We start from the raw sequence: 55,839 nt of genomic DNA on the forward strand, positions 1-55,839 counted from the left end.
ATCCGGCCGGCGAAGGCGGCCATCCGGTCCAGGACGGCGTGCACACCGGGCACCACGTTCTCGCCGTCGACCTCGACCACCGCGTCCCGCGGGGCACGCAGCGCGGTGTGCAGCACCGCCCGGTCCTCGGTGGTGTTGATCTTCTCGCCGCGGAACATCGCGTCCCGCAGCCCGAACACGTCGGTGGCGGCGGCCAGCTCGCGCAGCAGCCGCAGCGTCTCGTCGGTGACGAGGTGCTTGGAGTAGTCGATGTACAGGTCACCGACCTGGAGCGTGTATCCGCCGCCCCGGCCGGGGTCACCGGCGAACAGATCCCGCAGACCGGTGTCGGCGAGCTCCTCGCGGTGCTTGGCCAGAGCGGTCCACTCGGGCGTCTGATTGAGCCTGGAACGGCCGTCTGCGTTCATATCCGACTTCAGCCTTCTTTCCTGCCTGTCCCGCTGCGTACCTTGCCCCGCTGCCGCTCCCAACCTAATTGATCAGTTGAGCGGCGGCGCAACTACAGGTACGTCCGGCTGACGTGTTGGTGTCAGCACGGTGCGAGGACGGGCGGAGAAGACGAGATGAAGAAGGCGAGGCCGGGACGACCGGGCGAAGAGGGCAACGCCGGGACGGCCGGGCGGAGACGACATCGGGTCCGGCCGGACACCTCGTGATGTCCGGCCGGACCCGGTCGTCAGATCTCGCCCCGCAGTTTGGCGAGCGCCTCGGCGAGGATCGCCTCGCCGTCCGCGTCGCTGCGCCGCTCCCGCACATACGCCAGGTGCGTCTTGTAGGGCTCGGTGCGCGGCGGGTCCGGGGGGTTGTCCCGGTCCTGGCCGGCCGGGAAGCCGCAGCGCGGGCAGTCCCAGTTGTCGGGCACCTGTGCGTCACTGGCGAAGCTGGGCTGCGTCTCGTGCCCGTTGGAGCACCAGAAGGAGATGCGCAGCCGCGGCGCTGACTCGCCGCGCTCGGCCTCGCCCATCGGCCCCGCCCCGACCCGGCTTCCTCGGATCGCGTTGCCACTTGCCACGGTGTAACTCCCTGCGTGATGGTGCCGCGAAGCGAGTCGGCGTTTCGCTTCACTGCGAGCGCCTCAGTCTACGTAAGGCCCAACGCGCGTCCAGTGATTGGAGTTACCGCCCCCACACCCAGACGCAAGCCCCATGATAGGCCGCGCTCAGCGGCGCGTACCGAACATGGGGCGTTACGCACGAAACGCGCTCGCGCGCACTCCGTGGATCAGCTGTTGCCCTTCATCAGGATGCCGAGCACGATGATGCACGCGAACCACAGCACACCGATCACGACGGTGATGCGGTCGAGGTTGCGCTCGGCGACCGAGGAGCCGCCGACGGACGACTGCATGCCGCCACCGAACATGTCGGAGAGGCCGCCGCCCTTCCCCTTGTGCATCAGCACCAGAAGCATCATCAGCAGGCTGAAGATGATCAGGGCGATCGAGAACCCCAAAACCACGACTGGACCAACTTCCTCGGAACTGGATGGACGACGGGGGCCGGACTCATGAAGGAGTCCCGGCCCCCGCAAGGGTACGACGGATCGCCGCTAGCGCCTACTCACCGGTCGATCCACCGCCGACCGGCGACCGGCTCACTGGTCGCGGAAACGGACGATCTTGACGAACTCGTCGACGTCCAGCGAGGCACCGCCGACCAGGGCTCCGTCGATGTCGGCCTGCGCCATGATCTCGGCGACGTTGCCCGACTTCACGGAGCCGCCGTACTGGATGCGGACCTGGTCGGCCAGCTCCTGCGAGTACAGCTCGGCGACCTTGCCGCGGATGGCCGCGCAGACCTCCTGGGCGTCCCCGGCACCGCAGACCTTGCCGGTGCCGATGGCCCAGACCGGCTCGTAGGCGATCACGACGGACTCGGCCTGCTCGGCGGGGAGGTCCTTCAGGCCGCCCTCGACCTGGGCGAGGGTGTGGGAGACGTGGTCGCCCGCCTCGCGGACGTCCAGCTCCTCGCCCACGCACAGGATGGGGGTCAGGCCGTGCTTGTAGGCGGCCTTGACCTTGGCGTTCACGGTCTCGTCGGTCTCGTGGTGGTACTGACGGCGCTCGGAGTGGCCGATGGCCACATACGTGCACTTCAGCTTGGCCAGCATCGAGCCGGAGATCTCGCCGGTGTAGGCGCCGGAGTCGTGCGCCGAGAGGTCCTGGGCGCCGTACTTGATCTTGAGCTTGTCGCCGTCGACCAGCGTCTGCACCGAGCGCAGGTCGGTGAACGGCGGCAGGACGGTGACCTCGACGGCGTCGTAGTCCTTGTCGGCGAGGGCGAAGGCGAGCTTCTGGACGTGGGCGATGGCCTCGAGGTGGTTGAGGTTCATCTTCCAGTTGCCCGCCATCAGCGGCGTGCGAGTGGTCATACGGGGTCAGTCCTCCAGTGCGGCGAGGCCGGGGAGCGTCTTGCCCTCGAGGTATTCGAGGGAGGCGCCACCGCCGGTCGAGATGTGGCCGAATGCGTTCTCGTCGAAACCGAGGGTGCGCACCGCGGCGGCGGAGTCACCGCCGCCGACGACGGTGAAGCCCTTGGAGTCGACCAGGGCCTGGGCGACCGCCTTGGTGCCCTCGGCGTAGTCGGGGTGTTCGAAGACGCCCATGGGACCGTTCCAGAACACGGTCTCGGCGTCGGAGAGCTTGGCTGCGTACAGGGCGCCGGTCCTCGGGCCGACGTCCAGGCCCATCTGTCCCTCGGGCATCTTGTCCGAGTCGACGGCGGTGTGCTCGGTGGACGCCTTGGCCTTCAGGTCCGGGAATCCGGGGGCGACCACGACGTCGACCGGGAGCACCAGCTCCACGCCCAGCTTCTCGGCGCGCGCCAGGTACTCGGTGACGGCCGGGATCTGGTCCTCCTGGAGCAGCGAGGAGCCGACCTCGTGGCCCTTGGCCTTGAGGAAGGTGAAGGCCATGCCGCCGCCGATCAGGATGCGGTCGGCCTTGCCGAGGAGCTGGTCGATGACGGCGAGCTTGTCGGAGACCTTGGAGCCGCCGAGCGCGACGACGTAGGGGCGCGCGACGTCCTCGGTGAGCTTCTTCAGGACGCCGACCTCGGTGGCGATGAGGTAGCCGGCGTAGTGCGGCAGGCGGGCCGGCAGGTCGTACACGGAGGCGTGCTTGCGGTGCACCGCGCCGAAGCCGTCGCCCACGTAGACGTCGGCCAGGGCGGCGAGCCGGTCGGCGAACTCGCCGCGCTCGGTGTCGTCCTTGGACGTCTCGCCGGCGTTGAAGCGCAGGTTCTCGATGACCGCGACCTGGCCGGGCTCCAGGCCGTCCACGGCCTCGTGGGCGGCGGGGCCGACGGTGTCCTGCGCGAACGCGACCGGGGCGCCGAGGAGTTCGGCGAGCCGCTCGGCCGCGGGCAGCAGGGAGAAGGCGGGGTCCGGGGCGCCCTTGGGGCGGCCCAGGTGCGAGGCCACGATCACCTTGGCGCCCGCCTGCGCGAGGGCCTTGACGGTGGGCAGGACGGCGCGGATGCGGCCGTCGTCGGTGATCACGCCGTCGGCCAGCGGCACGTTGAGGTCGGCGCGGACGAAGACCCGCTTGCCGTCCACGCCGGAGGCGAGAAGTTCGTCGATCGTCTTCATGGAGGGGACTCCCGAGAGGGCTCGTGTTCGGAAGAGGGTTGATCTGCACGCGAGTCAGGGCTCGGACAGCGCGCCTGTGCGCCGCCCGAGCCCTGCACTCACATCGAGATGTCTGATTCGGCGATCAGAGCTGGTCGCCGACGAAGACCGTCAGGTCGACGAGGCGGTTGGAGTAGCCCCACTCGTTGTCGTACCAGCCGAGGATCTTCACCGTGTTGCCCTCCTGGACCATGGTCAGGGAGGAGTCGAAGGTGCAGGAGGCCGGGTCGCTGACGATGTCCGAGGAGACGATCGGGTCCTCGGTGTACGCCAGGAAGCCCTTGAGGTCGCCGTCCTCGGAGGCCTTCTTGAACGCGGCGTTGACCTCGTCGCGGGTGACCTCGCGCTGGAGCGTCACGACCAGGTCGGTGGCCGAGCCGGTCGGGACCGGGACGCGCATGGCGATGCCGTCGAGCTTGCCCTTGAGCTGCGGCAGGACCAGGGCGGTGGCCTTGGCGGCACCCGTCGTGGTCGGGATGATGTTCTCGGCGGCGGCGCGGGCGCGACGCAGGTCCTTGTGCGGGAAGTCCAGGATGCGCTGGTCGTTGGTGTACGCGTGGACCGTCGTCATCAGGCCCTTGACGATGCCGAAGTTCTCGTCGAGAACCTTGGCCATCGGCGCCACACAGTTCGTGGTGCAGGAGGCGTTGGAGATGACGTGGTGGTTCGCCGGGTCGTAGTCGCCCTGGTTGACGCCCATCACGATGGTGATGTCCTCGTCCTTGGCCGGAGCCGAGATGAGGACCTTCTTGGCGCCGCCGGCGATGTGCTTCTCGGCGTCGGCCTTCTTCGTGAAGATGCCCGTCGACTCGATGACGATGTCGACGCCGAGGTCGCCCCACGGGATGTCGGCGGGGTTGCGCTCGGACAGGACCTTGATGGTGTGGCCGTCGACGGTGATCGTGTCGGCGGTGTGCGACACCTCGGCCTTCAGACGGCCGAGGATGGTGTCGTACTTGAGCAGGTGCGCGGTGGTCGCGGTGTCACCCAGGTCGTTGACAGCCACGATCTCGATGTCTGCACCCTGCTCCAGCAGCGCGCGGAAGTAGTTACGACCGATGCGGCCAAAGCCGTTGATGCCTACGCGGATCGTCACGAACCGATCTCCTCGTTGGTACGCCGGTTGCGACACCGGCGAGCTAAATGGGATGTCCCCGACCGCCTACGACCCTACCCCTCGGAGACCTCCGGAGTGACATTGAGACGCCCCATACGCGGCGAGGCGGCCCGTACCCGCCAGTAGGGGTACGGACCGCCCGCTCCGATCATGCGATCGTCACCAGGTGTTACCCGGCGAGTGCCTTGAGCGCCTTGCCGATCAGGGCCGTTCGGTCGGCCGCCGCGGTGACGTGTTCCAGGCCGAAGCCGAGCAGCACGGTGTCGTCCGTGGTGACTGCTCCATAGGTGCGGAACAGCGCTCCGGTGCGCGCCCAGTCCTTGAGGACGGCGGGGCTGCCGGCCGGCGGCCCGGTGACCTGCCAGGCACCCAGGGACGTCTCGAATCCCTCGGTCTGGGTGGCGGTGCCGCCGACGACGAACGCCAGGTCGTCGGCGAGGACGCCGTGGCCGCCGCTGCCCGGGTCGGTGACATAGGCGAGGGAGACCTCGACGGACCTGCCGGCGTACGCGCTCAGGTCGAAGTCGACCTGCTGCCAGCCGGCGGAGGCCCCGGTGAAGGCGTTCCAGGAGCCGCTGGTGCCGGTGGCCGTGCAGCCGCTCGACGTCAGCGTCAGATAGTGCTTCAGCCAGGGGTGCTCATTGACGTAGAACCCGGCCCCGCACTCCGCCGGGACCGCGGTGCCGGTGGCGCCGCCCGCCTCGGGCAGCGTCGTCCAGTCCGCGCCGCCCACCGTGTGCGCCTCGACGACGGCGTTGTCGTAGCCCGGTTCGGTGTCCCACAGCAGTCGGCCGTGCAGGGTGGGCTTGTCGGCGGCGCTGACGCCGGTGAGGTCGATGGTGCGGGTGAGGCGCTTGTAGGCGTCGTCGGTGTGCACCGCGGCCGCCATGCCGGTACCGCTGTACGGCCCGTACGGGTTGACGGTCCCGGCGAACTGGCCCGCGCCCGCGCTCGCGAACTGCGGGTAGCCGGCCGTGGGCAGTTCGTCGGAGGTGACCCCGTAGGTACCCGCCCGGTCGAGCGGGTTGCCCGCCGCGGGGCCGAGCGCGCCGCCGGCGCCGGCGAGGGCTCCGGAGCCGGTGAAGCCGGTGGCTCCGGGCGTCGACGTACGCGAGTAGGCGCCGAGGTAGTACTGGCTGAAGTCGTTCGAGAGCGTGCCGTCGCCGAGGTCCACGCTGCCGCCGGCCTGCTCGCCGGCCTCGATCAGCTTGCCGCCCTCGTTGAGGTAGGCGCGCAGCTGGAGCTGGGTGGGGTTGCCGGGCCGGCCCGCACCCGTGTAGTGGACGACCGTCCGGAAGTGGTCCAGCACGCCGAGCGCGTCGGGGGCGCCCTGGGCGGCGACGTCCCAGACGACCGCCTTGCGGCCGTTGGCCTTCAGCGCGTCCACGTACGTCTGCGCCTGTACGGCGGTCGCGCCCTCCTCGGCGACGACGAGCGTGTCGGCCTTGGCCCGCTCGGCGACGGTGTAGGTGAAGTGCTCGCTGGCGGTGGGCTTCCCGTTCGGGGACCTGCCGGTGAACCAGACCTCGACCTTGTCGCCCGGTGCGCCGCCCCGGACCTTTGCCCGGTACTCGTCGAAGTAGAGGTTGTCGTCACCGCCGTAGGTCTCGCCGCCCTTCCAGGCCTTGAGCGCCTGGTCGTGGGTACGGCCGCCGTTGACGCGGTACCTGAGCTCCTTGTCGCGCACCGACCTGCGCACGACGACGGAGACCTCCTGGTCCGCGCCGCGCGCGTACGACGTCGGGAACGCGGCCGGGGTGAAGTCGGCGGCGGTCAGGCCGACCGAGGACGAGGGCCGGTCGGGATGGGCCGCGGTCTCGGCGACGGAGAGCGCGAACGGGACGTTCTTGGCGAACTCCTGCTGGATCAGCTTCTCGTCGTCCGGGAAGTTGAAGACCGACTGGCAGTCGGAGGCGTTCCAGGTGTCGTTCGGGTCGAGGTCCGACGCGGTCTGGCAGGTCGACATCTCGGGGGTGAACATCGCCATGCCGTTGACGTTGCCGGCGTGGCCGTCCGCCTCGCCGTTGGTGGTGTAGAGCTCCGAGGAGACCTGCGGGTGGTAGCCCGGGATCGCGGAGTTCGCGGGGGTGCCGGCCAGCGCCTTGTACAGGACGTCGTCCGGGGTCGGGGTGGCGACCTGCCAGCCGACACCGTAGAGGAGCAGCTCGGCGGCGGAGTGGTAGTTGATGCCGTACGTGAAGCCGATCCGCTTCTCGAACGCGTCCAGCGCCTTCGTCTCGGGCTCGGAGGCCGGGGCCGCGCCGCGGTAGGTCTCACTGGTGGGGTTGGGGGACGAGCCCTCGTCGTCGTAGCCCCACTTGTAGGCGAAGTTGCGGTTGAGGTCGACGCCGTCGCCGGTGCTGATGACACCGTCGCCGTTGACGTCCCGCAGGTTCTTGCGCCACAGGCGGGTGTCGCTGTTCTGGAAGGTGTAGTCGTAGCCGTCGGGGTTGGCCGACAGGACGAACCACAGCTCGGTGGAGTCGACGATCTTCTTGATCCGCTTGTCGGTCTTGTAGTTGTCCAGGTAGTAGTGCAGCAGCCGCCTGGTCATCTCCGGCGTGATCCACTCGCGCGCGTGCTGGTTGGACATGTACAGCACGGAGGGCTTGGAGCCGTCCCGGGACTTCTTGGCGCCCTTGGTCAGTTTGAGCGCGAGGATGTCCTGGCCGTCGACCGTCTTGCCGATGGAGACGACCTTGGTGAGGCCGGGGTTCTCCTGGCCGGTCCTGACGATCTCCTCCTTCAGGCCGCCGCTGCCGCCGTACGGGCGGAACACGCCCTCGGCGGCGGCCGCGACGCGGTTCTCCGCCTTGGCCGAGAGGGTGTGCTCGGTGAGGTCGACGCCCTGCCGCTCCAGCTTCCTCGCCTGGTCGTCGGTGAGGTAGACCTCGACGTCGGCCGTGCCCCGCTCGGGCGCCTGTTCGGCGAGTTCCTGGCCGTCCTGTCCGGCGGCCAGCAGCAGGGGTAACTGCTGCTTGGTGATCTCGGCGCGATAGACCTTGACCTCGTCCGGTCCGGACGCGGTCGCCGGGTTTCCGCTCTGCGCCTGGGCGATGGGTGCGATGCTCGCTCCGCCGATCAGGAGCGCGCCGACAGCGAGGATCGATCTCGCTCTGTGTCTCATGAACCCCCCTAGCAGTGGTCCGCCACGACGACGAACACCTGCCAGGCTCATGACACTTCATGATCCAGTCAAGAGTGCATCAAAGACGGACAAACGCCGGTGCCCGGGTTCCCGTGGGCTGGGGCACCGGCGTGTCGGGTGCGGACCGATCAGCCGACCAGGTTGTCGGCCAGGTCCTCGGAGATGTTGGCCTCGGTGCCCGGGATGCCAAGATCGGAGGCCCGCTTGTCGGCCATCGCCAGCAGTCGGCGGATCCGGCCGGCGACCGCGTCCTTGGTCAACGGCGGGTCGGCGAGCGCGCCCAGCTCCTCCAGGGAGGCCTGCTTGTGCTCCATGCGCAGCCGGCCCGCTGCCGCCAGGTGCTCGGGCACCTCGTCGGCGAGGATCTCCAGGGCACGCTGGACACGGGCACCGGCGGCGACGGCCGCACGGGCCGAGCGGCGCAGGTTGGCGTCGTCGAAGTTGGCGAGGCGGTTCGCCGTGGCCCGCACCTCGCGGCGCATCCGCCGCTCTTCCCAGGCCAGCACGGACTCGTGCGCGCCGAGCCGGGTGAGCAGCGCGCCGATCGCGTCGCCGTCCCGGACGACGACCCGGTCCACCCCGCGGACCTCACGGGCCTTCGCCGCGATGGACAGCCGACGGGCGGCGCCGACCAGGGCGAGGGCGGCCTCCGGCCCCGGGCAGGTCACCTCGAGGGACGACGAGCGGCCGGGTTCGGTCAGCGAGCCGTGTGCCAGGAACGCTCCGCGCCAGGCCGCCTCGGCGTCACAGGTGGCCCCGGAGACCACCTGCGGGGGCAGCCCGCGGATCGGACGGCCGCGGCCGTCCACCAGACCGGTCTGCCGGGCCAGCTGGTCGCCGCCCGCGACCACCCGCACCACATAGCGCGAGCCGCGGCGCAGACCGCCCGGCGCCATCACGATCAGCTCGGAAGTGTGGCCGAAGATCTCCAGGACGTCCCGCTTGAGCCGGCGGGCCGCCATCGCGGTGTCCAGCTCCGCCTCGATCACGATGCGCCCGCTCACCAGGTGAAGGCCGCCGGCGAACCGCAGGACGGCGGAGACCTCCGCCTTTCTGCAGCAGGTCCGGGTGACGGGGAGCCGGGAGATCTCATCCTTCACCGCTGCCGTCATCGCCATGGGCCGATCCTTCCATGCATCCGAAAAATACGGTCGTACGCGGCGGCGAGGAGCTCCGGGTCGTGCCGCGAAGTCCCATCGGCCCTGGCCACCGGCGCCAGCTCGACCGCGGCCCCGAACCGGTTGGCGGCTTCGATCAGCGAGTCGCGGTCGGGCACGGCGGCCTCGTCGGCCAGCACCACGTCCAGGGCGAGTTTAGGGGCGTGTCGTCCCAAAACCTCCAAATGACGCTGCGGGGAGAACCCTTCGGTTTCTCCGGGCTGCGGTGCGAGGTTCAGGGAGAGTACCCGGCGCGCCTTGGTCTGCGTGAGCGCGTCCAGCAGTTCCGGCACCAGCAGGTGCGGGATGACCGAGGAGAACCAGGAGCCGGGGCCGAGCACCACCCAGTCCGCGTCCAGGACCGCGGCGACGGCCTCGGGCACGGCGGGCGGGTCGTTCGGCACGAGGTGCACGGACTGCACCTCGCCCGGGGTGAGGGCGACCGTCGCCTGGCCGCGGACGGTGCCTATCTCCTCCGGCCGGTCCGGGTCGTGGCCGCGGACCAGGGCCTGGAGCTCCAGCGGCACGGCGGACATGGGCAGCACCCGTCCGTGCGCGCCGAGCAGCTTGCCGACCAGGTCCAGGGCCTGCACATGGTCGCCGAGCTGCTCCCACAGGGCGACGATCAGCAGATTGCCGACCGCGTGCTCGTGCAGGTCGCCCTTGGACTCGAAGCGGTGCTGGATGACGCGGGCCCAGGTCTGGCCCCAGTCGTCGTCGCCGCACAGCGCGGCCAGCGCCTTGCGCAGGTCGCCGGGCGGCAGTACGCCCAGTTCGTCGCGCAGGCGTCCGCTGGAGCCGCCGTCGTCGGCCACGGTGACGACGGCGGTGAGGTCGCCGGTGATCCGGCGCAGCGCGGCGAGCGAGGCGGACAGGCCCATGCCGCCGCCGAGGGCGACGACCTTGGGCTGGGCGCCGCGGCGGCGGGGCTTGCCGCCGCGGGCCTCGACCGGCCGGTTCACGCGTCCGTCGGGTACCCCCCGGCGCAGTCGGCCCAGCCGCAGAGTTCGTGCCGTCATTCCCGTCCCATGTCCCGGTGTACGACCACCGTCTCCACACCCTCGGCCGCAAGGCGCGCGGCAAGTTTCTCCGACATCGCGACCGAACGGTGCTTCCCGCCCGTACAGCCGACCGCGATCGTCACATAACGCTTGCCCTCACGGCGATAGCCCGCGGCAACCAGTTGGAGGAGCTCCGCGTAGCGGTCGAGGAACTCCTTCGCGCCGGGCTGGTTGAAGACGTACGCCGCGACCTCCTCGTTGACCCCGGTGAAGGGGCGCAGCTCGGGGACCCAGTGCGGATTGGGCAGGAAGCGCATGTCCACGACCAGGTCGGCGTCGACCGGGAGACCGTACTTGAAGCCGAAGGACATGACGGTGGCCCGCAGCTCGGGCTCCTCCTCGCCGGCGAACTGGGCGTCCATCTTGGCGCGCAGCTCGTGCACGTTCAGGCTGGAGGTGTCGATCACCAGGTCGGCGTCGCCGCGCAGCTCGCGCAGCAGCTCGCGCTCGGCGGCGATGCCGTCGACGATCCGGCCGTCGCCCTGGAGCGGGTGCGGGCGGCGCACCGACTCGAAGCGGCGCACCAGGGCGTCGTCGGAGGACTCCAGGAAGACGACCCGGTGCGTGACGCCCCGGACGTCGAGGTCCGCGAGGGACTCGCGGAGGTTGTCGAAGAACCGGCGGCCGCGCACGTCGACGACGACCGCGATCCGTGCCACGTTGCCCTGCGAGCGGGCGCCGAGCTCCACCATGGTGGGGATCAGAGCGGGCGGGAGGTTGTCGACGACGAACCAGCCGAGGTCCTCCAGACACTTGGCGGCCGTAGAGCGTCCGGCCCCCGACATGCCGGAGATGATCACCAGCTCGGGGATGACCGCGTCCGGGTTCCCGGGCGGTGTGCTGTCCGTACTCACCTGTGCTCCGTCTTCATGGCGTGCGTCCTGCGGCCCGTCCTGCCCGGGTGCGTCCTGCTGGGGTGCATCCTGCCCGGTCGCGCCGTGCCGGGGTGCATCCTGCCCGGCGGAATTGTCGCGCGTCTCGCCAGGCGTGCGTTCTCGGTCCGCTGTGGGTTGCGTCTCGTGCTCGGTCATGGTTCCTGCCCCCGTCGTTCGTCGGGGACGCCCGCGGTCACGGGGTCCCCAGGAGCGTCCGCCGTCGTCTCGGGCGCCCCGGCTTCGTGGTCTTCTTCCATGATCTCTCCAGTGGCCGTGTTCACGGCGGGCGCGGCCGGAGCCGCCTGGGCGAGGGTCACGGCGACGGTCTCGGCCGTCTTGCGGCCTATGCCCGGAACCTCGCAGATCTCGTCGATGGTCGCGGAGCGCAGTTTCTTCACCGACCCGAAGTGCTTGATCAGTGCCTGCTTACGGGTCTCGCCCAGGCCCGGCACGTCGTCCAGGGGGCCGGACCTGAAGCGCTTGGCGCGCTTGGTGCGCTGGTAGGTGATCGCGAAGCGGTGGGCCTCGTCACGGACGCGCTGGAGCAGGTAGAGGCCCTCGCTGGTGCGGGGCAGGACGACCGGGTCGTCCTGGTCCGGCAGCCAGACCTCCTCCAGTCGCTTGGCCAGGCCGCAGACGGCGATGTCGTCGATGCCGAGCTCGTCCAGGGCCCGCTTGGCCGCCGCGACCTGCGGCTGACCGCCGTCGACGACGACGAGCTGGGGCGGGTAGGCGAAGCGCTTGGGCCGCCCGTCCTCCTCGGTGAGGGGGTGTGTCCCGTTCGTACCACCACCGACGTCACCGTCGACGGCACCGCCGTCGCTCCCGCCGGCCTGCTCGTCGGCCGTGCCGTCGGTCCACTCCCCCGTGCGCTCCTTCTCCACGAGGTAGCGCCGGAACCGGCGGGTGATCACCTCGTGCATGGAGCGGACATCGTCCTGGCCCTCGAAGCCCTTGATCTGGAAGCGGCGGTACTCGCCCTTGCGCTGCAACCCGTCCTCGAAGACGACCATCGAGGCGACCACGTCGTCACCCTGGAGATGGGAGATGTCGTAGCACTCGATCCTCAGGGGTGCGCTGTCCAGTTCGAGGGCGTCCGCGATCTCCTCCAGGGCGCGTGAGCGCGTGGTCAGGTCGGAGGCCCGCCTGGTCTTGTGCAGGACGAGCGCCTGCTGGGCGTTGCGCTCGACCGTCTCCATCAGGGCCCGCTTGTCGCCGCGCTGCGGGATGCGCAGGGACACCTGGGAGCCACGGCGACCGGTCAGCCACTCCTGCACGGGCTCCACCGGCTCGGGCAGGGCCGGCACGAGGACCTCCTTGGGGACGGCGTCCCCGCGCTCCTCGCCGTAGAGCTGCTGGAGCGCGTGCTCGACGAGGGCGCCGGTGGTGATCTCCTCCACCTTGTCGGTCACCCAGCCGCGCTGGCCGCGCACACGACCGCCGCGGACGTGGAAGATCTGGACCGCCGCCTCCAGCTCGTCCTCCGCGACCGCCACGAGGTCGGCGTCGGTCGCGTCGGCGAGCACGACCGCGTTCTTCTCCATGGCCTTGCGCAGGGCCTCGATGTCGTCGCGCAGGCGGGCGGCCCGCTCGTACTCCATCTCCTCGGCCGCCTCCGCCATCTGCCGCTCCAGACGGCGCAGGTACGTGCCGGTGCGGCCGGTCATGAAGTCGCAGAAGCCGTCGGCCAGTTCGCGGTGCTCCTCGGCGGAGACCCGTCCCACACAGGGCGCCGAACACTTGCCGATGTAGCCGAGCAGACAGGGGCGGCCGGTGCGGGACGCGTTTTTGAAGACGCCCGCCGAGCAGGTGCGCACGGGGAAGACGCGCAGCAGCAGGTCGACGGTGTCGCGGATGGCCCACGCGTGCACGTAGGGACCGAAGTAGCGCACGCCCTTCTTCTTGTGACCGCGCATCACCTGCACGCGCGGGAACTCCTCGTTCATCGTCACCGCGAGGTACGGGTAGCTCTTGTCGTCGCGGTACTTGACGTTGAACCGGGGGTCGTACTCCTTGATCCAGGAGTACTCCAGCTGGAGCGCCTCGACCTCCGTGGACACGACGGTCCACTCCACGGACGCGGCGGTGGTCACCATCGTCCGGGTGCGCGGGTGCAGGCCCGCCAGGTCCTGGAAGTAGTTCGCCAGGCGCTGACGCAGGCTCTTCGCCTTGCCGACGTAGATCACCCGGCGGTGCTCGTCGCGGAACCTGTACACCCCGGGAGAGTCCGGGATCTGTCCCGGCTTGGGGCGGTAGCTGGAGGGGTCGGCCATGTCTCACACCCTACTGGCGAGGGGCGACACTCCGGCGAGGCTGTGGACAACGTCGGCCGGGGTCCCGGTCACCGGGAGTGACACATGGCGTACGAGCAGTCCAGGCAGCGCGGGCGGAGCGCGCGGGCGGACGGTCCGCCCGGCCCGGGGACGGGCCGCCGCGGCACGGTGCGGACTCGGCCAGGAGTCCTCCGCGGTTGGGCATCAGGTGTTGTCGGGACTTGGTCAACACGCTTCAATGCGGGGGAACTCGGGGCCGCGCAGGACGGCTTACGGGCGTGACGACTCCCGACGCAGGCCGGGTGGCCCCGGTTCCGCTCCCCCGAACGGTCTGACCAGCCGTTGTGACATTCACAGAAAGGCCCCTGCATGCCGCACGCCACACAGCACGCGGACGTCGCCGCCGATGTCGCCGTCGCGGAACTGGACACGGCCCTGCGAGGCGGCCCCTTCCACGTCGCCCTGCGGGCCGCGATCGCGGCCCGCGGACTGCCGCTGCAACGCGTGCAGCACCACCTCTCCCGCTACGGGGTGAAGGTCGGCGTCACCAGCCTGAGCTACTGGCAGCAGGGCGCCCGCCGCCCGCAGCGCCCCGAGTCGCTGCGGGCCGTCCGGGCCCTGGAGGAGATACTGCAACTCCCGGACGAGTCGTTGATACGTCTGCTCGCGGAATCCGAGGACGGCACCCACCGCGACCGGTCCTCGTCCCGCTCCTACCGCTCTTTCGTCGCGGCTTCGGGAGTCCTCGAACATCTGCTGGCCGAACTGGAGTGCCCTGTCGACAACGGACTCGACTCCCTGGGCCACCACGAGCGGGTGCGGATCGGCACCCGGGGCGAGCTCCTGGCGCGCGAGTCGCACCACATCGTGCGGGCCCACCGCGACGGCGTCGACCGCTTCGTGGCCGTCCACCACGGCGACCAGGGCTGCGCACCGGAACGGATGTCGGTGCGGGCCCTGGAGAACTGCCGCACGGGACGCGTCCGCCGGCACCACGACACCGGTGTGCTCGTGGCCGAGCTGCTCTTCGACACCCGGCTGCGCTCCGGCGACACGTTCCTCTTCCGCTACGCCGTCGAGGACGGTACGGCCGGCGCCTCCCGCGAGTACCTCCGCGAGTTCGGCATGGCGGGCGGTCAGTACGCCCTGGAGGTGTGCTTCGACGCGCACACGCTGCCGGTGCGCTGCCATCGGTTCACCCAGCATTCCGCGGCGGCCCCGCGCAGCGGCCGTCAGGGGCTGGCGCTCAGCCCGCAGCACCGCTCGGTGCATCTCGTCGAGCCCCGGGTGCGAGCGGGGCTCGTGGGCATCGGGTGGGACTGGGAGTGAGCGCGGGGCGCTCGGCGCCTGCTGCGATCAGGCCTCGGGCCCCGCGACGATCCGGCCGTCCTTGACCTCGACCGCCAGTTCCGTCAGCGGCACGGTGGCCGGGGCGTGCACCACCTTGCCCGTCAGCGCGTCGAACCGGCTGCCGTGACAGGGGCAGACCAAGGTCGTCCCCTCCAGCTTGTTGATGGGGCACAACGCGTGCGTGCAGATCGTGCTGTACGCCTTGAGGGTGCCGTCCTCGCGCCGGCCGACCACCACGTTGTGGTCCCGGTACAGCTTGGCGCCGCCCGGGGCGATCTCGCTCTCCGCGCCCACCTGGACCGGGGCGGTCGGCACGGCGGGCGAGGTCTGCCCGGTCGCACAGGCGGCGAGGCCGAACCCGGCGACGGGCGCGGCGGCCGCCCCGCGCAGAAGGGTGCGGCGGCTCGGGACAGGACGGCCGGGCATGAGGAACTCCACGGGTCGGGGGCGATACCTTCCGACCCTAACGGAGGACGGCGTTCCGGCCGGGCGCGAGGACGGGCACCGCGGGGGAACGCCCGCACAGGCGTTTTACGCCGGGGACCGGATGGGATACGTTCCCGGCTGCGTCGGCCGTCCGGAGCAGCCCGCCCGGCCGCGACAGCCCGCCCGGACACCACGGCCCGGGCGGCCCGCACCGCCGCGGAAAGGACCCGGACTCGTGATCGTCGTCGCCGGTGAGGCACTGATCGACCTGGTACCGCAGGGCCCCGGCGCCCTGGCGGGCCTGACGCCGGTGCCGGGCGGTGGTCCGTACAACACCGCCGTGGCCCTCGGCCGTCTCGGCTCCCCCACGGCCTTCTGCTCCCGCACCTCCTACGACGCCTTCGGCGAGGCGCTGCTCGACGGGCTGCGCCGGGCGGGGGTTGACGTGTCGGCCGTGCAGCGCGGCACGGAGCCGACCACACTGGCCGCCGCGACGCTCGACGCGAGCGGCTCGGCCGCCTACTCCTTCTATGTCGAAGGCACCGCCGACCGGCTGTTCACGGCGCCGGACCGGCTGCCCGACCGGACCCGGGCGGTGTCCTTCGGGACCTGTTCACTGGTCCTCGAACCCGGTGCGAGCGCCTACGCGGAACTGCTGCGCTCCTCGTCCGGGCAGGGCCTGTTCACCACCTTGGACCCGAACATCCGGCCCGGTCTGATTCCCGACGCGGACGCCTACCGGGCGCGCTTTCGGAGCTGGCTGCCGTCGGTCACGCTGCTGAAGCTCTCCGAGGACGACGCCCGTTGGCTCGGCGGCACCCCGGGCGAGTGGCTCGCGGCCGGCCCCTCGGCCGTCGTGATCACGCGCGGCGGTGAAGGGCTCACCGTCTTCACCGGGGACGGCGGGGAGCACTCCGTGCCGGGCGAGAAGGCCGACGTCGTGGACACCATCGGCGCCGGGGACACGGTGAACGCGGCCCTGCTGCACGGCCTGTCCGTCCAGGACGCACTCTCCCCCGGGGCGCTGGCCTCGCTGGGCGCCGACGGCTGGACCCGGCTGCTGCGGTTCGCGGCGCGCGCGGCCGCGCTCACCTGCTCCCGCGCGGGCGCGCAGCCACCGTACGCCCACGAGCTCGGCGAGCTGTAGCGGGGCACGCCCCGCTCTCCGCACCGCCCGCCCGGCCGCCGACGAGGGCGTCGTCGGCGGCCGGGCGGTGCGGACGACGGGTCAGGCCTTGCGGGCCCGTGCCGTCTTCTTCGCCGGGGCGGCCTTCTTCGTGGCGCTCGTGGCCTTCTTCGTCGCCGTGTTGTTGGCGGTGGTGGTCGCCCTGGCCGTGGCCGTCTTCTTCGTGGCCGACCTGGCGGCGACCGTCTTGGCGGCCGTCTTGCGGCGCGAGGCCTGCGCCGGGACGGCGTCGCTGATCCGGTCGGCGGACAGGATCTCGCGCAGGAACTTGCCGGTGTGGCTGGCCGGAACCCCTGCGACCTGCTCGGGCGTGCCCTCGGCGATGACGAGGCCACCGCCGGCGCCGCCCTCCGGGCCCATGTCGACGACCCAGTCCGCGGTCTTGATCACGTCGAGGTTGTGCTCGATGACGATGACCGTGTTGCCCTTGTCGACCAGACCGGACAGCACCTTCAGCAGCTTGCTGATGTCCTCGAAGTGCAGACCGGTGGTCGGCTCGTCCAGGACGTAGACCGTGCGGCCGGTGGAGCGCTTCTGCAGCTCGCTGGCGAGCTTGACGCGCTGCGCCTCACCGCCGGACAGGGTGGTCGCGGACTGGCCGAGCCGGACGTAGCCGAGACCGACGTCCTTGAGGGTCCTGAGGTGCCGGGAGATCGCCGGGACGGCGTCGAAGAAGTCCGTCGCCTCCTCGATCGGCATGTTCAGGACATCGGCGATGGACTTGCCCTTGTAGTGGACGTCCAGGGTCTCCCGGTTGTAGCGCGCGCCGTGGCAGACCTCGCACGGGACGTACACGTCCGGCAGGAAGTTCATCTCGATCTTGATGGTGCCGTCGCCCGCGCAGTTCTCGCAGCGGCCGCCCTTGACGTTGAAGGAGAAGCGGCCGGGCAGATAGCCCCGGACCTTCGCCTCGGTGGTCTCCGCGAACAGCTTGCGCACATGGTCGAACACACCGGTGTACGTCGCGGGGTTCGACCGCGGGGTGCGGCCGATGGGCGACTGGTCGACGTGGACGACCTTGTCGACGAGGTCGTCGCCGTCCACGCGCGTGTGCCGGCCCGGGACGTTCCGCGCGCCGTTCAGTTCGCGGGCCAGGTGGGTGTAGAGGATGTCGTTGACCAGGGTCGACTTGCCGGACCCGGACACGCCCGTGACCGCGGTGAACACGCCCAGCGGGAAGGACACGTCGATGTCCTGGAGGTTGTTCTCCCGGGCGCCGTGCACCGTCAGATGCCGCGACGGGTCGAGCGGGCGCCTGATGTCGGGCACCGGGATGGCCTTCTTCCCGGACAGGTACTGGCCGGTCTGCGACTCGGGGTTGGCGAGCAGCCCCTTCAGGTCGCCGCTGTGCACGACCTTGCCGCCGTGCTCGCCCGCGCCCGGGCCGATGTCGACGACCCAGTCGGCGACCTTGATGGTGTCCTCGTCGTGCTCGACGACGATGAGCGTGTTGCCCATGTCGCGGAGCCGGACCAGGGTCTCGATCAGCCGGTGGTTGTCGCGCTGGTGCAGGCCGATGGACGGCTCGTCGAGGACGTAGAGGACGCCGACGAGTCCGGAGCCGATCTGGGTGGCCAGGCGGATGCGCTGGGCCTCGCCGCCGGAGAGGGTGCCGGCCGCGCGGTTGAGCGAGAGGTAGTCCAGGCCGACGTCGACCAGGAACCGCAGCCGCTCGTTGACCTCCTTCAGCACGCGCTCGGCGATCTTCTTGTCGCGGGCGTTCAGCTTGAGTTGGCCCAGGAAGTCGGCGCAGTCGCTGATGGACATCGCGGAGACCTCGGCGATGGACTTCTCCATGACCGTGACCGCGAGGACGATCGGCTTCAGGCGCGTGCCCCGGCAGGTGGGGCAGGGCACCTCGCGCATGTAGCCCTCGAAGCGCTCACGGCTGGCGTCGCTCTCGGCCTCGCCGTGCCGGCGCTTGACGAACGGGACGGCACCCTCGAAGGCGGTCGTGTACACGCGCTCGCGCCCGTAGCGGTTGCGGTAGCGGACCTCGATCTGGGTCTTGTGGCCGTACAGCAGGGCCTTCCTGGCGCGCTGCGGCAGGCCGGCGAAGGGGATGTCCGTCCGGAAGCCGAGCGCCTCCGCCAGGGCGCCGATCAGCCGGCCGAAGTAGTCCTTGGTGTGCCCGTGCGACCAGGGGTGGATGGCGCCTTCGTCGAGGGACTTGTCCTCGTCCGGGACGATCAGTTCGGGGTCGACCTCCATGCGCGTGCCGATGCCGGTGCACTCGGGGCAGGCGCCGAAGGGCGAGTTGAAGGAGAAGGAACGGGGCTCCAGCTCCTCGAAGGACAGGTCGTCGTACGGGCAGTACAGGTGCTCCGAGTACATGCGCTCGCGCTCGGGGTCGTCCGCGGCGAGGTCCACGAAGTCGAGCACGACCATGCCGCCGGACAGGCCGAGGGCGGTCTCCACCGAGTCGGTGAGGCGGCGCTTGGCGGACTCCTTCACCGTGAGGCGGTCGATGACCACCTCGATGGTGTGCTTCTCCTGCTTCTTCAGTGCGGGCGGGTCGGAGAGCTGGATGGTCTCGCCGTCCACGCGGGCGCGGCTGTACCCCTTGGTCTGGAGGTCGGCGAACAGGTCGGCGAACTCGCCCTTGCGCTCCCGCACCAGCGGCGACAGCACCTGGAAGCGGCTCCCCTCGGGCAGCTCCAGGACCTTGTCGACGATGGCCTGCGGCGACTGGCGCGAGATCGGCCGGCCGCACTCGGGGCAGTGCGGCTTGCCGATGCGGGCGAACAGCAGACGTAGGTAGTCGTAGACCTCGGTGATGGTGCCGACCGTCGAGCGCGGGTTGCGCGAGGTCGACTTCTGGTCGATGGAGACCGCCGGGGAGAGGCCTTCGATGAAGTCGACGTCGGGCTTGTCCATCTGGCCGAGGAACTGGCGGGCGTACGAGGAGAGCGACTCCACGTAGCGGCGCTGTCCCTCGGCGAAGATCGTGTCGAAGGCCAGCGAGGACTTGCCCGACCCGGACAGGCCCGTGAAGACGATGAGCGAGTCCCGTGGGAGGTCGAGCGAGACATTCTTCAGGTTGTGCTCGCGCGCGCCACGGACGATGAGACGGTCGGCCACGCCGGTCCGCACCTTTCTTGAGAGAAGAGACAGGGGCGAGCCCCTGTGCTTCTCAGACTAGGGGGAGCCACTGACAACGCCGGTCGGATTCCAGGACGCATAACAATCCCCGTCCCTCCAGCATGCCCGACGCCGCACTCGACCATATAGCACGTGCATTCGATTTATGGGCTCGGTCGGCATCCTTCACCCGAAGGAGTGGCGGGGCTAGGGTCGACCTCATGATTGATCACGCACGTGACCTGGCGTCTGTACGTGACGCGACCGACCGACTGCTCGCCGCAGCCTCCAAACTGGACAACGCCTCACTGGCCGAGGCGTCACGGCTGCCCGGCTGGAGCCGCGGACACGTCCTCGCCCACCTCGCCCGCAACGCGGACGCCCTCGTGAACGTCCTCGAGGGACGCCCCATGTACCCCACCGCCGAGACCCGCGCCGCCGACATCGAGCGCGATGCGCCCCGGCCGCTCGACACCCAGCTCGCCGACCTGCGCGAGAGCGCCGACCGCTTTCAGCAGACCGGCTCCGCGCCGGCGGACTGGTCGCGCACGGTGCAGTTGCGCAACGGGGTCAGCGACACCGCGGCCCGCGTGCCCTTCCGGCGCCTGATCGAGGTCGAGCTGCACCACGTGGACCTCGGGATCGGATACGAGGCGGAGGACCTGCCGGCGGAATTCGTCGAGCGGGAGACCGACTTCCTGGTCGAACGCTTCGCCGGGCACGCCGACGTACCGTCGACCCGCCTCACCGACGGCACCCGCACCTGGGACACCGGCAGGTCGGCGGCCGGCCCCGAGGTCACCGTCACCGGGTCGCCCGCGGACCTGCTCTGCTGGCTCGCCGGCCGACGCGACGGATCCGCCCTGACGGTGACCGGCGCGGCGCTTCCGACGCTGCCTCCGCTGTAGCCATGAGCGGCCCCGGGCCGCTCTCCGGCTATAGGCTGACCGCCATGACGTACAGCGGACAGGTGACGGTCGGCGGCCCGGCGGACGTGCACGAGCTCAAGGACCTGATGATCACCAAGATCGCGGTCGGCCCGATGGACAACAACGCCTATCTGTTGCGCTGCCGGGCCACCGACGAGCAGTTGCTGATCGACGCGGCGAACGACGCGGACACCCTGCTCGGCATGATCGGTGACGACGGCATCGCGTCCGTCGTCACCACTCATCAGCACGGCGACCACTGGCAGGCGCTCGCCGCGGTCGTCGCGGGCACCGGCGCCCGCACCTACGCCGGGCGGGCGGACGCCGAGGGCATCCCGGTGCCGACCGACGTCCCGGTCGACGACGGCGACACCATCCGGGTGGGCCGCGTGGAGCTCACCGCGCGCCATCTGGTCGGGCACACGCCGGGATCGATCGCCCTCGTCTACGACGACCCGCACGGACACCCGCACGTCTTCACCGGGGACTGCCTCTTCCCGGGCGGCGTGGGCAACACCCGCAAGGACCCGAAGGCGTTCGCCAGCCTCATCCACGACGTCGAGACGAAGATCTTCGACGTCCTCCCGGACGAGACCTGGGTCTACCCGGGGCACGGAGACGACACCACGCTCGGCGCCGAGCGCCCGCACCTGCCGGAGTGGCACGCGCGGGGGTGGTGAACTCCCCTCGCACGGCGGGCGCGTGGCACTGCACCACGCGCCCCGTGTGAGTCACGCGGTGTGAATCACGCGCACGCACCCGCGCGCGCCGGACTACGCGCCGGCCTGCGCGGGCCCGGCCAACGCGGCCACCCGCTCCACCCCGAACACGTACCCCTGCACCCCGCATCCCGCGATGACGCCGTCGGCGCGCAGCGAGACGTACGAGTGGTGCCGGAACGACTCACGCTTGTGGATGTTGGAGATGTGCACCTCCAGCACCGGCAGGCCGTCACAGGTGTTGAGCGCGTCCAGGATCGCGACGGAGGTGTGCGAGTAGGCGCCCGGGTTGATCACGATCCCGCAGTGGTTCAGCCGTGCCTCGTGGATCCAGTCGATCAACTCGCCCTCGTGGTTGGACTGGCGGAAGTCCACCGTGCCGCCGTGCGCGGCCGCCGCGGCGAAGCACAGGGCCTCGATGTCGGCGAGGGTGTCGGAGCCGTAGATCTCCGGCTGACGCTGTCCCAGGAGATTCAGGTTGGGACCGTTGAGGATCATGATGGGGGCGTTGGCCAGGGTGCGGGGCACGGTTCCTCCGGTCCGTTCGGGCTGAGCGTTCGCGAGGGGCGGTCCGCCGGGGAGCGCCGCTCGCACCCGGTCTATCACGGTGCCACCGGGCGCCCGCCGCGCCCCCTCACGCCCCCGTAACCCTTGGTCACTGTGGGTAGTTGACGCGTCATGCGTGATGCACACACCGTAAGGGCGCCCGGCATGTTGCGGCTCGCGACCGCCTCGCTCGCCGGGACAGCCATCGAGTTCTACGACTTCTTCGTCTACGGGACCGCCGCGGCGCTGGTCCTGGGCCCGCTGTTCTTCCCGACCTTCTCGCCGCTGGCCGGGACGCTGGCCGCGTTCGGCACGTTCGGGGTGGGCTTCCTGGCGCGTCCGCTGGGGTCCATGTTGTTCGGGCACGTCGGGGACCGGCACGGGCGGCGGCCGGTGCTCGTCGCGTCGCTGCTGCTGACCGGCCTCTCGACGGTCGCGGTCGGGTGCGTCCCGACCTACGACAGGATCGGCGCGGCCGCCCCCGTACTGCTGCTGGTCCTGCGCTTCCTCCAGGGGCTGGGACTGGGCGGGGAGTGGGGCGGGGCGGTGCTGCTGACCGCGGAACACGCGCCGGAGCAACGGCGCGGGCTGTGGTCGGGCTTCCCGCAGATCGGTCCTTCGGTGGGCTTCCTGCTGGCCAACGGCGTGATGCTGGCCCTGTCGGCGGCCCTGTCCGACGCCCGGTTCGCCCAGTGGGGGTGGCGGGTGCCGTTCTGGGCGGCCGGCCTGCTGGCCGTCGCGGGGCTGTGGCTGCGCTCGTCGATCACCGAGAGCCCCCGCTTCCTGGAGCTCGACGGCAAGGCGCGGCTGCCCCTCGCCGAGGTCGCGCGCGACCACTGGCGGCTGGTGCTGCTCACCGCGGGCGCGCTCGCGGCCGGGTACGCGATCTTCTACGCCGTGACGACCTGGTCCCTCGCCTTCGCCACGGAACGCCTCGGGGTCGACCGCACGGTCATGCTGATGTGCATCATGGCCGCGGTGGTGGTGAAGGGGGCGCTGACCCCGGTGGCGGCGGTTCTCGGTGACCGCTTCGGGCGGCGCCCCATGTGCCTGGCCGGGTGTGCGGGCTCCGCCCTGTGGATGTTCCCGATGGTCGCGCTCCTGTCCACCGGCGCGCCGCTGCTGATGTTCCTCGGCTTCCTGGGCGCGCTGATCGCGTTCATCACGATGTTCGCCGTGATCGCCGCCTATCTGCCGGAGCTGTACGACCCTCGGGTGCGCTGCACCGGCGCCGCGGTGGGCTACAACCTCGGCGGTGTGCTCGGGGGCGCGCTCACCCCGATCGTGGCGACGGCGCTCGCCGAACACGGCGGTCGGGTCCCCTGGGGTGTCGGCGCCTATCTGACCGGCATCGCGCTGCTCAGCCTCGGCTGCTTCACCCTGCTGCCGGAGACCCGCCCGGTGCGCGTCCCGCTCGCGCAACCCGTCCTGGACTGACCGCCCCGGCCCCGGGCGAGGCCCTCACGGGTTCTCACGGGTTGATCGCCAGTTCCAGGTAGGCGGCGAACAGCACCAGGTGGACGCCGCCCTGGAGCGGTGTGGCCCGGCCGGGGACCACGGTCAGCGAGGCCACCACCACAGTCAGGGCGAGCAGCACCATGTGGGTGGCGCTCAGGCCGAGGACGAGCGGGCCGGCGAGCCAGAGCGACGCGAGGGCGACCGCGGGGATGGTCAGGCCGATGCTGGCCATCGCCGATCCGAGGGCGAGGTTGAGACTGGTCTGCACCCGGTCGCGGCGGGCGGAGCGCAGCGCGGCGATGGTCTCGGGCAGCAGCACGAGCAGCGCGATGATCACACCGACGACGGCGTGATGGAGGCCGGCGGCCTCGACGCCCGACTCGATCGCCGGCGAGACGCCCTTGGCCAGCCCCACGACTCCGATCAGGGCGAGTCCCAGCAGCACCAGGCTGATCCGCGCGGTGCGGGCGGACGGCGCCACCGCGTGTTCCTCCACGGCGATCCCACCGCCCTGCCGGGCGATCGGCAGGAAGTAGTCGCGGTGGCGCACGGTCTGGGTCGCCACGAACAGGCCGTACAGGATCAGCGAGGACAGTGCGGCGAAGGTGAGCTGCACGGAGGAGAACTCCGGGCCCGGCTTGCTCGTGGTGAACGTGGGCAGCACCAGGCTGAGGGTGGCCAGGGTCGCGACCGTCGCGAGGGCGGCGCCGGTGCCCTCGGGGTTGAAGATCGCCGTGCCGTGACGCAGCGAGGCGACGAGAAGGCTCAGGCCGACGATCCCGTTACAGGTGATCATCACCGCCGCGAACACCGTGTCCCGGGCGAGGGTGGAGCTCTTGGCCCCGCCGTCCGCCATGAGGGTGACGATCAGGGCGACCTCGATGATCGTGACGGCGATGGCGAGCACCAGGGAGCCGAAGGGTTCGCCCACCCGGTGGGCCACCACCTCGGCGTGGTGCACGGCGGCCAGCACCGCCCCGGCCAGGACCACGGTCACCACGGCTACCAGCACGCCGGGCAGATTGCGTCCCCAGGTGAGGATCAGCAGGACGACCGCGGCCAACGGCACGAGGGATGTCCACTGCGTGGCGAGCGACCTGAGCCGAGCGATCATGGAGCGATCGTCGCAGAGGCCTTCGCACTTCGCATTCCGCGACTTCGTGAACATGCTCGCCTCCTTCGGCACTCGGTTCTCCGCGAGCCCCTCACCCGGGGCGGCACCGGGAGCGGGTGGCGACGGTGTGCCGCGCACCCCTCCCGATGACGTGGTTCCTGCGGTCGGCGCGGTCAGACGCCGATGCTGTCCTGCGTGGCGCCCTCGCTGTCGCCGCGCGCCGACTCGGCCGCCGCCTGCTTCCGCGAGGCTCGCAGACTGGTGATCGTGGTGACGATCAGGACGGCGCAGATCACGCCGAGCGAGACGGGGATGCTGATCTCCGGGACGTGGACGCCGGACTCGTGCAGCGCGTGCAGCACCAGCTTGACGCCGATGAAGCCCAGGATGATCGACAGGCCGTAGGAGAGGTGGACCAGTTTCTTCAGCAGGCCGCCGATGAGGAAGTACAGCTGCCTGAGGCCCATCAGCGCGAACGCGTTGGCCGTGAAGACGATGTACGGGTCCTGGGTCAGGCCGAAGATGGCCGGGATGGAGTCGAGCGCGAACAGCACGTCCGTGGTGCCGATCGCGAGCATCACGACCAGCATCGGGGTCATGACCCGCTTGCCGTTCTGCCGGATCCACAGCCTGGTGCCGTGATAGCGGTCGGCCACCCCGAAGCGTCGCTCGGCGGCCTTGAGGAGCTTGTTCTCCTCGAACTCCTCCTCGTCCGTGTCGGCACGGGCCTCCTGGACGAGCTTCCAGGCGGTCCAGATCAGGAAGGCACCGAAGAGGTAGAAGACCCAGGTGAAGCTGGCAAGGATCGCGGCGCCCGCAGCGATGAAGACGGCCCGCAGGACCAGGGCTATGAGCACGCCGACGAGGAGGACGCGCTGCTGGTACTGCGTCGGCACCGCGAACTTCGCCATGATCAGGACGAAGACGAAGAGGTTGTCGACGCTCAGCGACTTCTCTGTGATGAAGCCCGCGAAGAACTCGCCGGCGGGCTGACCGCCGGCGAAGAACAGCAGCCCGAGGCCGAAGAGTCCGGCCAGGGCGATCCAGACGACCGTCCAGGTGCCCGCTTCCTTGAGGGACACGTCGTGCGGTTTGCGGCCGATGAAGAAGTCGACCGCGATCAGGGCGGCAAGGCCCGCGATGGTCAGGACCCACAGGGTCAGGGAAACATCCATTGCGCCTCCGGCATTACGTAACGGCGGGTAGTCAGCGTCGTAGTGCTGCCGGAGGTCTCTTCCACCCCGGGCCGCGGCGTCGATGACGCTTCAGCGGCCACACGGGCCGACGCCCCGGGATCCGGTCGGATCCGTATTGACGGGTACGCCGCACAGACAGGGAGTACTCCCCTCCGTGGGAAGACAGTACCCCAATTGCCAAGGAGAGGTAAAGGGATTAGTAAAGGAAAACCCAAAGATGCTGGTCGAGCGTCTTTACGCAGACTTGGTGAAGGCGGGCGAGGCCGTCATCCCCGCCAGGTTCGACGGGCCTCGGCCACCTGTGCGAGCACTTGCCCGAGTACCTGGCTGCCGGGCGGCACCAGCGAGGGCTCGTACGTCCAGGCGTGCCCGACCCAGGGGTCGGCGAGGTGATCGTCCGGGACCGGGGTGAGCCTCAGCAGCGAGCGCCACAGAGGATCCAGCAACGGACCGTAACCGGAGGCGTCCTCGCGGTCGGCCACCATCATCAGATGGACGCCGAAGGCCGGCCCCTCGTCGGCGAGGTAGCGGAGCTGGGTCACCGCGCGGTCGTCGAAGCCGTGCGGGAAGTCGTTGACGACCAGCAGCTGCTGGGAGGTGTCGAAGCCGGGCGGCAGCGCGTCGGCGGCACCACCGCGCACCGCCATCTGGACCAGGTCGACCCGCTGGGTGAGCCGGCCCAGGACGTCCGCCACCCCCGCGGCGCCGACCCCCGGCGGACCCGCCAGCACACCGGCCCTCACCAGCGGCGCGAGCGGCTGCGCCGCCGAACCGGCCGGGTCGATCACGTGCACGGTGAACTCGCCCGCCGGGTGCACGGCCAGCAGCCGGGCCGCGAGCGCCACCGCCGTGGTCATCGCGAGGTGCCGCAGTTCGTGCTCGTCGGCGAACACCCCGTCGGACGATCCGGAACCCGCGCTGTCGATCCAGAGGCCGCGCTCCAGCGGCAGTCTGACCAGCATCGGGATACGCAGCTGCGGGGCCTCCGGCAACTGGAGGTCGCCGATACGAAGCGCCATGGGCATCTCCATCGGCACGCGATAGCCGTGCCAGACGGGACTGTCCCAGCCCGCGTACGCCGGCGGCAGCGCGGGCTCGACGACCTCGACCTCGGCGGTGAGCTGGGCGATGTCCCGGTCCAACGCCTGGGTGGCCTGGTCCACGAGCCGGGCGTACTTGTCGTGGGCCGCCTCGCGTGCGGCGTCGCCCTGTCCGCCGATCCTGGCGCGTGGGTCGGACAGCACCTGGTCGAGTTCCTTCTCCCGGCGGGAGTCGGCGAAGTCGACCGCGCTGCGGTAGGCGGCGGTGGTGCGGGCGAGGTCCTCGAACATGCCCCACACCTGGTTGTAGAGCCGCTCCTCCATGGACCAGCCGGTCGCGTCGCCGGCGACGGGCCGGGCGGGCTGCCCGGGAGCGGCCGGGGGCGCGGTCGGCGGGGGCGCGGGAGGGGCCGGGGGTGTGGCGTTCCGGCGGCCGGGATGGGTGTAGTCGATCGGCCCCGTGCCGGCGGCCGGAGTGGCGGAAGAGGCGCCCGGGGGCGCGGCCGGCGCTCCGGGAGGGGTGAGCGCGGAGGGATCCGCGGGACCGGAGGACGGCGTGACGGCCGGGTCGACGGGCGTGGCGCCGCCAGGGTGCGCGGTCTGCTGTCCGGGCTGCGCCGGGCCGACCGTCGCCTGCGGTCCGTACGGGTCCTGGAGCCCCTGTTGAGTGATGGGCTGGGGCGTCACGGAGCTCGCGCCGCCCTGGGCCGGGGTCCCACCGTGCTCCGGGCCGCCGGCCGCGGGCTGTCGGAAGCGGTCGCCGTCCGGTCTCGGCACGGGTGCCTGGACCGAGCGGGCCAGACCGCGGGAGACCGCCTCGCCGACACCGGCCGCGAGCTGCCTGGCCTCGGGCAGGCCCTGGTCGGCGAGGAGTTCGGCGAGACCGCCCGCGTATCCCTGGCCGACGGCGCGCACCTTCCAGGCACCGGCTCTGCGGTAGAGCTCCAGGGCGACGACGGCCGACTCGGCGTCCAGTCCGGTGATCGTGTAGCTGGCGATCTCGGCGCCGTCCAGGCCCGTGACGGCGACGAACGGCGCCGCGACCAGGCCGAAGCGGTCGGGGCCGCCCGTGCCGTCGGGCAGTGCGAGCAGCACGCTCACCCGGTGCACGGCCTCCGGCACGGCGGCCAGGTCCACCGCGAGGCGGTGATCGGCGGCCGCCTGCCGGGAGACCTCGAGTCCGGGCAGGGCGGGGGCGCCCGGGTGGGCCACCCCTTCCACGCCCCGGACCCTGCCGTGCTCGTCGCCGAGCGTGGCACCGGCCACGATCGGCGTGCCGGCGGAGACCCGGATCTCCAGGCGGACCTGGGACAGCGGGTGGTTCTGTCCCCTTACCAGCTCGGCCGTCATCGCCCGCGTCTCCCTGCCCTGTGCCACCGTGTCGTGTCGTGTGCCGCTCGCCGCCCTGCCGGTGCCGCGACAGGCAGTGTCCGCCCCGTCGCGACGCCCGGCCCCCGTCGGGCGGACGTCGCCTGTCGCGGCGTCAGAGAAGCGGAAGGATGACCGGCATCAGGTCCTGGAAGGTACGGCCGTTGGCCGGGGCGCCGAGGGCCGTCATCGACCAACCCGAACCGGACCGGTGGACCTTGGCCATGATCTGGGCCGTGTAGGCACCGCCGCCCGCCAGTGTGTAGCGGGCGAGCTCCTGGCCGTTGGTCTCGTCGACCAGACGGCAGAACGCGTTCTGCACCTCCTGGAAGGTCTGGCCCGTGAAGGAGTTCACGGTGAAGACGATCTGGTCGATGTGGACCGGGACGCGCTGGAGGTCGACGAGGACGGCCTCGTCGTCGCCGCCCTGGCCGGCACCGCCGACGAGGTTGTCGCCGGTGTGGCGCACCGAGCCGTCGTCGCTGACGAGGTGGCGGAAGAAGACCACGTCGACCGGCTGCTTGTCCGCGAACAGCACGGCGGAGGCGTCGAGGTCGATCTCACGGGTGCGCGAGCCGAACAGGCCGCGCCGGGGAGCAGCCTGCCAGCCGAGACCCATGCGTACCGCGGTCAGGCTGCCTCCGTCGTTCTTCTGCAGACTGATGGCCTGACCCTTGGTCATGTTGACGGTCACGGCTTGTTCCCCTCTCGAGCTTTCCCCGGTTGCCGCGGATTCCGCGGGTTGTCCAGAACCCTACGCAGAGCCACCGACAGTGCCGAACCCCGGCCCGCACTTTGTGTCGGTCTTGCAACACACCACGCTGCACCGGGGTCCGGTGTGACGGCAGGGTCAGGCCAGGCCCGCCTCCCGCATCTGACGCAGTTCCTTCTTCATCTCGGACACCTCGTCACGCAGCCGGGCGGCGATCTCGAACTGGAGGTCCGCGGCGGCGGCGCGCATCCGCTGCGTCAGTTCTTCGATCTGATCCGCGAGTTCGGCCGCGGGACGGTCGGTCGGCACCGTCTCCTTGCCCTTGGCGGACCGGCCGGCCTTCGCGCCGGCCGCCTTGCCGCCGAGGGAGGGCACCGGGGCCTTGGCGCCCTGGCCGTCCTTCTTCGCCTTGCGGTAACCGGAGCCGAGCAGCTGCTCGGTGTCGACGTCCTCGCGGGCGATCTGCGACACGATGTCGTTGATCTTCTTGCGCAGCGGCTGCGGGTCGATACCGTGCGCGGTGTTGTACGCGACCTGCTTCTCGCGTCGGCGGTTGGTCTCGTCGATGGCCCGTTCCATCCCCGGGGTGATCTTGTCGGCGTACATGTGGACCTGGCCGGAGACGTTGCGCGCGGCACGGCCGATGGTCTGGATCAGGGAGGTGCCGGAGCGCAGGAAGCCCTCCTTGTCGGCGTCGAGGATGGCCACCAGGGACACCTCGGGCAGGTCGAGTCCCTCACGCAGCAGGTTGATGCCGACGAGGACGTCGAACTCGCCGGCCCGCAGCTCGCGCAGGAGCTCGACGCGGCGCAGGGTGTCGACGTCGCTGTGCAGATAGCGCACCTGGATGCCGAGTTCCAGGAAGTAGTCGGTGAGGTCCTCGGCCATCTTCTTGGTGAGCGTGGTGACCAGGACCCGCTCGTCCTTCTCGACCCGCCCGCGGATCTCGTGCACCAGGTCGTCGATCTGCCCCTCGGTGGGCTTGACGACGACCTCCGGGTCGATGAGGCCGGTGGGCCGGATGATCTGTTCGACGACGCCGTCCCCGCGCGAGAGCTCGTACTTGCCGGGAGTCGCCGACAGATAGACCGTCTGACCGATGCGCTCCTGGAACTCCTCCCACTTCAGCGGACGGTTGTCCAGGGCGGAGGGCAGCCGGAAGCCGTGGTCCACGAGGGTGCGCTTGCGGGAGGCGTCTCCCTCGTACATGGCGCCGATCTGCGGCACGGTGACGTGCGACTCGTCGATGACGAGCACGAAGTCGTCGGGGAAGTAGTCGAGCAGGGTGTTCGGCGGGGAGCCCGGCTCGCGGCCGTCGAAGTGCATCGAGTAGTTCTCGACGCCGGAGCAGCTGCCGATCTGGCGGAGCATCTCGATGTCGTACGTGGTCCGCATCCGCAGGCGCTGCGCCTCCAGGAGCTTGCCCTGCTTCTCCAGTTCGGTCAGGCGCTCCCCGAGTTCCTTCTCGATGTCGTTGACGGCCCGCTCCATGCGCTCGGGACCGGCGACGTAGTGGGAGGCCGGGAAGACGTACAGCTGCTCGTCGTCGCTGATGATCTCGCCGGTGAGCGGGTGCAGGGTGGAGAGCGCCTCGATCTCGTCGCCGAACATCTCGATGCGGACCGCGAGCTCCTCGTAGACCGGGAAGATCTCGATGGTGTCGCCGCGGACCCGGAAGGTGCCGCGGGTGAACGCCATGTCGTTGCGCGTGTACTGGATGTCCACGAAACGGCGCAGCAGCTGGTCGCGGTCGATCTCGTCGCCGACCTTGAGCTGGACCATGCGGTCCACGTACTCCTGCGGGGTGCCGAGGCCGTAGATGCAGGAGACCGAGGCGACCACGATCACGTCGCGGCGGGTGAGCAGCGAGTTGGTCGCGGAGTGCCGCAGGCGCTCGACCTCCTCGTTGATCGAGGAGTCCTTCTCGATGTAGGTGTCCGACTGCGGGACGTAGGCCTCGGGCTGGTAGTAGTCGTAGTACGAGACGAAGTACTCGACCGCGTTGTTCGGGAGCAGCTCGCGGAACTCGTTCGCCAGCTGGGCGGCCAGGGTCTTGTTCGGGGCCATCACGAGCGTGGGGCGCTGGAGCTTCTCGATCATCCACGCCGTGGTGGCGGACTTGCCGGTGCCGGTCGCGCCCAGCAGGACGACGTCCTTCTCACCGGCCTCGATGCGCCGGGCCAGATCGGCGATGGCCGCCGGCTGGTCGCCGCTGGGCTGGTAGGGGCTGACGACCTCGAAGGGCGCCACCGTGCGTTCGATGTGGGAAACGGGCCGCATGGGTTCCACCGTACGGCTCCCCACTGACAACGGGGGCGGATCAGTGGCCCTGCGGGGTGCGGGAGCGGCGCTGCACCGCTTCCCGCCGGGGCCGGGGCGGCACGCGACGGCCTCCGTGCTCCACGACCGGGTGGGCCGGGATGCCGGGCTTGGGCTCGGCGACGACCCGTTCGGGCCTTCCCATGACCATCAGCGGGTCGAACATCACCACGACACCGGCGAGGCAGAGGAAGGCCAGCGGGCCGATGAGCATGGGGGCGAGCAGCGCCGCGGGCGAGTCGCCGGAGGAGGCGTGGGGCGTGGTGTGGAGGTGGACGCTGAGACCGGCCATCCCCATGTAGTGCATTCCGCTGACGGCCAGGCCCATCACCAGGCTCGCGCCGACGCTCCAGCGCAGCCCGCGGACCTGGCCGGCCGCCCACAGGGCAGCGGTCGCGGCGGCCATCGCGATGGCGACGGACGCGGCGACGGTGAGCGTGCTGTACTCCAGGACTCCGTTCAGGCGCATTCCGGCCATGCCCAGGTAGTGCATCGAGGCCACTCCGAGACCGGTGATGGTGCCCCCGGTGAACAGGGCCGCTCCCTTGGCGCCCTTGTAGCCGACGATGAAGATCCCGACGCCCACCATGACGACGGCCACGGCGAGGCTGGCGTACATCGTCGGCCGGTCGTAGCGGATCGGCGCCTCTTCGACCGAGAAGCCCATCATCGCTATGAAGTGCATGGTCCATATGCCGGAACCGATCGCCGCGGAGCCCAGGGCCAGCCAGCCCGGGCGCCAGGACTGGGTCACGAGCAGTGCCCTGGTGGTGCAGCGCAGTCCGAGGGCTCCGCCGAGGCAGGCCATGACGTAGGCCACCAGCGGTGTGACGAGACCGTAGCTGAATCCGTCGACCGTGCCTTGCATGCTCGGCTGCCTTCCGCCCGGTTTCAGTCCTGAAATCGCCTTAATTATCCCCCTCCCTCAGGACCGTCTGACCGGTCGAGGCTGTCGCAGAGAGTATGACTCTCACCGCAATGACCGAACGGTTCTCCGACAAAGAAACACACTCTTGCCGCACATGTGCGGCAACGGTGAGCAGGCGTGAGGGCGTCCGTTCAGCCCGCGGTCACCTCGCACACCCCTCGTGACGCACGCTCTGCTGTCACAGTTGAACCGTCCGTAGCCGTCCGACGCGAGGAGTACGCATGTACGCGCGCGCACTTGCTGTCATGAGCGCCGCGCTCCTGGCCGCCGTGACCCTTCTGACGCCCGCCTCCGACGCCCGGGCGCGCTCCGACCGGCGGCCCGTGGTCGTCGCCCACCGGGGTGCCTCGTCCTACGCCCCCGAGAACACCCTGGCGGCCGTCGACCGGGCCGCCGCGCTGGGCGTCGACTGGGTGGAGAACGACGTCCAGCGCACCAAGGACGGCACGCTCGTGGTGATCCACGACGACAGCCTCCGGCGCACGACCGACGTCGAGCGGGTCTTCCCCGGCCGTTCGCCGTGGAAAGTGAAGGACTTCACAGCCGCCGAGATCGCGCGCCTCGACGCGGGCAGCTGGTTCGGCCGCGCCTACGCGGGCGTGCGCGTGCCGACGCTGGAGCAGTACCTGCGCCGTGTCGAGCACAACCGTCAGAATCTGCTGCTGGAGATCAAGAACCCGGAGCTGTACCCGGGCATCGAGCAGCAGATCCTCAAGCTGCTCGGCAACGAGGGCTGGCTCGACCGGCAGCACCTCGCCCGCCGGCTGGTCGTCCAGAGCTTCAGCGCGGACAGCCTGCGCAGGGTCCACGATCTGAAGCCCGCTGTCACCACCGGGTTCCTCGGCAGCCCGGCCGTGCGGGACCTGCGCGGCTACGCGGCCTTCACCGACCGGATCAACGCCTCGCACGGGTCCCTGTCCGTGGGGTACGTGTCCGCGGTGCACGCGCTGACGGGCCCGCACGGCAGGCGGATGGGGGTCGCCGCCTGGACCGTCGACGACGCGAAGACCGCCCGGAAGGTCGCCGGGTACGGGGTCGACGGCGTCATCACCGACAAGCCCGACCTCGTGCGCCAGGTCCTGTACGGGTGCTGACCCCCGCCGGCCGCCGGGGGCGGGCGGGGGTCGGTGTCCGGTTCCGGGGGTGTTGTCGGTGGCGGGCCGTACGGTGGGGCGCATGGACAGCCTCGGGCAGTACGAACAGCAGGTCGTGTGGACCGTCGTCGCCACCGACATCGGTCCGCTGCTTCTGGCCGCGACCGGCACGGGCCTGGTCAACGTCGTGTTCCACGCCACCGACGCGGTACGCGACAGGACGCTCGGCCGACTCGCGGACCGGCTGGGGACCGCGCCCGTCGAGGCACCCGGCTCCCCGCTGCTGGCGGAAGCGATACGCCAGGTGGAGGCGTACTTCGCCGGTGAGCGGCGCGCCTTCGAGCTGCCGCTGGACTGGTCGCTGAGCTCGGGCTTCAACCGGCAGGTGCTGCGGGAGCTGGCGTCCACGGTCCCCTTCGGTGCGGTCGTCGGTTACGGCGATCTGGCGAGCCGGGTCGGTCAGCCGGGCGCGGCGCAGGCGGTGGGCGTCGCGATGGGTTCCAATCCGCTGCCCGTGATCGTGCCCTGCCACCGGGTCGTCGAGAGCGACGGCGGCATCGGCGGGTTCGGGGGCGGTCTGGAGACCAAGCGGAAACTGCTCGCCCTGGAAGGTGTGCTGCCCGAGCCGCTCTTCTGAGGACCGCGGACCGGACACCGCCTCGGGAGCGTTCGCGCCGTTCGGAGGCAGCGACCCGCCGGCGTCCGCCGGGGTGATCGCGGCGGCGCGAGGGCTCGCCGGTGCAGTCCCCCGTCGGCCGCGAGGGTTTGACCGGGCGCGCCGCCCGCCAGAGATGAGGGAGGACCGCGAGACAGGAGGCAGGCGCGTGGTGCTGGTGGTGTCCGATGAGGTACGGGAAGCGATAGCCGCGCGTCGGCCCGTGGTGGCCCTGGAGTCCACGATCATCGCGCATGGGCTGCCGCGCCCGCGCAACCTTCAGGTGGCCCTGGAGCTGGAGAGCGTCGTACGGCAGGAGGGCGCCGTACCGGCGACGATCGCCGTCCTCGACGGGCGGCCCCATGTCGGCCTGGACAAGGAGCAGCTGGAGCGGGTCGCGAACGAGGACGGGATCCGCAAGCTCGGCCATCGCGACCTGCCGCTCGCGGTGGCCGCGGGGGCCAGCGGGGCGACGACCGTGTCGGCGACCGCGCTGTTGGCCGCGCTCGCGGGCGTACGGGTGTTCGCGACGGGGGGACTCGGCGGGGTGCACCGCGAGTGGACCGTGACGCAGGACGAGTCGGCGGATCTGGGGTTGTTGGCACGGACCCGGATCACAGTGGTGTGCGCGGGCGTGAAGTCCATCCTGGACGTGCCCGCGACCCTGCAACGGCTGGAGACGCTGGGGGTCGCGGTGGCCGGGTACGGCACGGACCGCTTCCCGGGTTTCTATCTGTCGGACTCGGGCCATCCGGTGGACTGGAGGCTCGACACCCCGGGGCAGGTGGCGGACGTGATGCGGGCGCAGGACGCGGTCGGTGGGCCGGAGTCGGCGCTGATCGTGGCCCAGCCCGTCCCCGAGGAGGAGCAGCTGGATCCCGGGCTGCACGCGCGGGTGCTCGCCGAGGCGTTGAACGCGTGCGAGGAACGGGGCGTCACCGGGCAGGCGGTCACTCCGTTCCTGCTCGACCACCTCGTGCGGCACACGGACGGCGCCTCGCTGAGCGCCAATCTCGCGGCGGTACGGGGGAACGTGAGGCTGGCGGGCCGCATCGCGGCGGCGTGGGCCGGGGGATGACCGCCGGGCGGGACGGCGCGCTGCTGGTCGTCGGTGACGTGGTCACGGACGTCGTGGCCCGGCACCGGGGGCCGCTCGCCACCGGCACCGACACGGCCGCCTCGATCCGTACCCTGCCCGGCGGCGCGGGCGCGAACGTCGCGTGCTGGGCCGCCCACCGGGGCTGTCCCGACGTGCGGATGCTCGGACGGGTGGGCGCGGACGCGGCCGCCTGGCACGAGCGGGAGCTGACCTGTCACGGGGTACGACCGCGGCTGGTCGTGGACCCGCAGGCGCCGACCGGGACGGTGATCTGCCTGGTCGACGCGGGAGAGGCGGCGGAGCGGACGTTTCTCACCGACAGCGGCGCGTGTCTGCGGCTCGACCCGGACGACTGGTCGGACGCGTTGCTCGACGGGGTCGCGTGGCTGCATCTGTCGGGCTATCTGCTGTTCTCGGAGCCGAGCCGGGCCCTGGTGGCGGTGGCCCTGGCATCGGCACGCGCGCGTGGGGTGCCGGTGAGCCTGGATCCCGCGTCGGCCGGTTTCCTGGCCGGCCTGGGCGTCGAGCGGTTCCTGGAGCTCGTCGCCGGGGTGACGGTCCTGCTGCCGAGCCGGGACGAGGCGTGCCTGCTCACGGGGCTTCCCGACACGGCGGACGCGGCGGCGAAGCTGAGCCGTCACGTCCCGCTGGTGGTCGCCAAGCAGGGCGCCCGCGGTGCGCTGGTGGCCAGGTCCGGCACCGTACGGGCCCGCGTCCCCGCGGTGCCGGCGACGCCCCGGGACACCACGGGAGCGGGCGATGCCTTCACGGGCGCGTTCCTCGCGGCACTGCTCGCCGGGGCCGAAGCCGAGGAGGCCGCGGCGGAGGGGTGCCGGGCCGGGGCACAGGCGGTCGAACGCGTCGGCGGGAGACCACCCGGGGTCCGGTGAGACGGCGACCGCGGAGCGCGCGGCGGCGCTACGCCTTGCGGCCCCACGCCGAGATCATGGGGGCGGTGGCCAGGTCCATGCTGCCGGAGGCCAGGTTCGCCAGGTGCCGGTCGATGTCCTGGTGCGTGGCGAGGCCCGCCTCGACCAGACGGTCGCGGATCTGCCGGACCGTCGCTGTCTCCAGGGCGGTGCAGGCGGGCGAGGCGACCGGGAAGTACGCGTCGGCCTCGACCTGGTGCAGCCCGGCCTCGCGCAGCAGCCGAGGAAGCCTGCGCCCGTACGCGAGGTCGGCGCCGCGGTCGGCCAGGAGTGTGCGGAACCCGTGCCTCAGGCGGTTCGCGAGCTGCTGCTCAGGGCCGTGCTCGTCGGGGCACAGAAGCGGTTGCAGTGCCGGGTCTGCGTCCTCGATCAGGAGCCGCCCGCCGGGCCGCAGGGCCTTGATCATCGACTGGAGCGCCCGCTCCCTGTCCGGGACGTGCACGAGGACGAGCCGGGCGTGCACCAGGTCGAAGTCCGCCCCCGGCGGCTCCTGCGCGCCCACGTCGTGCACGCTCACCTCGACCGGGGGACGGCTCACGGCGGTCAGTCGTGAGACGTCGATGTCGGTCGCGACGACCTGGCCGGTCGGCCCGACCTTCCTGGCCAGCCAGGACACCACGGAGGTACCGCCGGCGCCGACCTCCCAGCAGCGCCAGCCGGGTTCGATCCCGAGCCTGTCCAGGTGCCGGAACGTCGTGGGGTCGAAGAGGGCGGCGAAGGCGTCGAATCGCTCTGCTGCCTCGGACTGGCGATTGTCGAGGAGATACCGGTCGGTTCGCGTCATGCCCCGATCATCCCAGTCATCCCGCTCGTCCCGTGCGGGCGGCGCTCCCCGCGTCGTCGGAGGAGGCCGGTCCGTCCACAGGCGGGAACCAAGCGGAATCTCCTGTTTCCACAGGCTTTTCCGTCGCTCCCCCGCACCTGGCAAACTGGCACGCCAGGGCGCAGGAGTACGGCGGTTCGGCAGTACGGCGCAAGGAGATCCACGCGAGGAGATCCAGATGTCCATGGCAGGGAACCTGCGAAGGGTCACCGAACTCGGCCGGGTCGGCGGCCTGCGCAAGGTGGCACGGCTCACTCGTCGACGGCCGCGCGTCGACCTGAGTCACCCCGCGCGGTCCCCGCTCGGCTCTTCCGTGGTGAACTGCGTGACCTACCGGGACGGCGTGCGGACACCGGGCGGGCGCGATCTGGTCGAAGCCGTGGCACGGGTGCGCAAGTCCGGCGACGGTTTCGTCTGGCTCGGCCTCCACGAGCCCACGGACCGGGAGTTCGCGGGGATCGCCGAGCTGTTCGACCTGCATCCGCTGGCCGTCGAGGACGCGGTCGAGGCGCACCAGCGCCCGAAGGTCGAGCGGTACGGCGAGACGCTGTTCGCGGTGTTCAAGACGGTCTGCTACGTCGAGCACGAGGAACTCACCGCGACCAGCGAGGTGGTGGACACCGGCGAGATCATGGTGTTCGTCGGCCATGACTTCGTCATCTCGGTGCGGCACGGACGGCACGGCTCCCTGGGCCCGCTGCGCGAGGAGCTGGAGAGCGATCCGGTCCAGCTCGCCAAGGGACCTTCGGCGGTGCTGCACGCGATCGCGGACCATGTGGTCGACGACTATCTCCATGTCGCCGACTCGATGCAGTCGGACATCGACCAGGTCGAGACGGACGTGTTCTCGGCGGACGGCGCCCGGACCGACCCGGGCCGGATCTACCAGCTCAAGCGGGAACTCCTGGAGTTGAAGCGGGCGGTGGTTCCGCTCGCCCGGCCGCTGCTGGATCTCTCGGACCGGCCCATGCGGGTGGTCGACGCCGAGATACAGGCCTACTTCCGCGATGTCTCCGACCATCTGCTGCGGGCCACGGAGCAGATCGCGTCCTTCGACGAACTGCTCAACTCCATTCTCCAGGCGCACCTCGCGCAGGTCACGGTCGCGCAGAACGAGGACATGCGCAAGATCACGGCATGGGCCGCGGTGATCGCCGTACCGACGATGGTCTGCGGGGTGTACGGGATGAACTTCGATCACATGCCCGAGCGGCACTGGCAGTTCGGCTATCCCCTGGTCCTCGCCGTGATCGCCGTCGCCTGTCGGGCGCTGCACCGCGGGTTCCGGCGCAACGGCTGGCTCTGAGGCACGACTGCGGCCAGGTGGGCGGGTCAGCCGCCCCACGCGGGATGCCGTGGGTCGTCCGCGCGCACCAGGACGTCGGCCGTGCCGGCCGGGTCGGTCTCCCGCTCGTAGCTCTCGAAGGCGGGGAGTGTCCAGAGGTCGGCCTCGGGGGTGCGGCGGCGCAGGGCGGACGGGGAGAGGAGGACGTGGACGCTCAGGTCGAACGGGAACCAGTGACGCAGCAGGAGGGGGCCGTGCAGCAGGAGGATGCCGCCCGGCGGGAGCCGGACGTAGGAACTGCGGGTGGCACGGTCGGAGACCGGGTCCCAGAGGTCGGGCAGGATGCGCCCGTCGCCGCCCGGTTCGAGGGGGCCGAACACCTCGCGCCACAGGGCTCCGGTGTCGAACCAGCCGTTGTAGTACGCCTCCACGTCGTGGTGCCCGTGCTCCAGCCGGAGCGAGGCCGGACGCAGGAAGCCCTGCGTTCCCACGACGGCCGAGGGACGGCCACGCAGGCGCAGGGCTTCGGCGACCCGCTCGGCGAGATCTCCGGGGCGGGCCGCCGGGGCACCGTCGAAGGCGATCCGGGGCCAGGGGCTGCCGTCGCCCGGCTTCAGGTCGAGCAGCCGCTCGGCGAGCAGGTCGCCGAGCCGTTCCCAGGTGATCGCTTCGAGTCGCACACCGCCATGATGCCGCGTCGGAGCGGGGTACTGCGGCCGCCGATCCCGCACCCGGGCCGGTGCTCGCCGGTCGCGCGGTGCCGCTCGCCGCGGACGCGTGTGACGGCGGACTCACCGGAGGGAAAGAACCCGGTATGGCGCTCTTTGCAACTCCTCATACCGGTAACGGACTTCGTGACGGGCTTCTCGTCGTCCAGCCTGTGCGGCGCAAGCAGTGCGCCGGGTGCCGTCGCGGGCCGCTGCCGATGCTCGTCCTGGAGGACGGCGCACCGCGTTGCCTCGACTGCGCCGACCTCGGACATCTGGTGTTCCTGCCGCGCGGCGACACCGCGCTGACCCGCAGATCGCGGGAGGAGAGCGCGCTGTCGGCGGTGGTCGTGCGGTTCAACCGGCGCCAGGCCCGGTACGAACGCCAGGGCATCCTCGTCGAGGAGTCCGCGCTGGCCCGTGCCGAACGGCGCTGCTTGGCGGACGCGGAGGCGCGCAGGCGGCGCCGGGCGCGGGACGCCCGACGGCGGGCGGCCGAGGACGTGCGGTTCACGGGCGCCTTCGCGGCGGAGATACGACGGCTGTTTCCCGGCTGTCCCGAGGGCCGGGCGCAGGAGATCGCGGCGCACGCGTCGGCGCGCGGCAGTGGCCGGGTGGGGCGCAGCGCGGCCGGCCGGGCGCTCTCGGAGGGCGCGGTGGTCTCGGCGGTCGTGGCCTCCGTACGGCATCTGGACACGCCGTACGACGAGCTGCTGATGAGCGGGGTGCCGCGGCACCGGGCGCGACGGCAGATCACGGCGGACGTGGAGTCGGCACTCGCGGGATGGCGCGGTGGCGGCCCCGGACCGGCCCGGTGAGCCGATGAGCGGGTGGCCATGAATTCACTTGTGGCAGCGGAAGGCGCCGGGCAGGATCTCGGCTCGACGGGTGGGAGCTGACGTAGAGATGATCGACGGACCGTACTTGGTACTGGCGGCGCTGGGTGTCCTCGGCACGGGACTGATGGCCGGAGTCTTCTACGCCTTCTCGGTCCTGGTCATGCGGGGACTGGCCGCGCTTCCGCCCGCCCGGGGGGTCGCCGCGATGAACGCGATCAACTCCTCCGCCATGACACCCGCGTTCATGGTCGTGTTCTTCGGTGTGGCCACGGTGTGCGCGGTGATCGCCGTGGTGACCTTCGTCCTGTGGCCGGACGACGGGACGGTCGAGCTGCTGCTGGGCAGCGCGCTGTACCTGGCCGGTTCGTTCGGGGTGACGGTCGTCGCGAACGTACCGCGCAACGCCCAGCTGATGGGAATGGAGCCGGACACCCCGGAGGCTGCCGCCTACTGGCCGGCGTATCTGCGCGAGTGGACGAGATGGAACCACATACGCGCGGTCGCCTCGGCGCTGTCCGCGGTCGTGTACCTGCTGGCGCTCGTCTGAGCGTGCCGCGGCCCCGGCGGGACGCTCGTCCGAGGACCCTGTGGGCGCCGCCGCGAGCCCACGGCGGGACGCTCGTCCGGGTACCCGGCGGTCCTCGCGCGGGCCGGTGGGAGAAAGCGCTGTAGGCCGCTCTGCGCGTGCGGCCCGGGAGACGTATCGTGGCCGGAAGAGCGCCGCCCGATGACGCGAGGCCCGTCGCACGCGCGAGCAAGGAAGACGGCCATGGCCGATCCCAAGGGTTTCATGACGACGCCCCGCCAGGAGTGGGCCCGTCGGCCTGTCGAGGAGCGGGTCCGGGACTGGGACGAGGTGTACGTCCCCGGAGCGCTGCTGCCCATCATCAGCAGGCAGGCCGACCGTTGCATGGACTGCGGCATACCGTTCTGCCACGACGCGTGCCCGCTGGGCAACCTGATCCCCGAGTGGAACGACCTGGTCTCCCGGGAGGACTGGCGGGCGGCGGGCGACCGGCTGCACGCCACCAACAACTTCCCCGAGTTCACCGGGCGGTTGTGTCCGGCACCGTGCGAGGCGGGGTGCGTGCTCGCGATCAACCAGCCGGCCGTCACCATCAAGAACGTCGAGTGCGCGATCGCCGACCGGTCCTGGGCGGAGGGGTTCGTGCCGCCCCGGCCGCCGGACCGGCTGTCCGGGCGGACGGTGGCCGTGATCGGTTCGGGCCCCACCGGGCTCGCCGCGGCCCAGCAGCTCACGCGGGCCGGGCACACCGTCGCCGTGTACGAGAAGGACGACCGGCTCGGCGGGTTGATGCGGTACGGCATCCCCGAGTTCAAGATGGAGAAGCGCCATCTGGAGCGGCGGCTGAAGCAGATGCGGGCCGAGGGGACGAAGTTCCGTACGTCCACGGCGGTCGGCCGGGACGTGGGCGCGGCCGAACTGCGGACGCGGTACGACGCCGTGGTGGTCGCCACGGGCGCCACGGCGTGGCGGGAACTGAGCGTCCCGGGACGCGAGTTGGCAGGCATCCACCAGGCGATGGAGTATCTGCCGCTGGCCAACCGGGTGTGCGAGGGGGACCTCAAGACCTCGCCGATGTCCGCCGCGGGCAAGCATGTCGTGATCGTCGGCGGCGGTGACACCGGGGCGGACTGTCTGGGGACCGCGGTGCGCGAAGGGGCCGCGTCCGTCACCCAGCTCGACATCTACGCACAGCCGGACGCCGAGCGCGACGAGGACATCGATCCCTGGCCGACGTACCCGAAGGTCTACCGGCTGTCGGCCGCGCACGAGGAGGCGCGCGACCTGGAGACGGCGCCCGCGGCACACGCGGACGCCCGGCTGTTCGCCGCGTCCACGCTCCACTTCGCCGGCGACGCCGACGGGCAGGTGCGGTCGCTGCATCTGGTCGAGGTGGACGCGCTGCGCAGACCGGTGGCCGGCTCGGGGCGTACGCTCCCCGCCGACTTCGTACTGCTCGCCCTCGGCTTCTCGGGACCCGACCGGCAGGACGGGCTCATCGACCAGCTCGGACTGGGGCTCGAACCGCGCGGCACGATCACCCGGGACGACGGCTTCGCGACGAACGTCCCCGGGGTGTTCGCCGCGGGGGACGCGGCGCGCGGCCAGTCGCTCATCGTGTGGGCGATAGCGGAGGGCCGGGCGGTGGCCGCGGCCGTCGACCACTATCTGACGGGAAGTTCCCGGCTTCCGGCACCGATCGGACCGTACGACCGGCCCATGGCCGTGTGAACCGGCCCCGCCGGGCCTTGCGAACCGGCCCATGAACGTGCGGAACGGGCCGCGGTACCACCCTGCCGGGACTAGCGTCGTTCGTCCGTGCCCGCCCGCTTCGCCGTCGACAGTGCCACCCGGTTCCAGGTGTTGATCGCGAGGATCAGGGCCAGCAGGTGCGCCAGTTCCTGCTCCTCGAAGCGGGCCGCCGCCTCGGCGTAGACGTCGTCCGGGACGCCGGCGTCGGCCACCAGGGTCACCGCCTCGGTCAGGGCGAGGGCCGCCTGCTCCCGCTCGGTGAAGAAGTGGCGGGCCTCGCGCCAGACGGCGACCATGTGCAGCCGGTCCTCGCTCTCGCCGGCCTTGCGGGCGTCGTTGGTGTGCATGTGCAGGCAGTACGCGCAGTGGTTGAGGTGCGAGGCACGGATCTGGACCAGTTCGACGAGGGCCGGGTCGAGGCCGTCGCGGGCCGCGCTGTCGAAACCGACGAGGGCGCGGAAGACCTTCGGGGCTGCCTTGGCGAAGTCGAGGCGGCCGGGCTCGTTCGTGCCGGTGTTCGTGATCGTGACCGGGTTCGCCGTGCGGGTGTTCGCGTTCGTCGTCATGTGCATCAATCTATGGCCCGGAAAGACCTCTTGTAGGGTGCAATTCCATGGTGGAATCGTGGGTCAATTCGGCGGAGCGGATCGGCAGCGACCTGCATCTGGAGCTGTCGTCGGCGGGCTCCGGCGGGCGTCGGGCCGCGGTCGTCCGAGCGCTGCGCGAGGCCGTACGCGACGGTCGGCTGCCTCCCGGGACGCGGCTGCCGCCGTACCGCTCGCTCGCCGCCGACCTCGGCGTCGCCCGCAACACGGTGGCGGACGCGTACGCGGAGCTTGTCGCGGAGGGGTGGCTGACGGCCCGCCAGGGCTCGGGCACGCGCGTCGCCATGGGGGTGTCCGCCCCTCCCTCGTCCCCGCCGCCGGGGCGCCGGGGCGGCTCCGCGCCGCCGCGCGATGTCACCCGGGTGCCCCGCGCGGCACCCCCGCGCGCGCGTGGCCCCCGGCACGACCTGCGGCAGGGCACCCCCGACGCGTCGTCCTTCCCGCGCGCGGCCTGGCTCACCTCCTACCGGCGGGCGCTCCAGCAGGCGCCGAACGAGGTGTTCGGACCGGGCGACCCGGCCGGCCGGATCGAACTGCGCGAGGCCCTCACCGAGTACCTGGCACGGACCCGCGGGGTGCGCACGGATCCGGACCGGATCGTGGTCTGCTCCGGCTTCGCGCACGCCCTGCGCCTGCTGTTCGGCCAGGGCGCGGGCGGGACCCTGCGCGGGCCGCTGGCCGTGGAGGCGTACGGGCTGGGCTTCCACCGGGAGCTGCTCGCCACGGCGGGCGTGCGGACCGTCCCGCTGCCGGTGGACGAACACGGCGCGCTCGTCGCCGGGTTGGGCCGTGAACGGGGCGTGCTGCTCACGCCCGCGCATCAGTTCCCCACCGGTGGCCCGCTGCACGCCGAGCGCCGGGCCGCGGTGATCGACTGGGCACGCGCGCGAGGCGGTGTGGTCGTCGAGGACGACTACGACGGGGAGTTCCGGTACGACCGCAAGCCCGTCGGCGCGCTCCAGGGCCTCGACCCCGACCGGGTCGTCCTCGTCGGCTCGGTGAGCAAGAGCCTTTCGCCGGCCCTGCGGCTGGGGTGGATGGTCCTGCCGCGGCGGTACGTCGCCGACGTACTGGCCGCCAAGGGCGAGCGCGAGGCGTGGGCGAGCGTGCCGGACCAGCTGTGCCTGGCCGACTTCATCGCGTCGGGGTCGTACGACCGCCATGTGCGGCGGACCCGGCAACGTTACCGCGGCCGCCGCGACCGGCTCGTCGAGGCGCTTGCCGCGCGGGCCCCGCACATCGAGGTCACCGGGGTCGCGGCCGGTCTGCACGTGGTGCTCCGGCTGCCGGACGGCACCGAGCGGTCCACGGTCGAGGCGGCCGGGCGGCGGGGCGTCGCGCTGGACGGCCTCGCCGCGTTCCGGCACCCGGGGACGGACATGGCGGTGCGGGACGGGCTGGTGGTGGGGTACGCGACGCCCTCGGACCATGCGTACGGGGCGGCCGTCGAGGCACTGTGCGGGGTGCTGCCCCCGCCGTGACCCCGGGGCCGGCCCGCGAGCCACGACGGCCGCGGGCCTCACCCCTTGCGGACCCCACCTCTTGGGGGCCTCACCCCTTGCGGACCGCACCCCTTGCGGACCGCACCCCTTGCGGACCTCAGCCCTTCCGGACCTCAGCCCTTCCGGGCCACCGCTCCGTATCCGGGAATGACCCCGTCCTCCTGGCCCGGAACCGGTTCGCCCAGTTCGGGGTGCCACTCGGGCACCACCGCGATCCCGGGTTCGACGAGGTCCAGGCTGCGGAAGAACCGGCCGAACTCGTCGCGGGAGCGCAGGGCAAGGGTGATGCCGGCCGCCCGGAGCTTCGCGATCGCCGCCGCCGACTCCTCGGGGGTGAAGTCGGCGGTGGCGTGGGTCATCATCAGATAGCTGCCGGACGGGAGTTCGGACAGCAGTCGGCCGACCAGCTCGTGCGCGCCGTCCTCGTCGGAGATGAAGTGCAGCAGCGCGATGAGGGAGAGCGCGATCGGCCGGTCGAAGTCGAGGATCTTCCTGGCCCCCTCGACTATGGCGGCCGGATCGCGCACGTCGGCCTGGAGGTACTCCGTCAGGCCGTCCGGAGTGCTGCGCAGCAGGGCCGCCGCGTGGGCCAGCACGATCGGGTCGTTGTCGCAGTAGACGACACGGGCGTCGGACGCGACGCCCTGGGCGATCTGGTGCAGGTTCGGCTCGGTCGGGATGCCGGTGCCGATGTCCAGGAACTGCCGTACGCCGCGCTCGGTCAGCCAGCGGGTGGCACGGTGCATGAACGCGCGGTTGACCCGTGCCATGACGGGGACACGCGGGTCGAGGGCCAGCATCTGCCGGCCCATCTCCTCGTCGACGGGGTAGTTGTCCTTGCCGCCGAGGTACCAGTCGTACATACGCGCGGGATGCGGTCGGCTGGTGTCGATCCGGACAGCGCCGGTGGGGTGGTCCTGCCCGGTCATACAACACTCCGTAACTGGTGGGCGCGAACAGCGATCACGGTCAATGAGGAACCAAGGTAAGGGAGTCGAAACATTCATCGGTTTAACGGGTCCAGCGGGAGAGCAATTCAAGCCAGCCGTTCAGGACAGGCCGTTCAGGACAGGAGGAAGTCCGCCTCCCCGGCCTTCGCGCCCTCGATGAAGGCGGTCATCTCGTCGGACGTGTAGATCAGCGCGGGGCCGTCGGGGTCGGTGGACTGCCGGACGGCGATCCGGCCGTCCGCGAGCTTCATGGCCTCCAGGCAGTTGCCTCCGTTGCCGCCGCTCCAGGGCTTGTGCCAGCCTTCGCTGCCCAACTCGCGCGCGGGCATGCCGTTGTAGATCCGCTCGGTGCGGATCCGTGACCTGGTCTGGGACTTGATGCGGTCCATTCACAACTCCTTGCGGAGATCCTGGAGGATCTCCTTCGTGCGATGTGCAGTAGCGGCCTGCGCCGCCATGCGGTCCATGACCTCCAGGTGGGTCGCCACCTCGGAGCGCGCGTCCAGGTAGACGGCGCCGGTCAGGTACTCGCTGTAGACCATGTCCGGAAGTTCGGGCATGGCGAATCGGAACAGCACGAAGGGCCCGTACGTGCCGGGATGCGGACCGTTGGCGAACGGCGCGACCTGGAGTGTCACGTTGGGCAGCTTCATGGCGTCGAGCAGTTTGTCGACCTGGGCCCGCATCACCTCCGCGTCGCCGACCGGACGGCGCAGCACGGTCTCGTCCATCACCACCCAGAGCCGGGGCGCGTCCTGCCGGGTGAGCAGTCCCTGCCGCTGCATGCGCAGGGCGACATGGCGCTCGATGTCGTCGGGACTGGTCTGGCCGATGGCGCCCGACTTCAGCACCCCGCGCGCGTAGTCCTCGGTCTGGAGCAGTCCGGGCACGAAGTGGGGCTCGTACTGGCGGATGAGGCCGGCCGCCCCCTCCAGGCTGACATGCATGGAGAACCAGCCGGGCAGGATGTCGTGGAAGCGCTGCCACCAGCCGGGCTGGTTGGCCTCCTCGGCGAGCCGGACGAACGCCTCGGCCTCGGCGTCGGAGATTCCGTAGGCCTTCAGGAGCAGTTGGAGGTACGGGATCTTGAGCGTGACCTCGGCCATCTCCATGCGCCGGACCGTGGCGGGGGCGACCCGGAGGATCTGGGCGGCCTCCTCGCGTTTGAGTCCGGCGCGCTCCCGCAGGTCCAACAGACGCCTGCCGAGGACGACCTGACCGACGGTCGGCGCGGACCGCGGTTCACTCACGCTCCACCTCCACGAAAACTCCCGGCAGGACGGCTCGATCGCACAGATCGCCGACAGTCCGGCCGGTCCGGTGACAAAGGAACGACGAAAAAATCCCCGACAGCCCTACGGCGCCACTCGAAGACCCACCCGAAGATCCGGACGGATCTCCGCTGATCCCAACTGGCGCCGCTCGACGTGCTGTTGCAAGCAGTGTGCCACGGCCCTCCACCGCGTCACACAGCACTCTGCATTTTTCAGAGTGACACTTGCCAAGTGTTCACGGCGGGGCGATAGTGGCAAGCGTGATTCCGTCCGCGCCCTTAGGAACAGACGCCGCCGCAGGCCGCCCCCTCGGTCTCGGTGCCGATGGGGGTCCCCCCGATCGTGCCCGTTCCGAACCCGGGGAAGCAGTCGGCGCCGTCCGGCTCGGTGCCGAGCGCCGGTTCCGCTTCGAGCTGGCCGCACACCCGGCTTCGCCCACCCAGGCGAGACGGCTGACGCGTGCCCGGCTGACCGGCTGGTCGGTGTGCGAGGACACCTGCGACACCGCGGTCCTCGTCGTCTCCGAGCTGGTCACCAACGCGATCGTGCACACGGCGAGCAGTCGCGTCGTCTGCGAACTGCACGACGGCGACGACCGGGTGCGCATAGCGGTGCGCGACGAGGGCTGCGCGCCGGGTGAGCCCCACCCGTCCCCGCAGCGGCCCGAGGAGGAGCACGGACGAGGCCTGCTGCTGATCGAGGCGCTGTGTCACTCCTGGGGTGCCCAGGAGCAGGGGTCGGGTCTGCTGGTCTGGGCGGAGATCCCCCGCGGGGCCGCCACGCCGCGCATCCCCGCGCAGCCGCACAACGACCTGGGCTGGGGCACCCGCCCGAAGCCCGGCCCGCCCGGCGGTCCGGGCGACGACGACGAGCCGCGACAGGAGCGACGGGACCACCCGCAGCACGAAGCACAGCGACACGAAGCACAGCAAGCACCGCAGCACGCACCGGCGGTCGCGGGGACCCCGTCGCACGTCCGGCGCCCGGAACGGGGCGACGCGTGAACGCGCTCTCCGGTCCCGGCCAACTGCTCGGCATGGACACGCTTGTACGGCTGCGGCGCGACCGGCAGACGCCGCCCGCCCGCCACCGCCTGGTCGTCCCCGACGACATGACCGTCCCGCTCGGCTGCGACGCGGTAACGGCGCCCGCCGGCCTCGGAGCGCTGCTGCTCCCCCGGCTGCCGCGCGTGGGATGCGTGTACGCCGACGGAACGCGCTGGTGGTGGATCGTCCCGTCCGACTCGGACCACGCACTGGAGTGGCCCGCCGCCACGCACTACGCCGCGGGGGCGGTCGTCCCGGACGCCACGCGTCTTCCTCGGCTCATCCACCGACCGGACGGTACGGTTCCGTACACTCCGCCGATCCCGCTCTACCTGGCCCTGTGCCGGCTGACCGGGACCGCACCCGCCTGGTCGCGACCGATCAACGTCTGACACTCCGGGCGTACGCCCGGGCGCATCCGCGTCCCGGCTGTGCGCCCTGCCCTGAAGCAGCACCTCCCGCGATAGTGGCCGTTCGTGTCCGGTGGTCCACGATCGGGGGAGGTCGACGGTGGCGAAGCGGCGTGACACGGACGCACCCGAGGTGTCCGATTCGGAGCGGCTCCTGTTCGGCGGCGCCCTCCGCTACGACATGGGCTGGAACCAGCACGCGGACGCCTTCCTGGAACTGAACTTCCGGGCCATGCTGACCCGCCTGCCCGCACTGCTCGCCTCCAGCCTCCGGCTGGCCCGGCAGGCCGACCGCGGCGCCGCGCGGACCGTGCTGGCCGCAGAGGCGGGCCGGGGCCTGACGCAGGCGGTGGGCCTGTTCACGGTCAACAGCGTGCTGGGCCGGCTGATGGGCGGCGGCCCGATCGAGGACCGGCTGCGCGGTGCCGTACCCGCCCTGGCCGTGATGGCCGCCGTCCTGCTGGTGGGGGCGCTGCTGCGGGCCGCGTCGACGTATGCCACCGGCCGGCTCGAGCCCAAGGTGGAGCGGGTGGCGACCGAGCTGTATCTGGAGCGGGCGGCGGCCGTGGAGCTGTCCGCGATCGAGGACCACGCCTTCCACAAACTGCTGGACACCGCGCAGTACGGCGCCTCCTCCGCTCGCCGGATGATCATCTACGGCACCCGCGTGGTGAACGCGATGATCTCCCTCGTCGCGGCGGCCGGCGTACTGACCGTGCTGCACCCGGTCCTGCTCCCGCTGCTGGTGACGATGACCGTGCCGAGCGCCTGGAGCGCGCTGACCAACGCCCGCCGCCGTTACGAGTCCTTCCACATCTGGGTGCAGCACGTCCGCGCCGGGCAGCTCATCAGCGGTCTGCTCACCGAGCCGGCGGCCGCGCCGGAGATCCGGCTGCACGGGGTCGGCCCGTTCCTGCTGCGCCACTTCCGGGCGATGTCGGAGTCCGCGGAGGAGGAGCAGGCCCGGCTGGCCCGGCTCGCGGCCCGCACCGGTCTGATCGCGGCGCTCTGGACGGGCCTGGCGACGGTGGCGACGTACGCGACGCTCGGCGCGCTGCTGGTCACCGGCACGATGGCGCTGTCCGTGGCGGGCACGGCCGTGATCGCGATCCGTACCGGCTCGTCGAGCCTGGACACCCTGGTCCTGGAGGTGAACTCGCTGCACGAGGAGGCGCTGTTCGTCGGCGACCTGGAGCGGCTGTACGTCGAGGCGGCCGAGCGGGCCATCCCGGCCGGGGGCGCGCCGCTGCCGGAGGACCCCGGGGAGATCCGGTTCGAGAACGTCACGTTCAGCTATCCGGGCGAGGCCGGCCGTCCCGCGCTGGACGACATCAGTCTCGTCTTCCCGCTCGGCCGGATCGTCGCGCTGGTCGGCGAGAACGGCTCGGGCAAGACGACCCTGGTCAAGCTGCTCGCGGGTCTGTACAAGCCGGACCGGGGGCGGATCCTGTGGGACGACGTCGACGCGGCGACCGCGGACCGGCACCGGCTCGCCGAGCGGATCGCGATGGTGGCGCAGGACTTCAAGCGGTGGCCGTTCACCGCCCGGGTCAACGTCGCCGTCGGCCGTTCCTCGGCGCCGCTGACCGAGGAGCGGCTGAGCACGTCGATCGGCGAGGCGGGCGCGGAGCAGGTGGTCGCCGACCTGCCCCGGGGGCTGGACACGCTGCTGGCCCGCAACTTCAGCGGCGGGCACGAGCTGTCCGGCGGGCAGTGGCAGCGGCTCGGGATCGCGCGGGCCGCCTACCGGCGCGGGCGCATCCTGATCGTGGACGAGCCGACGGCCGCGCTGGACGCCCGGGCCGAGCTCGAGGTCTTCGAGAAGATCCGGGCGCTGGCCGGCACCGGCCAGACGGTCGTCCTCATCACCCACCGGCTGGCGTCCGTGCGCCACGCCGACCTGGTGCATGTCCTCGACCAGGGGCGGCTGGTGGAGTCCGGAACCCCCGACGAACTGCTGGACAGCGGTGGCGTCTACGCCGAGCTGTACGCGCTGCAGGCCGGACAGTTCACGACCACGGTGCCCGCCCCGGCCCCCGAGGCGGGCTGAGCCCGAGCCCCCTATGCCGTGTCCCCGCCGCGGACTATCACCAGGAAGGTGTCCGTCGCGAGGTCCATGACGACCTCGGCGGGCAGGCCCTCCTGCCGTCGCGCGTGCGCGAACTCCTCCGCGGGCCACGAACCGCGCGGCCCACCCGCGGGAAAGCGCTCGAGCACTGTTCGCCCGTTCACCACCCTGCACCTCCAGGAAGCGTCGTCCTTGCAGGAGTCGACGCCTTCCGGAGGCCTCTTGGTTCGCCCAGTTGCGGGACTGAGACTTGACGCCCTCACCTGCCCGAGGACACGTGATTCCGGTCCGTACTGCTCAGCAGTACCACCATGGGTTCCTGTTTCACGGGCCTCTGCCGACCGGTGAGGATCGGTCTTACGTGGCCTCCGCAGGCCTGACTTCCCGCCCGTCCGGCGGTAGGCAGGACGACTCCGTCGCCCGACAAGGCGATCCTAGCCATGCCGATGCGGCCCTCCGGGCCACCACGGGCACCATGCCCTACACCTCCACTCCGAAGCGTGGAGCACTGGGCAAATATTCGGATAGCCGACACCCGGTCACCGCGGAACGTGAGGGTCCCGTGACATCCCGGACTCGTCGGCACCGTCCGGGTCAGGCCCCGTACTCGTCGCGCCGGGTCAGTCCTCGTATTCGTCGTGGTAGCGCACGCGTTCGTTGCCCGGGGCCGCCCCGAGGGCCCACGCGCGCCCGGTGGGTTCCTCCCACTCCTCCTGCCGCCCCAGCGCCGTGAGGTCCAGCAGGCTGGTGGTCGAGCCGAGGCCGTCGAGACCGCGTCCGTAGGCGGAGTAGGTGTGGAAGACCCGGTCGTGGTCGCGCAGGAAGCAGCTCAGGCCGGGCCGCTCGACGAGCCCCCCCTCACGCTCCTGCGTCGCCTCGAAGTCGTGGTTGAAGTCGCCGAGGGACGAGGAGTACCAGGGCACCGTCCAGCCCATCCGCGCCTTGAACGGCAGCAGGGAGGTGTACGGCGCCCGGGACACCACCGCGAACGTCGTCCCGCGGGCCCGCAGATGCGCGAGGTGCCCGATCTGGTCGAGGAACGCCGAGCAGCCGCGGCAGCCGGCGTCCCACCCGGGCGCGAACATGAAGTGGTGGAGCACGAGTTGCCGCCGCCCCTCGAAGAGGTCGAGCAGAGTGGCCTTGCCGTCGCCGCCCTCGAAGACGTACTCCTTGTCGATCTCGACCATGGGCAGGCGGCGCCGCTCCGCGTTGAGGGCGTCACGCGCGCGTGCCACGGCCTCCTCCTCGAGCAGCAGTTCCTCGCGCGCCGCACGCCACTGCGCGCGCGAGACGACCTCCGGAAGCGACATGACTCCTCCTGTACGACGGCCCGTTCCCCGTGGTGACCGCCGAAAGCAGCGGAACTCATCGCCGCCCCGCAGAATTCTCACCCGGGATCTCCCGGGCGGGCCCGACCGCGCACGGCCATGTCCCCACGTCGACGTACGCCGGTGTCGTGCCGCCGAACGAGCCGAACCGCGCACCACGTACCACGCGCCGGTACGGGTGCGTCCCGACGAGTCCTAGCCGACCCGGACGGCCCCGACGGGCAGGGGCAGTCGGAGCGGGCCGAGCCCGGCCCGCTCGCGCACCGCCGTCAGCTCCTCCAGCAGTGCGGTGAGCCGCTCGGTGTGGCGGGGCGTGAGCCGTCCCGTGTCGTCGAGGTGCACGGCGCAGGCGGTGGTGGTGTCGACCAGTCGTTCGAGCAGGGCCGCGACCTCGTCGGTGCCCTCGGTGTGCCGGGCGAGGGCGGGCAGTTCGGCGGCGGCGTGCGCGATGGCAGTACGGGCCTCGGCGAGCGTGCGGTAGGCCTCGCGCCGCAGGGTCCAACGGGTGGCACGGGCCCCGGTCCCGAGGGCCGCGGGCCCGGGGGCGGTCGGCCCGGAGGCGGCTTCGCCGGTAGCGGCGGGGACCGCGACCGACGGGTGAGGTGATGGGGACCCGCCGGACGTGCGAGATCCGCCGGACGTACGGGGTCGGCCGGACGTACGGGGTCCGCCGGGCGTACGGGGCTCGTCGGGCGTACGGGGCTCGTCGAGGACGTGGGCGAGGTAGGCGTGCGCGGCGCTGCCCGCCGTGGCCAGTCGGGCGCGTACGCCCCCGCCCCGCTTCCCCGGCATCGGCAGATGTCCGACGATCAGCACGATCGCGCAGGCCAGCAGCGTCTCGGCGATCCGGCTCACGGAGGCCTGCGGTTCACCGCCGACCATGACCAGGGCGAGGACGAGCACGGTGACGACGGCGGTCTGCGCGGCGAAGTGGCGGGTGGAGACCGGCACGAGGGCACCGCAGACCGCGACGAGCACGACCAGTCCCCCGGGCCTGGGCAGCACCTCGGCGAGGACGGCGAAGACGAGGGCCCCGAGGACGGTTCCCGCGGCCCGGCACAGCACCCGGGACGCCAGCGGCCCGAGGTCGGGCTTGACGAGGAAGACGGCGGTGGCGGGCAGCCAGTACCAGTGCGCGTGCCGCCCGTACCAGTGGGCGTGGTGCAGCGCCTGGGCGACGGCCACGCTGGCCCCGAAGCAGAGGGCGACCCGCAGCCCGTACTCGCGCCCGCCGCCGCCGAAGACGGTCCGCAGCAGATCCCCCGCGGTCCGCCTGCGGGTGTGCAGGTCGGCGCCCGCCCCCCGGTCGAAGGCGTCGGCGGCGTGCAGCAGGGCGTCGTCGAGGGCGCGCAGGGCGGGCAGGGAACGACTGGGCGCGGGCAGCGGTCCGGCGGGGGTCCCCGCGCGCACGGCGGCGGCGAGCCGCCGGGGTCCCTCACCGGTCCTCCCGGACACCTCCTCCCCCGCCCAGGCGAGCGCGGTCGCGGCCTCGGCCAGGGGCAGCGCGGCGGCGTACTGCGTGTGCAGCCGTCGCTCGGCGACGGAACCGGCGTGCCGCCGCAGCCGGGGCCCGCCGAGTGCGTCCTGGGCGTGGTCGAGGGCGGCGGTGAGCGCGGCCCGCCGGGCGGTCGCCCGGGCGCCGCCGGCGGCGTCGAGCAGGTCGGCGACGGCGTCGTACACCCCGGCCACCGCCTCCCGTTCCCCGTCGAACCGGAAGTCGCCGGCGAGGGCGCCGGGGGTGGGCAGGGCGATCCGCAGCACGAGCAGCCAGGCGGCCCCCGCCAGGAAGACGAGGGCGCGCTGCCAGCCGCTCTCGGGCAGGGGCATCCCGGCGCCGATGGCGGCGGCGACGAGCAGTTGTGTGGCGGCGCCGGAGGCGACGGGCCCGACGGCGCTGACCCCGCCCGCGACCAGGGCCACCACGGTGAGCAGCGCCGTGAGGACCACGGGCGCGGTGTGCTGCCCGGCGTACGTGCCGACGAGCAGACCGGTCGCACCGGCGAGCGCGGGCACCCCCAGCCGCTTGACGGCGGCCCGGCGGCTGCCCGGCCGGTCGTTGAACCCGGCGAGCATGGCGGCGACGGCGGCGACGACACCGAGGGAGGTGCGTCCGGCGAGTACGGCGGCGAGCAGCAGCGGGCCGGCGGCCAGCGCGCCCCGGGTGGCCGCGCTCCAGGGGACGGGACCGCGCTGGGTGCGCAGGGTGTGGGCGAGCCAGGGCGGCAGGGCGGGTGCGGCGGGGCGGGGCACGGAACTCCTTCGTCGGGCGCAGGCGGGGTGTGCCTTCGGACGACGTCGGCCGGGCGGTGGGCTGCGGGCTGCGGCTGCACTCTCCACCGTAGAACATGTTTATGGAGAACGCTGGACACTCATATTTCCATGGCGTTACAAGCATCCCGCCATGGATACGACGGCAGCTCGCGGCGGTCGGAAAAACGGGTGCGGGCCACGGGAGGGGCGTGCATGATCGGGAGGTTGTCCGGAGACCGCGGCCACCGCTGCCGGTCCCGGTGGGGGAAGGGGACCGCCCGTGAGTTCTGATCACGCCGTCGTGCTTCGCCGGGCCGCCGGTGCCGACGCCGGACCGGCGGCCGAGGTCTGGCTGCGCTCGTTCGCCGCCGCACTGCCCTCGGTCGTCAGACCGCGCTCCGACGACGACGTGCGCGACCACTTCCGGAACGTGGTGGTGCCGTTGCGGGAGACCTGGGTCGCGGAGACGGCCGGCGCGGTCGTCGGGGTGATGGTCCTCGACGGCGAGCTGCTCTCCCAGCTCTATCTCGCCCCCGACTGGTGCGGCCGGGGCCTCGGCGACCGGTTCGTCGTACTGGCGAAGGAGCGCAGCCCGCAGGGCCTGACGCTGTGGACCTTCCAGGTCAACGCACCGGCCCACCGCTTCTACGAGCGGCACGGCTTCGTGGCCGTAGAGCGCACGGACGGCAGCGGGAACGAGGAGCGGGAGCCGGACGTGCGGTACGTGTGGCGGCCGTAGGTCTTCTATCGCGCGCTCCCGAGCCCCGCCGCCTCCGCTGCCGTGCGCAGCACCTCGCGGAGCATGGCGGGCGTGAGCCGGCCGGTGAAGGTGTTGCGCTGGCTGACGTGGAAGCAGCCGAAGAGCTCCAGCCCGTCGAGGGACACGCGGGCGCCGTGCCCGAAGGCCGGGCGCGGCCGCGGGATCGTCCAGCCCGCCGCGGCGAGCGCGGGCAGCGCCGCCTGCCAGCCGAAGGCGCCGAGCACCACCACGGCGCGCAGGGTCGGCCGCAGCAGGTCGAGCTCCTGGACCAGCCACGGCCGGCAGGTGTCGCGTTCCGCGGGCGTGGGCTTGTTGGCGGGCGGGGCGCAGTGCACCGGCGCGGTGACGCGGACGCCGCGCAGCTCCAGGCCGTCGTCGATGTCGACGGAGGTCGGCTGCGAGGCGAGGCCGATGTCGTACAACGCCTGGTACAGCACGTCCCCGGAGCGGTCGCCGGTGAACATCCGGCCGGTGCGGTTGCCGCCGTGGGCCGCGGGCGCCAGGCCGACGATCAGCAGCGACGCGTCGGCGGGCCCGAAGCCCGGCACCGGGCGTCCCCAGTACGTGCGGTCGGCGAAGGCGGCCCGTCTCGTACGGGCGACCTCCTCACGCCATGCCACGAGCCGGGGGCACGCCGTGCACCCGGTGATCCGGGCGTCCAGAGCGGCCAGGCTGTCCATACAGCCACCGTAGACCCGCCGCGCACCTCCACCGGAAGAAAACCCCGCGGACCGGACCGGTCCCGGAGGCTAGAGTCGGGACCATGGTTGTCGAGGACTCGGACGGCACGTACGGGGTGGGCGGCGCGCACACCACCGACGGCGGGCACAAGGCGGACGGCGCGGAGGGCGCAGAGGGCGCGCAGGACACGGACGGGACGAACCACGCGACCGCGCCGGATCCGAAGGTCGCCGCCGCGATCGCCGCCGCCGAGGCGGCCGGCCCCGAGAGCGGCCAGTCCGTGCGCATCGACAGCTGGATCTGGTCCGTACGGCTGGTCAAGACCCGCTCCCAGGGCGCCACCGCGTGCCGGGGCGGACACGTACGGGTGAACGGCGAGCGGGTGAAGCCCGCGCACTCGATCCGCGTCGGCGACGAGGTGCGGGTGCGGCAGGAGGGCTGGGAGCGGGTCGTCGTGGTGAAGCGGCTGATCCGCAAGCGGGTCGGCGCACCGGTGGCCGCCCAGTGCTACGTCGACAACAGCCCGCCGCCCCCGCCCCGCGAGTCCTTCGCCCCGGCGGGTGTCCGGGACCCGGGCACCGGGCGCCCCACCAAGCGGGACCGCCGTGAGACCGAACGGCTGCGCGCCCTGAACGGGCTGCGTGGCCCGGGTGCCCGTTCCGAAGGACGGTGACCGCGGGCCACGGACGTCACGCTCGGCGCCGCCGCACCGCTCGCAGCAACTCGGCGTTGTGTCCACGCCTGGCCCAGGCGATGAGGGCGAGCGGCACGAGCAGGATGAGCGGGGTCGCCGCGTTCTGTCCGTCGAAGACGGTGGCCTGGACGACGAACGCCCCGATCATCAGCGCGCCCAGCGCGATCGCGGCCACCGCCTGGAGCACCGGGATCAACAGGGCCACCGCGCCGGCCAGTTCGAGCGCACCGATGGTGTACATGCCCGCGCTGCCCCAGCCGATGCGGTCGAACGACTCGACGGCCGACGGGTGCGCGATCAGCTTCGGCAGGGCGCTCGCCAGCGCGTAGAAGAGGGCGAGCAGCACCTGGAGACCGCGCAGGGCGATCCGAGCGGTACGCGCGGTGCGTGCGGTCGGGATCTGCCGGCCGCCGTCGGTGACGGATGCGGCGGTGACGGATGCGGCGGTGACGACGGGAGGGGCGGTCTCGGACATGGGGTCTCCTGTGTGAGCGGGTCCGCGGTGCTGTCACAGGGACAGACCGGGGCGCGCGGGGGAACTCATCGCCGTCCACGAGCGAATACGGCTGCCGCGGCACGCGGTGCCGCCCGCCGCGCGGGCCGCTTGGAGAACGCCCGCACCGGAGAGTACGTTGCAGACAGGAGCGGGTGATCCTGGTGCGTACGGGCAACGAGCCGACGACAGCGCGCAGTGCACTGCGGCTGCGGTTCTGGCTGAGCGTGTGGGGGCTGGTCTGGACGGTCTTCGGGACCGTGGCCTTCCTGCTGGCCGGCCGGCCGGGCTGGGCCGCCGCCTGCGGGGCGCTGTGGCTGGTCATCACCGTCGACCTGTCGATGATCCTCAAGCACATGAGGCAGGGTCCGCACTACCAGCCGGGCCCCGACGTCCCCCCGTACCGCCCGCCCGAGCGCCGGCGTCCCTGATCGGAGCC

General features: G+C 71.6%; 50 protein-coding genes and 1 pseudogene. 20 read left to right on the forward strand and 31 right to left on the reverse strand.

Annotated features, from left to right (window positions below; translation table 11 throughout):
• The 11 genes and pseudogenes from ACWC24_RS16000 to uvrC all read right to left on the reverse strand — a co-directional run.
• Nucleotides 1-407, reverse strand: a pseudogene (locus tag ACWC24_RS16000) (glucose-6-phosphate isomerase); the annotation flags it as partial.
• A 269-nt stretch (nucleotides 408-676) separates the two neighbouring features.
• A complete protein-coding gene (locus tag ACWC24_RS16005; RefSeq protein WP_037668570.1) occupies nucleotides 677-964 on the reverse strand; it encodes an RNA polymerase-binding protein RbpA in 288 nt (95 codons plus the stop codon).
• 257 nt (nucleotides 965-1,221) lie between these two features.
• The gene (gene secG, locus ACWC24_RS16010) at nucleotides 1,222-1,452 is read right to left on the reverse strand and encodes a preprotein translocase subunit SecG (RefSeq protein WP_450663573.1); all 231 of its coding nucleotides are present in this window, start codon (nucleotides 1,450-1,452) and stop codon (nucleotides 1,222-1,224) included.
• 141 nt (nucleotides 1,453-1,593) lie between these two features.
• Nucleotides 1,594-2,370, reverse strand: coding sequence for a triose-phosphate isomerase (tpiA, locus tag ACWC24_RS16015; protein ID WP_450663431.1), 777 nt, complete (start codon nucleotides 2,368-2,370; stop codon nucleotides 1,594-1,596).
• 6 nt (nucleotides 2,371-2,376) lie between these two features.
• Nucleotides 2,377-3,588: a phosphoglycerate kinase gene (locus ACWC24_RS16020; RefSeq protein WP_450663432.1), complete on the reverse strand. Its 1,212-nt coding sequence runs from the start codon at nucleotides 3,586-3,588 to the stop codon at nucleotides 2,377-2,379.
• Between the two features lie 124 nt (nucleotides 3,589-3,712).
• A complete protein-coding gene (gene gap / locus ACWC24_RS16025) occupies nucleotides 3,713-4,723 on the reverse strand; it encodes a type I glyceraldehyde-3-phosphate dehydrogenase (protein WP_450663433.1) in 1,011 nt (336 codons plus the stop codon).
• A 190-nt stretch (nucleotides 4,724-4,913) separates the two neighbouring features.
• Nucleotides 4,914-7,871, reverse strand: coding sequence for a M14 family zinc carboxypeptidase (locus ACWC24_RS16030; protein WP_450663434.1), 2,958 nt, complete (start codon nucleotides 7,869-7,871; stop codon nucleotides 4,914-4,916).
• 149 nt (nucleotides 7,872-8,020) lie between these two features.
• Nucleotides 8,021-9,010: a DNA-binding protein WhiA gene (gene whiA / locus ACWC24_RS16035; RefSeq protein ID WP_450663435.1), complete on the reverse strand. Its 990-nt coding sequence runs from the start codon at nucleotides 9,008-9,010 to the stop codon at nucleotides 8,021-8,023.
• Nucleotides 9,001-10,068: a gluconeogenesis factor YvcK family protein gene (locus tag ACWC24_RS16040; RefSeq protein WP_450663436.1), complete on the reverse strand. Its 1,068-nt coding sequence runs from the start codon at nucleotides 10,066-10,068 to the stop codon at nucleotides 9,001-9,003. Before ACWC24_RS16040 ends, whiA begins: the two co-directional genes overlap by 10 nt.
• Nucleotides 10,065-11,141 (reverse strand): RNase adapter RapZ, encoded by a 1,077-nt coding sequence (gene rapZ / locus ACWC24_RS16045; protein ID WP_450663437.1) that lies wholly within the window; start codon nucleotides 11,139-11,141, stop codon nucleotides 10,065-10,067. The genes ACWC24_RS16040 and rapZ overlap by 4 nt, the downstream gene beginning before the upstream one ends.
• Nucleotides 11,138-13,258: an excinuclease ABC subunit UvrC gene (gene uvrC, locus ACWC24_RS16050; RefSeq protein ID WP_450663438.1), complete on the reverse strand. Its 2,121-nt coding sequence runs from the start codon at nucleotides 13,256-13,258 to the stop codon at nucleotides 11,138-11,140. The genes rapZ and uvrC overlap by 4 nt, the downstream gene beginning before the upstream one ends.
• A 369-nt stretch (nucleotides 13,259-13,627) precedes the next feature.
• Here uvrC and ACWC24_RS16055 point away from each other — a divergent pair, with 369 nt between their 5' ends.
• Nucleotides 13,628-14,587: a hypothetical protein gene (locus tag ACWC24_RS16055; protein WP_450663439.1), complete on the forward strand. Its 960-nt coding sequence runs from the start codon at nucleotides 13,628-13,630 to the stop codon at nucleotides 14,585-14,587.
• 27 nt (nucleotides 14,588-14,614) lie between these two features.
• Here the strand turns inward: ACWC24_RS16055 and ACWC24_RS16060 are convergent, their stop codons facing one another.
• Nucleotides 14,615-15,034 (reverse strand): Rieske 2Fe-2S domain-containing protein, encoded by a 420-nt coding sequence (locus tag ACWC24_RS16060; protein WP_450663440.1) that lies wholly within the window; start codon nucleotides 15,032-15,034, stop codon nucleotides 14,615-14,617.
• A 235-nt stretch (nucleotides 15,035-15,269) separates the two neighbouring features.
• Here ACWC24_RS16060 and ACWC24_RS16065 point away from each other — a divergent pair, with 235 nt between their 5' ends.
• Nucleotides 15,270-16,181 (forward strand): carbohydrate kinase family protein, encoded by a 912-nt coding sequence (locus ACWC24_RS16065; protein WP_450663441.1) that lies wholly within the window; start codon nucleotides 15,270-15,272, stop codon nucleotides 16,179-16,181.
• Between the two features lie 81 nt (nucleotides 16,182-16,262).
• On the opposite strand, the gene uvrA is transcribed toward ACWC24_RS16065, so the two are convergent.
• The gene (gene uvrA, locus ACWC24_RS16070; RefSeq protein ID WP_450663442.1) at nucleotides 16,263-19,301 is read right to left on the reverse strand and encodes an excinuclease ABC subunit UvrA; all 3,039 of its coding nucleotides are present in this window, start codon (nucleotides 19,299-19,301) and stop codon (nucleotides 16,263-16,265) included.
• 221 nt (nucleotides 19,302-19,522) lie between these two features.
• On the opposite strand from uvrA, the gene ACWC24_RS16075 reads away from it, so the two are divergent.
• Nucleotides 19,523-20,209, forward strand: coding sequence for a maleylpyruvate isomerase family mycothiol-dependent enzyme (locus ACWC24_RS16075; RefSeq protein ID WP_450663443.1), 687 nt, complete (start codon nucleotides 19,523-19,525; stop codon nucleotides 20,207-20,209).
• A 44-nt stretch (nucleotides 20,210-20,253) separates the two neighbouring features.
• Nucleotides 20,254-20,910 (forward strand): MBL fold metallo-hydrolase, encoded by a 657-nt coding sequence (locus ACWC24_RS16080; protein ID WP_450663444.1) that lies wholly within the window; start codon nucleotides 20,254-20,256, stop codon nucleotides 20,908-20,910.
• 93 nt (nucleotides 20,911-21,003) lie between these two features.
• Here ACWC24_RS16080 and aroQ read toward each other — a convergent pair whose 3' ends face one another.
• Nucleotides 21,004-21,477, reverse strand: a complete 474-nt coding sequence (gene aroQ, locus ACWC24_RS16085) for a type II 3-dehydroquinate dehydratase (protein ID WP_450663445.1) — start codon at nucleotides 21,475-21,477, stop codon at nucleotides 21,004-21,006.
• Between the two features lie 150 nt (nucleotides 21,478-21,627).
• Between aroQ and ACWC24_RS16090 the strand changes: the two genes are divergently transcribed.
• Nucleotides 21,628-22,932: an MFS transporter gene (locus ACWC24_RS16090; RefSeq protein ID WP_450663446.1), complete on the forward strand. Its 1,305-nt coding sequence runs from the start codon at nucleotides 21,628-21,630 to the stop codon at nucleotides 22,930-22,932.
• 34 nt (nucleotides 22,933-22,966) lie between these two features.
• On the opposite strand, the gene ACWC24_RS16095 is transcribed toward ACWC24_RS16090, so the two are convergent.
• From ACWC24_RS16095 to ACWC24_RS16120, 6 genes are all read right to left on the reverse strand, one after another.
• Complete coding sequence (locus ACWC24_RS16095; RefSeq protein ID WP_450663447.1) at nucleotides 22,967-24,067, reverse strand: calcium:proton antiporter; 1,101 nt, start codon at nucleotides 24,065-24,067, stop codon at nucleotides 22,967-22,969.
• Between the two features lie 173 nt (nucleotides 24,068-24,240).
• Complete coding sequence (locus ACWC24_RS16100; protein ID WP_450663448.1) at nucleotides 24,241-25,242, reverse strand: TerC family protein; 1,002 nt, start codon at nucleotides 25,240-25,242, stop codon at nucleotides 24,241-24,243.
• Between the two features lie 287 nt (nucleotides 25,243-25,529).
• Nucleotides 25,530-27,653: a TerD family protein gene (locus tag ACWC24_RS16105; RefSeq protein ID WP_450663449.1), complete on the reverse strand. Its 2,124-nt coding sequence runs from the start codon at nucleotides 27,651-27,653 to the stop codon at nucleotides 25,530-25,532.
• Between the two features lie 133 nt (nucleotides 27,654-27,786).
• Nucleotides 27,787-28,365: a TerD family protein gene (locus tag ACWC24_RS16110; protein WP_392619187.1), complete on the reverse strand. Its 579-nt coding sequence runs from the start codon at nucleotides 28,363-28,365 to the stop codon at nucleotides 27,787-27,789.
• Nucleotides 28,366-28,521: 156 nt separating this feature from the next.
• Entirely contained in the window at nucleotides 28,522-30,663 is a 2,142-nt protein-coding gene (gene uvrB, locus ACWC24_RS16115) for an excinuclease ABC subunit UvrB (protein WP_450663450.1), read from the reverse strand.
• 40 nt (nucleotides 30,664-30,703) lie between these two features.
• Nucleotides 30,704-31,570, reverse strand: a complete 867-nt coding sequence (locus ACWC24_RS16120; RefSeq protein ID WP_450663451.1) for an MHYT domain-containing protein — start codon at nucleotides 31,568-31,570, stop codon at nucleotides 30,704-30,706.
• A 281-nt stretch (nucleotides 31,571-31,851) separates the two neighbouring features.
• On the opposite strand from ACWC24_RS16120, the gene ACWC24_RS16125 reads away from it, so the two are divergent.
• From ACWC24_RS16125 to ACWC24_RS16140, 4 genes are all read left to right on the forward strand, one after another.
• Nucleotides 31,852-32,724, forward strand: coding sequence for a glycerophosphodiester phosphodiesterase (locus ACWC24_RS16125; RefSeq protein WP_450663452.1), 873 nt, complete (start codon nucleotides 31,852-31,854; stop codon nucleotides 32,722-32,724).
• Nucleotides 32,725-32,806: 82 nt separating this feature from the next.
• Nucleotides 32,807-33,361 (forward strand): methylated-DNA--[protein]-cysteine S-methyltransferase, encoded by a 555-nt coding sequence (locus tag ACWC24_RS16130; RefSeq protein WP_450663453.1) that lies wholly within the window; start codon nucleotides 32,807-32,809, stop codon nucleotides 33,359-33,361.
• Nucleotides 33,362-33,548: 187 nt separating this feature from the next.
• The gene (locus ACWC24_RS16135; RefSeq protein WP_450663454.1) at nucleotides 33,549-34,457 is read left to right on the forward strand and encodes a pseudouridine-5'-phosphate glycosidase; all 909 of its coding nucleotides are present in this window, start codon (nucleotides 33,549-33,551) and stop codon (nucleotides 34,455-34,457) included.
• A complete protein-coding gene (locus ACWC24_RS16140) occupies nucleotides 34,454-35,368 on the forward strand; it encodes a carbohydrate kinase family protein (RefSeq protein WP_450663455.1) in 915 nt (304 codons plus the stop codon). The genes ACWC24_RS16135 and ACWC24_RS16140 overlap by 4 nt, the downstream gene beginning before the upstream one ends.
• 28 nt (nucleotides 35,369-35,396) lie before the next feature.
• Here ACWC24_RS16140 and ACWC24_RS16145 read toward each other — a convergent pair whose 3' ends face one another.
• Nucleotides 35,397-36,191, reverse strand: a complete 795-nt coding sequence (locus ACWC24_RS16145; protein ID WP_450663456.1) for a methyltransferase domain-containing protein — start codon at nucleotides 36,189-36,191, stop codon at nucleotides 35,397-35,399.
• A 217-nt stretch (nucleotides 36,192-36,408) separates the two neighbouring features.
• Here ACWC24_RS16145 and ACWC24_RS16150 point away from each other — a divergent pair, with 217 nt between their 5' ends.
• Nucleotides 36,409-37,536: a magnesium and cobalt transport protein CorA gene (locus tag ACWC24_RS16150; protein WP_450663457.1), complete on the forward strand. Its 1,128-nt coding sequence runs from the start codon at nucleotides 36,409-36,411 to the stop codon at nucleotides 37,534-37,536.
• A gap of 26 nt (nucleotides 37,537-37,562) precedes the next feature.
• On the opposite strand, the gene ACWC24_RS16155 is transcribed toward ACWC24_RS16150, so the two are convergent.
• Entirely contained in the window at nucleotides 37,563-38,195 is a 633-nt protein-coding gene (locus ACWC24_RS16155) for a uridine kinase (protein WP_450663458.1), read from the reverse strand.
• A 134-nt stretch (nucleotides 38,196-38,329) separates the two neighbouring features.
• On the opposite strand from ACWC24_RS16155, the gene ACWC24_RS16160 reads away from it, so the two are divergent.
• The 3 genes from ACWC24_RS16160 to ACWC24_RS16170 all read left to right on the forward strand — a co-directional run bounded on the left by ACWC24_RS16160 (nucleotide 38,330) and on the right by ACWC24_RS16170 (nucleotide 41,318).
• Nucleotides 38,330-39,040 carry a DUF2293 domain-containing protein gene (locus tag ACWC24_RS16160; RefSeq protein ID WP_450663459.1) on the forward strand — a complete coding sequence of 237 codons (711 nt, stop codon included), beginning with the start codon at nucleotides 38,330-38,332 and terminating at the stop codon, nucleotides 39,038-39,040.
• Between the two features lie 88 nt (nucleotides 39,041-39,128).
• Nucleotides 39,129-39,608 (forward strand): anthrone oxygenase family protein, encoded by a 480-nt coding sequence (locus ACWC24_RS16165; protein WP_450663460.1) that lies wholly within the window; start codon nucleotides 39,129-39,131, stop codon nucleotides 39,606-39,608.
• 222 nt (nucleotides 39,609-39,830) lie between these two features.
• Entirely contained in the window at nucleotides 39,831-41,318 is a 1,488-nt protein-coding gene (locus ACWC24_RS16170) for a glutamate synthase subunit beta (protein WP_450663461.1), read from the forward strand.
• A 71-nt stretch (nucleotides 41,319-41,389) separates the two neighbouring features.
• On the opposite strand, the gene ACWC24_RS16175 is transcribed toward ACWC24_RS16170, so the two are convergent.
• Nucleotides 41,390-41,905 carry a carboxymuconolactone decarboxylase family protein gene (locus tag ACWC24_RS16175; RefSeq protein ID WP_450663462.1) on the reverse strand — a complete coding sequence of 172 codons (516 nt, stop codon included), beginning with the start codon at nucleotides 41,903-41,905 and terminating at the stop codon, nucleotides 41,390-41,392.
• A gap of 47 nt (nucleotides 41,906-41,952) precedes the next feature.
• On the opposite strand from ACWC24_RS16175, the gene pdxR reads away from it, so the two are divergent.
• Nucleotides 41,953-43,425, forward strand: a complete 1,473-nt coding sequence (gene pdxR / locus ACWC24_RS16180; protein ID WP_450663463.1) for a MocR-like pyridoxine biosynthesis transcription factor PdxR — start codon at nucleotides 41,953-41,955, stop codon at nucleotides 43,423-43,425.
• 134 nt (nucleotides 43,426-43,559) lie between these two features.
• Here the strand turns inward: pdxR and ACWC24_RS16185 are convergent, their stop codons facing one another.
• The 3 genes from ACWC24_RS16185 to ACWC24_RS16195 form a co-directional block, all read right to left on the reverse strand.
• Nucleotides 43,560-44,375: an SAM-dependent methyltransferase gene (locus ACWC24_RS16185; RefSeq protein ID WP_450663464.1), complete on the reverse strand. Its 816-nt coding sequence runs from the start codon at nucleotides 44,373-44,375 to the stop codon at nucleotides 43,560-43,562.
• 134 nt (nucleotides 44,376-44,509) lie between these two features.
• A complete protein-coding gene (locus tag ACWC24_RS16190) occupies nucleotides 44,510-44,785 on the reverse strand; it encodes a DUF397 domain-containing protein (protein ID WP_450663465.1) in 276 nt (91 codons plus the stop codon).
• On the reverse strand, nucleotides 44,786-45,646 hold the full coding sequence (locus ACWC24_RS16195; protein ID WP_450663466.1) for a helix-turn-helix domain-containing protein: 861 nt from the start codon (nucleotides 45,644-45,646) through the stop codon (nucleotides 44,786-44,788).
• 275 nt (nucleotides 45,647-45,921) lie between these two features.
• Between ACWC24_RS16195 and ACWC24_RS16200 the strand changes: the two genes are divergently transcribed.
• The 3 genes from ACWC24_RS16200 to ACWC24_RS16210 all read left to right on the forward strand — a co-directional run bounded on the left by ACWC24_RS16200 (nucleotide 45,922) and on the right by ACWC24_RS16210 (nucleotide 49,176).
• The gene (locus ACWC24_RS16200) at nucleotides 45,922-46,674 is read left to right on the forward strand and encodes an ATP-binding protein (RefSeq protein WP_450663467.1); all 753 of its coding nucleotides are present in this window, start codon (nucleotides 45,922-45,924) and stop codon (nucleotides 46,672-46,674) included.
• Nucleotides 46,675-46,706: 32 nt separating this feature from the next.
• Nucleotides 46,707-47,108: a hypothetical protein gene (locus ACWC24_RS16205; protein WP_450663574.1), complete on the forward strand. Its 402-nt coding sequence runs from the start codon at nucleotides 46,707-46,709 to the stop codon at nucleotides 47,106-47,108.
• Nucleotides 47,109-47,307: 199 nt separating this feature from the next.
• On the forward strand, nucleotides 47,308-49,176 hold the full coding sequence (locus tag ACWC24_RS16210) for an ABC transporter ATP-binding protein (RefSeq protein WP_450663575.1): 1,869 nt from the start codon (nucleotides 47,308-47,310) through the stop codon (nucleotides 49,174-49,176).
• 11 nt (nucleotides 49,177-49,187) lie between these two features.
• Here ACWC24_RS16210 and ACWC24_RS16215 read toward each other — a convergent pair whose 3' ends face one another.
• From ACWC24_RS16215 to ACWC24_RS16225, 3 genes are all read right to left on the reverse strand, one after another.
• The gene (locus tag ACWC24_RS16215) at nucleotides 49,188-49,358 is read right to left on the reverse strand and encodes a hypothetical protein (RefSeq protein ID WP_450663578.1); all 171 of its coding nucleotides are present in this window, start codon (nucleotides 49,356-49,358) and stop codon (nucleotides 49,188-49,190) included.
• Between the two features lie 456 nt (nucleotides 49,359-49,814).
• On the reverse strand, nucleotides 49,815-50,504 hold the full coding sequence (locus tag ACWC24_RS16220; protein ID WP_450663468.1) for a DUF899 domain-containing protein: 690 nt from the start codon (nucleotides 50,502-50,504) through the stop codon (nucleotides 49,815-49,817).
• Between the two features lie 213 nt (nucleotides 50,505-50,717).
• Nucleotides 50,718-52,772, reverse strand: a complete 2,055-nt coding sequence (locus ACWC24_RS16225) for an FUSC family protein (protein ID WP_450663469.1) — start codon at nucleotides 52,770-52,772, stop codon at nucleotides 50,718-50,720.
• A gap of 280 nt (nucleotides 52,773-53,052) precedes the next feature.
• Here ACWC24_RS16225 and ACWC24_RS16230 point away from each other — a divergent pair, with 280 nt between their 5' ends.
• Nucleotides 53,053-53,511 carry an N-acetyltransferase family protein gene (locus tag ACWC24_RS16230; protein ID WP_450663470.1) on the forward strand — a complete coding sequence of 153 codons (459 nt, stop codon included), beginning with the start codon at nucleotides 53,053-53,055 and terminating at the stop codon, nucleotides 53,509-53,511.
• A 5-nt stretch (nucleotides 53,512-53,516) separates the two neighbouring features.
• On the opposite strand, the gene ACWC24_RS16235 is transcribed toward ACWC24_RS16230, so the two are convergent.
• Nucleotides 53,517-54,212: a uracil-DNA glycosylase gene (locus ACWC24_RS16235; RefSeq protein WP_450663471.1), complete on the reverse strand. Its 696-nt coding sequence runs from the start codon at nucleotides 54,210-54,212 to the stop codon at nucleotides 53,517-53,519.
• Nucleotides 54,213-54,295: 83 nt separating this feature from the next.
• On the opposite strand from ACWC24_RS16235, the gene ACWC24_RS16240 reads away from it, so the two are divergent.
• Nucleotides 54,296-54,886, forward strand: a complete 591-nt coding sequence (locus ACWC24_RS16240) for an RNA-binding S4 domain-containing protein (RefSeq protein WP_450663472.1) — start codon at nucleotides 54,296-54,298, stop codon at nucleotides 54,884-54,886.
• A gap of 16 nt (nucleotides 54,887-54,902) precedes the next feature.
• Here the strand turns inward: ACWC24_RS16240 and ACWC24_RS16245 are convergent, their stop codons facing one another.
• Nucleotides 54,903-55,382 (reverse strand): DoxX family protein, encoded by a 480-nt coding sequence (locus ACWC24_RS16245; protein ID WP_450663473.1) that lies wholly within the window; start codon nucleotides 55,380-55,382, stop codon nucleotides 54,903-54,905.
• A gap of 173 nt (nucleotides 55,383-55,555) precedes the next feature.
• Here ACWC24_RS16245 and ACWC24_RS16250 point away from each other — a divergent pair, with 173 nt between their 5' ends.
• Nucleotides 55,556-55,831, forward strand: a complete 276-nt coding sequence (locus tag ACWC24_RS16250; RefSeq protein WP_450663474.1) for a DUF6343 family protein — start codon at nucleotides 55,556-55,558, stop codon at nucleotides 55,829-55,831.
• Nucleotides 55,832-55,839 lie beyond the last annotated feature (8 nt).

It is taken from the genome of Streptomyces sp. NPDC001443, from assembly GCF_053597355.1.

Bases quoted from the DNA above. Each gene is read 5' to 3' on its own strand.
- rapZ (WP_450663437.1), bottom strand. From the start codon at position 11,141: ATGACCGAGCACGAGACGCAACCCACAGCGGACCGAGAACGCACGCCT.
- ACWC24_RS16055 (WP_450663439.1), top strand. From the start codon at position 13,628: ATGCCGCACGCCACACAGCACGCGGACGTCGCCGCCGATGTCGCCGTC.
- ACWC24_RS16165 (WP_450663460.1), top strand. From the start codon at position 39,129: ATGATCGACGGACCGTACTTGGTACTGGCGGCGCTGGGTGTCCTCGGC.
- ACWC24_RS16005 (WP_037668570.1), bottom strand. From the start codon at position 964: ATGGGCGAGGCCGAGCGCGGCGAGTCAGCGCCGCGGCTGCGCATCTCC.
- ACWC24_RS16020 (WP_450663432.1), bottom strand. From the start codon at position 3,588: ATGAAGACGATCGACGAACTTCTCGCCTCCGGCGTGGACGGCAAGCGG.
- ACWC24_RS16140 (WP_450663455.1), top strand. From the start codon at position 34,454: ATGACCGCCGGGCGGGACGGCGCGCTGCTGGTCGTCGGTGACGTGGTC.
- tpiA (WP_450663431.1), bottom strand. From the start codon at position 2,370: ATGACCACTCGCACGCCGCTGATGGCGGGCAACTGGAAGATGAACCTC.
- ACWC24_RS16245 (WP_450663473.1), bottom strand. From the start codon at position 55,382: ATGTCCGAGACCGCCCCTCCCGTCGTCACCGCCGCATCCGTCACCGCC.
- ACWC24_RS16105 (WP_450663449.1), bottom strand. From the start codon at position 27,653: ATGACGGCCGAGCTGGTAAGGGGACAGAACCACCCGCTGTCCCAGGTC.
- ACWC24_RS16210 (WP_450663575.1), top strand. From the start codon at position 47,308: ATGGGCTGGAACCAGCACGCGGACGCCTTCCTGGAACTGAACTTCCGG.
- ACWC24_RS16120 (WP_450663451.1), bottom strand. From the start codon at position 31,570: ATGCAAGGCACGGTCGACGGATTCAGCTACGGTCTCGTCACACCGCTG.
- ACWC24_RS16205 (WP_450663574.1), top strand. From the start codon at position 46,707: ATGGACACGCTTGTACGGCTGCGGCGCGACCGGCAGACGCCGCCCGCC.
- ACWC24_RS16130 (WP_450663453.1), top strand. From the start codon at position 32,807: ATGGACAGCCTCGGGCAGTACGAACAGCAGGTCGTGTGGACCGTCGTC.
- ACWC24_RS16145 (WP_450663456.1), bottom strand. From the start codon at position 36,191: ATGACGCGAACCGACCGGTATCTCCTCGACAATCGCCAGTCCGAGGCA.
- pdxR (WP_450663463.1), top strand. From the start codon at position 41,953: ATGGTGGAATCGTGGGTCAATTCGGCGGAGCGGATCGGCAGCGACCTG.
- ACWC24_RS16100 (WP_450663448.1), bottom strand. From the start codon at position 25,242: ATGGATGTTTCCCTGACCCTGTGGGTCCTGACCATCGCGGGCCTTGCC.
- uvrC (WP_450663438.1), bottom strand. From the start codon at position 13,258: ATGGCCGACCCCTCCAGCTACCGCCCCAAGCCGGGACAGATCCCGGAC.
- ACWC24_RS16090 (WP_450663446.1), top strand. From the start codon at position 21,628: ATGCGTGATGCACACACCGTAAGGGCGCCCGGCATGTTGCGGCTCGCG.
- ACWC24_RS16080 (WP_450663444.1), top strand. From the start codon at position 20,254: ATGACGTACAGCGGACAGGTGACGGTCGGCGGCCCGGCGGACGTGCAC.
- ACWC24_RS16040 (WP_450663436.1), bottom strand. From the start codon at position 10,068: ATGACGGCACGAACTCTGCGGCTGGGCCGACTGCGCCGGGGGGTACCC.
- ACWC24_RS16095 (WP_450663447.1), bottom strand. From the start codon at position 24,067: ATGATCGCTCGGCTCAGGTCGCTCGCCACGCAGTGGACATCCCTCGTG.
- ACWC24_RS16190 (WP_450663465.1), bottom strand. From the start codon at position 44,785: ATGGACCGCATCAAGTCCCAGACCAGGTCACGGATCCGCACCGAGCGG.
- ACWC24_RS16170 (WP_450663461.1), top strand. From the start codon at position 39,831: ATGGCCGATCCCAAGGGTTTCATGACGACGCCCCGCCAGGAGTGGGCC.
- ACWC24_RS16060 (WP_450663440.1), bottom strand. From the start codon at position 15,034: ATGCCCGGCCGTCCTGTCCCGAGCCGCCGCACCCTTCTGCGCGGGGCG.
- ACWC24_RS16220 (WP_450663468.1), bottom strand. From the start codon at position 50,504: ATGTCGCTTCCGGAGGTCGTCTCGCGCGCGCAGTGGCGTGCGGCGCGC.
- ACWC24_RS16030 (WP_450663434.1), bottom strand. From the start codon at position 7,871: ATGAGACACAGAGCGAGATCGATCCTCGCTGTCGGCGCGCTCCTGATC.
- ACWC24_RS16075 (WP_450663443.1), top strand. From the start codon at position 19,523: ATGATTGATCACGCACGTGACCTGGCGTCTGTACGTGACGCGACCGAC.
- uvrB (WP_450663450.1), bottom strand. From the start codon at position 30,663: ATGCGGCCCGTTTCCCACATCGAACGCACGGTGGCGCCCTTCGAGGTC.
- ACWC24_RS16160 (WP_450663459.1), top strand. From the start codon at position 38,330: ATGGCGCTCTTTGCAACTCCTCATACCGGTAACGGACTTCGTGACGGG.
- ACWC24_RS16175 (WP_450663462.1), bottom strand. From the start codon at position 41,905: ATGACGACGAACGCGAACACCCGCACGGCGAACCCGGTCACGATCACG.
- ACWC24_RS16150 (WP_450663457.1), top strand. From the start codon at position 36,409: ATGTCCATGGCAGGGAACCTGCGAAGGGTCACCGAACTCGGCCGGGTC.
- ACWC24_RS16240 (WP_450663472.1), top strand. From the start codon at position 54,296: ATGGTTGTCGAGGACTCGGACGGCACGTACGGGGTGGGCGGCGCGCAC.
- ACWC24_RS16185 (WP_450663464.1), bottom strand. From the start codon at position 44,375: ATGACCGGGCAGGACCACCCCACCGGCGCTGTCCGGATCGACACCAGC.
- ACWC24_RS16125 (WP_450663452.1), top strand. From the start codon at position 31,852: ATGTACGCGCGCGCACTTGCTGTCATGAGCGCCGCGCTCCTGGCCGCC.
- whiA (WP_450663435.1), bottom strand. From the start codon at position 9,010: ATGGCGATGACGGCAGCGGTGAAGGATGAGATCTCCCGGCTCCCCGTC.
- ACWC24_RS16235 (WP_450663471.1), bottom strand. From the start codon at position 54,212: ATGGACAGCCTGGCCGCTCTGGACGCCCGGATCACCGGGTGCACGGCG.